49 protein-coding genes, 1 tRNA gene and 1 other RNA gene (1 of these 51 only partly in view) are annotated in these 57,671 nt (G+C 34.8%); 26 read left to right on the plus strand and 25 right to left on the minus strand.

Annotated elements, in window-relative coordinates; all coding sequences use genetic code 11:
• The first annotated feature begins 50 nt into the window (after window positions 1-50).
• Together ACHRV5_RS19035 and ACHRV5_RS19040 are read left to right on the plus strand one after the other, a co-directional pair.
• On the plus strand, window positions 51-413 hold the full coding sequence (locus ACHRV5_RS19035) for a BlaI/MecI/CopY family transcriptional regulator (RefSeq protein ID WP_395427819.1): 363 nt from the start codon (window positions 51-53) through the stop codon (window positions 411-413).
• Window positions 410-2,500, plus strand: a complete 2,091-nt coding sequence (locus ACHRV5_RS19040; RefSeq protein WP_395427820.1) for a M56 family metallopeptidase — start codon at window positions 410-412, stop codon at window positions 2,498-2,500. Before ACHRV5_RS19035 ends, ACHRV5_RS19040 begins: the two co-directional genes overlap by 4 nt.
• Window positions 2,501-2,734: 234 nt before the next feature.
• Here ACHRV5_RS19040 and ACHRV5_RS19045 read toward each other — a convergent pair whose 3' ends face one another.
• Complete coding sequence (locus tag ACHRV5_RS19045; protein ID WP_395427821.1) at window positions 2,735-3,226, minus strand: hypothetical protein; 492 nt, start codon at window positions 3,224-3,226, stop codon at window positions 2,735-2,737.
• 391 nt (window positions 3,227-3,617) lie between these two features.
• Here ACHRV5_RS19045 and ACHRV5_RS19050 point away from each other — a divergent pair, with 391 nt between their 5' ends.
• The 5 genes from ACHRV5_RS19050 (at window position 3,618) to eptA (ending at window position 8,887) form a co-directional block, all read left to right on the plus strand.
• A complete protein-coding gene (locus ACHRV5_RS19050) occupies window positions 3,618-4,448 on the plus strand; it encodes a helix-turn-helix transcriptional regulator (RefSeq protein ID WP_395427822.1) in 831 nt (276 codons plus the stop codon).
• Window positions 4,449-4,544: 96 nt separating this feature from the next.
• Complete coding sequence (locus ACHRV5_RS19055; protein WP_395427823.1) at window positions 4,545-5,120, plus strand: ester cyclase; 576 nt, start codon at window positions 4,545-4,547, stop codon at window positions 5,118-5,120.
• Window positions 5,121-5,200: 80 nt separating this feature from the next.
• On the plus strand, window positions 5,201-6,058 hold the full coding sequence (gene ygiD / locus ACHRV5_RS19060) for a 4,5-DOPA dioxygenase extradiol (RefSeq protein WP_395427824.1): 858 nt from the start codon (window positions 5,201-5,203) through the stop codon (window positions 6,056-6,058).
• A 482-nt stretch (window positions 6,059-6,540) separates the two neighbouring features.
• Complete coding sequence (locus ACHRV5_RS19065) at window positions 6,541-7,380, plus strand: phosphatase PAP2 family protein (protein ID WP_395427825.1); 840 nt, start codon at window positions 6,541-6,543, stop codon at window positions 7,378-7,380.
• The gene (gene eptA, locus ACHRV5_RS19070) at window positions 7,367-8,887 is read left to right on the plus strand and encodes a phosphoethanolamine--lipid A transferase EptA (protein WP_395427826.1); all 1,521 of its coding nucleotides are present in this window, start codon (window positions 7,367-7,369) and stop codon (window positions 8,885-8,887) included. The genes ACHRV5_RS19065 and eptA overlap by 14 nt, the downstream gene beginning before the upstream one ends.
• A gap of 232 nt (window positions 8,888-9,119) precedes the next feature.
• On the opposite strand, the gene ssrA is transcribed toward eptA, so the two are convergent.
• Window positions 9,120-9,515: a transfer-messenger RNA gene (ssrA, locus tag ACHRV5_RS19075) on the minus strand.
• 67 nt (window positions 9,516-9,582) lie between these two features.
• Window positions 9,583-10,785, minus strand: a complete 1,203-nt coding sequence (locus ACHRV5_RS19080; RefSeq protein ID WP_047779244.1) for a serine hydrolase — start codon at window positions 10,783-10,785, stop codon at window positions 9,583-9,585.
• A 240-nt stretch (window positions 10,786-11,025) separates the two neighbouring features.
• On the opposite strand from ACHRV5_RS19080, the gene ACHRV5_RS19085 reads away from it, so the two are divergent.
• The gene (locus ACHRV5_RS19085) at window positions 11,026-12,228 is read left to right on the plus strand and encodes an NAD(P)-dependent oxidoreductase (protein WP_047779243.1); all 1,203 of its coding nucleotides are present in this window, start codon (window positions 11,026-11,028) and stop codon (window positions 12,226-12,228) included.
• A 238-nt stretch (window positions 12,229-12,466) separates the two neighbouring features.
• Here the strand turns inward: ACHRV5_RS19085 and fumC are convergent, their stop codons facing one another.
• The 3 genes from fumC to ACHRV5_RS19100 all read right to left on the minus strand — a co-directional run bounded on the left by fumC (window position 12,467) and on the right by ACHRV5_RS19100 (window position 17,810).
• Window positions 12,467-13,852, minus strand: a complete 1,386-nt coding sequence (gene fumC, locus ACHRV5_RS19090) for a class II fumarate hydratase (protein WP_047779242.1) — start codon at window positions 13,850-13,852, stop codon at window positions 12,467-12,469.
• 1,052 nt (window positions 13,853-14,904) lie between these two features.
• Complete coding sequence (locus ACHRV5_RS19095) at window positions 14,905-17,370, minus strand: TonB-dependent receptor domain-containing protein (protein ID WP_395427827.1); 2,466 nt, start codon at window positions 17,368-17,370, stop codon at window positions 14,905-14,907.
• 95 nt (window positions 17,371-17,465) lie between these two features.
• Window positions 17,466-17,810 (minus strand): arsenate reductase family protein, encoded by a 345-nt coding sequence (locus tag ACHRV5_RS19100; RefSeq protein WP_395427828.1) that lies wholly within the window; start codon window positions 17,808-17,810, stop codon window positions 17,466-17,468.
• 116 nt (window positions 17,811-17,926) lie between these two features.
• Between ACHRV5_RS19100 and ACHRV5_RS19105 the strand changes: the two genes are divergently transcribed.
• Window positions 17,927-18,853: a lysostaphin resistance A-like protein gene (locus tag ACHRV5_RS19105; protein ID WP_395427829.1), complete on the plus strand. Its 927-nt coding sequence runs from the start codon at window positions 17,927-17,929 to the stop codon at window positions 18,851-18,853.
• A 15-nt stretch (window positions 18,854-18,868) separates the two neighbouring features.
• On the plus strand, window positions 18,869-19,909 hold the full coding sequence (locus ACHRV5_RS19110) for an AMP-binding protein (RefSeq protein ID WP_395427830.1): 1,041 nt from the start codon (window positions 18,869-18,871) through the stop codon (window positions 19,907-19,909).
• A 199-nt stretch (window positions 19,910-20,108) separates the two neighbouring features.
• Here ACHRV5_RS19110 and ACHRV5_RS19115 read toward each other — a convergent pair whose 3' ends face one another.
• From ACHRV5_RS19115 to ACHRV5_RS19125, 3 genes are all read right to left on the minus strand, one after another.
• Window positions 20,109-21,326 (minus strand): RsmB/NOP family class I SAM-dependent RNA methyltransferase, encoded by a 1,218-nt coding sequence (locus tag ACHRV5_RS19115; protein ID WP_395427831.1) that lies wholly within the window; start codon window positions 21,324-21,326, stop codon window positions 20,109-20,111.
• A gap of 147 nt (window positions 21,327-21,473) precedes the next feature.
• On the minus strand, window positions 21,474-23,438 hold the full coding sequence (locus tag ACHRV5_RS19120; RefSeq protein WP_047773731.1) for a KUP/HAK/KT family potassium transporter: 1,965 nt from the start codon (window positions 23,436-23,438) through the stop codon (window positions 21,474-21,476).
• A gap of 135 nt (window positions 23,439-23,573) precedes the next feature.
• Window positions 23,574-24,932 carry a hypothetical protein gene (locus ACHRV5_RS19125; protein WP_395427832.1) on the minus strand — a complete coding sequence of 453 codons (1,359 nt, stop codon included), beginning with the start codon at window positions 24,930-24,932 and terminating at the stop codon, window positions 23,574-23,576.
• A 119-nt stretch (window positions 24,933-25,051) separates the two neighbouring features.
• Here ACHRV5_RS19125 and ACHRV5_RS19130 point away from each other — a divergent pair, with 119 nt between their 5' ends.
• On the plus strand, window positions 25,052-26,113 hold the full coding sequence (locus ACHRV5_RS19130; RefSeq protein WP_395427833.1) for a WD40/YVTN/BNR-like repeat-containing protein: 1,062 nt from the start codon (window positions 25,052-25,054) through the stop codon (window positions 26,111-26,113).
• 72 nt (window positions 26,114-26,185) lie between these two features.
• On the opposite strand, the gene ACHRV5_RS19135 is transcribed toward ACHRV5_RS19130, so the two are convergent.
• The 4 genes from ACHRV5_RS19135 to ACHRV5_RS19150 form a co-directional block, all read right to left on the minus strand.
• Complete coding sequence (locus tag ACHRV5_RS19135) at window positions 26,186-26,644, minus strand: hypothetical protein (RefSeq protein WP_047773726.1); 459 nt, start codon at window positions 26,642-26,644, stop codon at window positions 26,186-26,188.
• 18 nt (window positions 26,645-26,662) lie between these two features.
• Complete coding sequence (locus ACHRV5_RS19140) at window positions 26,663-27,076, minus strand: hypothetical protein (RefSeq protein ID WP_395427834.1); 414 nt, start codon at window positions 27,074-27,076, stop codon at window positions 26,663-26,665.
• 33 nt (window positions 27,077-27,109) lie between these two features.
• Window positions 27,110-27,652, minus strand: a complete 543-nt coding sequence (locus tag ACHRV5_RS19145; RefSeq protein ID WP_047773722.1) for an RNA polymerase sigma factor — start codon at window positions 27,650-27,652, stop codon at window positions 27,110-27,112.
• Between the two features lie 66 nt (window positions 27,653-27,718).
• Complete coding sequence (locus tag ACHRV5_RS19150) at window positions 27,719-28,849, minus strand: transcriptional regulator (protein WP_395427835.1); 1,131 nt, start codon at window positions 28,847-28,849, stop codon at window positions 27,719-27,721.
• A 459-nt stretch (window positions 28,850-29,308) separates the two neighbouring features.
• Here ACHRV5_RS19150 and ACHRV5_RS19155 point away from each other — a divergent pair, with 459 nt between their 5' ends.
• Complete coding sequence (locus ACHRV5_RS19155) at window positions 29,309-29,689, plus strand: nucleoside triphosphate pyrophosphohydrolase family protein (RefSeq protein ID WP_047773717.1); 381 nt, start codon at window positions 29,309-29,311, stop codon at window positions 29,687-29,689.
• Between the two features lie 57 nt (window positions 29,690-29,746).
• Here the strand turns inward: ACHRV5_RS19155 and ACHRV5_RS19160 are convergent, their stop codons facing one another.
• Window positions 29,747-30,817 (minus strand): branched-chain amino acid aminotransferase, encoded by a 1,071-nt coding sequence (locus ACHRV5_RS19160; RefSeq protein WP_047773795.1) that lies wholly within the window; start codon window positions 30,815-30,817, stop codon window positions 29,747-29,749.
• Between the two features lie 307 nt (window positions 30,818-31,124).
• On the opposite strand from ACHRV5_RS19160, the gene mnmD reads away from it, so the two are divergent.
• Both mnmD and ACHRV5_RS19170 read left to right on the plus strand, forming a co-directional pair.
• Entirely contained in the window at window positions 31,125-31,790 is a 666-nt protein-coding gene (mnmD, locus tag ACHRV5_RS19165) for a tRNA (5-methylaminomethyl-2-thiouridine)(34)-methyltransferase MnmD (protein ID WP_047773716.1), read from the plus strand.
• Between the two features lie 166 nt (window positions 31,791-31,956).
• On the plus strand, window positions 31,957-32,154 hold the full coding sequence (locus ACHRV5_RS19170) for a hypothetical protein (protein ID WP_017496117.1): 198 nt from the start codon (window positions 31,957-31,959) through the stop codon (window positions 32,152-32,154).
• 35 nt (window positions 32,155-32,189) lie between these two features.
• Here ACHRV5_RS19170 and ACHRV5_RS19175 read toward each other — a convergent pair whose 3' ends face one another.
• On the minus strand, window positions 32,190-33,131 hold the full coding sequence (locus ACHRV5_RS19175) for a LysR substrate-binding domain-containing protein (RefSeq protein ID WP_047773714.1): 942 nt from the start codon (window positions 33,129-33,131) through the stop codon (window positions 32,190-32,192).
• 107 nt (window positions 33,132-33,238) lie between these two features.
• On the opposite strand from ACHRV5_RS19175, the gene ACHRV5_RS19180 reads away from it, so the two are divergent.
• The 4 genes from ACHRV5_RS19180 to can all read left to right on the plus strand — a co-directional run bounded on the left by ACHRV5_RS19180 (window position 33,239) and on the right by can (window position 36,631).
• Complete coding sequence (locus tag ACHRV5_RS19180) at window positions 33,239-33,718, plus strand: Dps family protein (RefSeq protein WP_395427836.1); 480 nt, start codon at window positions 33,239-33,241, stop codon at window positions 33,716-33,718.
• 177 nt (window positions 33,719-33,895) lie between these two features.
• Window positions 33,896-34,135: a hypothetical protein gene (locus ACHRV5_RS19185; protein ID WP_395427837.1), complete on the plus strand. Its 240-nt coding sequence runs from the start codon at window positions 33,896-33,898 to the stop codon at window positions 34,133-34,135.
• Window positions 34,136-34,215: 80 nt separating this feature from the next.
• On the plus strand, window positions 34,216-35,871 hold the full coding sequence (locus ACHRV5_RS19190; protein WP_395427838.1) for a SulP family inorganic anion transporter: 1,656 nt from the start codon (window positions 34,216-34,218) through the stop codon (window positions 35,869-35,871).
• A gap of 121 nt (window positions 35,872-35,992) precedes the next feature.
• Window positions 35,993-36,631 carry a carbonate dehydratase gene (gene can / locus ACHRV5_RS19195; protein WP_047773706.1) on the plus strand — a complete coding sequence of 213 codons (639 nt, stop codon included), beginning with the start codon at window positions 35,993-35,995 and terminating at the stop codon, window positions 36,629-36,631.
• Between the two features lie 34 nt (window positions 36,632-36,665).
• Here can and ACHRV5_RS19200 read toward each other — a convergent pair whose 3' ends face one another.
• Window positions 36,666-37,868: an LETM1-related biofilm-associated protein gene (locus tag ACHRV5_RS19200; RefSeq protein ID WP_230002701.1), complete on the minus strand. Its 1,203-nt coding sequence runs from the start codon at window positions 37,866-37,868 to the stop codon at window positions 36,666-36,668.
• Between the two features lie 105 nt (window positions 37,869-37,973).
• Complete coding sequence (locus ACHRV5_RS19205) at window positions 37,974-38,501, minus strand: superoxide dismutase family protein (RefSeq protein WP_047773702.1); 528 nt, start codon at window positions 38,499-38,501, stop codon at window positions 37,974-37,976.
• A 211-nt stretch (window positions 38,502-38,712) separates the two neighbouring features.
• Here ACHRV5_RS19205 and ACHRV5_RS19210 point away from each other — a divergent pair, with 211 nt between their 5' ends.
• The 4 genes from ACHRV5_RS19210 (at window position 38,713) to ACHRV5_RS19225 (ending at window position 41,233) form a co-directional block, all read left to right on the plus strand.
• The gene (locus ACHRV5_RS19210) at window positions 38,713-39,147 is read left to right on the plus strand and encodes an META domain-containing protein (protein WP_395427839.1); all 435 of its coding nucleotides are present in this window, start codon (window positions 38,713-38,715) and stop codon (window positions 39,145-39,147) included.
• Between the two features lie 38 nt (window positions 39,148-39,185).
• Window positions 39,186-39,710: a DUF4251 domain-containing protein gene (locus tag ACHRV5_RS19215; protein ID WP_395427840.1), complete on the plus strand. Its 525-nt coding sequence runs from the start codon at window positions 39,186-39,188 to the stop codon at window positions 39,708-39,710.
• 39 nt (window positions 39,711-39,749) lie between these two features.
• Window positions 39,750-40,670 carry a transporter gene (locus ACHRV5_RS19220; protein WP_395427841.1) on the plus strand — a complete coding sequence of 307 codons (921 nt, stop codon included), beginning with the start codon at window positions 39,750-39,752 and terminating at the stop codon, window positions 40,668-40,670.
• Between the two features lie 77 nt (window positions 40,671-40,747).
• Complete coding sequence (locus ACHRV5_RS19225; protein ID WP_047773695.1) at window positions 40,748-41,233, plus strand: hypothetical protein; 486 nt, start codon at window positions 40,748-40,750, stop codon at window positions 41,231-41,233.
• Between the two features lie 251 nt (window positions 41,234-41,484).
• On the opposite strand, the gene ACHRV5_RS19230 is transcribed toward ACHRV5_RS19225, so the two are convergent.
• Window positions 41,485-42,579: a glycoside hydrolase family 18 protein gene (locus ACHRV5_RS19230; protein WP_395427842.1), complete on the minus strand. Its 1,095-nt coding sequence runs from the start codon at window positions 42,577-42,579 to the stop codon at window positions 41,485-41,487.
• A gap of 253 nt (window positions 42,580-42,832) precedes the next feature.
• On the opposite strand from ACHRV5_RS19230, the gene ACHRV5_RS19235 reads away from it, so the two are divergent.
• Window positions 42,833-44,845, plus strand: coding sequence for a BCCT family transporter (locus ACHRV5_RS19235; protein WP_395427843.1), 2,013 nt, complete (start codon window positions 42,833-42,835; stop codon window positions 44,843-44,845).
• Window positions 44,846-45,139: 294 nt separating this feature from the next.
• Here ACHRV5_RS19235 and ACHRV5_RS19240 read toward each other — a convergent pair whose 3' ends face one another.
• From ACHRV5_RS19240 to ACHRV5_RS19270, 7 genes are all read right to left on the minus strand, one after another.
• Window positions 45,140-46,945, minus strand: coding sequence for an acyl-CoA dehydrogenase family protein (locus ACHRV5_RS19240; RefSeq protein WP_047773689.1), 1,806 nt, complete (start codon window positions 46,943-46,945; stop codon window positions 45,140-45,142).
• Window positions 46,946-47,111: 166 nt separating this feature from the next.
• Window positions 47,112-48,293, minus strand: a complete 1,182-nt coding sequence (locus ACHRV5_RS19245) for a thiolase family protein (RefSeq protein WP_395427844.1) — start codon at window positions 48,291-48,293, stop codon at window positions 47,112-47,114.
• Window positions 48,294-48,381: 88 nt separating this feature from the next.
• Window positions 48,382-50,772: a 3-hydroxyacyl-CoA dehydrogenase/enoyl-CoA hydratase family protein gene (locus ACHRV5_RS19250; RefSeq protein WP_047773684.1), complete on the minus strand. Its 2,391-nt coding sequence runs from the start codon at window positions 50,770-50,772 to the stop codon at window positions 48,382-48,384.
• 57 nt (window positions 50,773-50,829) lie between these two features.
• Complete coding sequence (locus ACHRV5_RS19255; protein ID WP_047773682.1) at window positions 50,830-51,288, minus strand: MarR family winged helix-turn-helix transcriptional regulator; 459 nt, start codon at window positions 51,286-51,288, stop codon at window positions 50,830-50,832.
• A 158-nt stretch (window positions 51,289-51,446) separates the two neighbouring features.
• Window positions 51,447-51,746, minus strand: coding sequence for a pentapeptide repeat-containing protein (locus ACHRV5_RS19260; RefSeq protein WP_395427845.1), 300 nt, complete (start codon window positions 51,744-51,746; stop codon window positions 51,447-51,449).
• Window positions 51,747-52,757 carry a YafY family protein gene (locus ACHRV5_RS19265; RefSeq protein ID WP_047773679.1) on the minus strand — a complete coding sequence of 337 codons (1,011 nt, stop codon included), beginning with the start codon at window positions 52,755-52,757 and terminating at the stop codon, window positions 51,747-51,749. It abuts the gene before it with no gap.
• Between the two features lie 99 nt (window positions 52,758-52,856).
• Entirely contained in the window at window positions 52,857-53,477 is a 621-nt protein-coding gene (locus tag ACHRV5_RS19270; protein WP_395427846.1) for a hypothetical protein, read from the minus strand.
• A gap of 194 nt (window positions 53,478-53,671) precedes the next feature.
• Between ACHRV5_RS19270 and ACHRV5_RS19275 the strand changes: the two genes are divergently transcribed.
• The 3 genes from ACHRV5_RS19275 to ACHRV5_RS19285 all read left to right on the plus strand — a co-directional run.
• Window positions 53,672-53,789: transfer RNA gene (locus ACHRV5_RS19275), tRNA-OTHER, on the plus strand.
• 242 nt (window positions 53,790-54,031) lie between these two features.
• Window positions 54,032-56,272, plus strand: coding sequence for a hypothetical protein (locus tag ACHRV5_RS19280; RefSeq protein WP_395427847.1), 2,241 nt, complete (start codon window positions 54,032-54,034; stop codon window positions 56,270-56,272).
• Window positions 56,273-56,736: 464 nt separating this feature from the next.
• On the plus strand, window positions 56,737-57,671 hold the 5' portion of the coding sequence (locus ACHRV5_RS19285) for an RNA ligase (protein ID WP_395427848.1). 82 nt of this gene lie beyond the right edge of the window; 935 of the gene's 1,017 nt are visible here — the first part of the coding sequence; its start codon is at window positions 56,737-56,739; its stop codon lies beyond the right edge, outside the window.

Below are 57,671 nucleotides of genomic sequence, written 5' to 3' on the forward strand. Positions count from 1 at the left end.
TAGTTTTGCTACTAACTAATTAGTAGTTATATTTGTGAAAAGATTTAACCATGATAAAATTAGCCAAAAGAGAAGAACAGATCATGCAGGTCTATTGGGATTTGAACAAAGCCTTCATTAGAGACGTAATTCCATTGTTGCCCGATCCCAAACCACATTACAACAGTGTAGCCACAATAGTCAAGATTCTGGAAGAAAAAGGATTTCTGAATCATGAAACTACAGGAAACATGCATTGTTTTTTTCCGGTAATCAGTAGAGAAGAGTATCAGAAATTTGCCTTAAAAGATATCGTTAGTCAATATTTTGATAATTCGTATCCCCGTATGCTTGCTTTTTTTGCCAAGGAGCAAAAGCTCAGCGAGAATGAATTGGATGAAATAGTTGGCATCATTAAAAAAGGAAAAGTATGATACCTTATATCTTATACACCGCCCTGATTCTCTCTGCCTGTTTTGTATTCTATAAAGTACTGCTGCAGAAAGAAACGTTCTTTGATCTCAATAGATTTGTTTTGTTGGGCTGTATGCTTGTGGCTTTTATTTTGCCGTTGCTTCCCGTACCACATCAATTCTCATTTAGAAAAGATACTGTACTGACAGCTATTCCGGCAGCTAAGGTTGCTGTTGACAAAACAACAACTGTAGCGAAACAAACAGCACCCGTTCAGGAAGTTTTGGTGGAACAAACCCAACAACACTTTAATGTTGAGGTAATGTTACAATGGCTGGTTTATTTGTATTGGTTTGGCGTACTAATTTTTGGACTTAACTTTTTGATGCAGGCCGTTATACTGTTATATCGATCCTATTCATTATCGGTCATTCAGGATGGCAAATTCAGGATTGTCGAGATAAAAGACGACAAAGCCCCTTGTTCGTTTGCGAATACCATTTTTATCAATCCCGAAAAATACGAGTGGGATACGTACAATCAGATTTTGTTGCATGAGAAAATTCATGTGCAGCAAAAACACACTATTGATCTTTTACTGGCTGAGGTAGTTCTTATTTTTCAATGGTTTAATCCATTTGCCTGGCAGTGGCGAAAAGTGCTGGAGAGCAATCTCGAATTTTTAACAGACAACAAAATGTTAGAACAGAACACAGTCGAAAAAGAAAGTTATCAGTTTAGCCTGCTCAAAGTAGCAGCGCCACAGTTTCCTTTGAGTCTTACAACCAACTATAATCAATCATTACTCAAAAAACGAATCATTATGATGAATTCAAAAAAATCAAACGTACACACAACCTGGAAATATTTTTTCCTGGTGCCTTTATTGGTATTGTTTGCCTGCCTTTTTAATCAACCGGCAGCGCAAAGTCAGACTTTAAATTCCGATCTAAAAGAGAAAGAATCTAAAGCACAGTCGAACATTCAGAACGGAATGGAAACAGAAGGAAACTGGTTTGCCACTATCAAAGGCAATACGGTAAATATCCAATTCAAAAACGACGGCGATAATAGTTCGTCAACGACTTTTCAATTGAGCGAATTGAAAGGATTGGCAATGGACAAAAAAAGCGAGTTCACGATAACACGTGAAGCAGGAACCATGAATTTTATAGGAAAATTTGAAGGACAAACCGGAATGGGAACCTATAAATTTGTAGCCAATAAAAAATTCAGCAAAGAAATGGCTCAAGAAGGAGTTGAAGTTGCAGATGATGAAGATCTGATGGTGTTTTTTATCGTAAATTTAAAAAGCTCTTATGTGAAAATGCTGAAGAAAAACGGTTACAAAAATGTAGATAAAGACCAGTTGATTCCGTTGGCAGCTTTAGATGTAAACGAAGACTATGTTACTTCTATCAAAGAATCGGGACTTACAAATTTTGATCTGGAAGATTTAATTCCTTTTAGATCAATGGGAATTGATAAAGCTTTTATCGACGAAATTCGCAAAGCAGGCTATAAAGATATTAGTGCCGATAAACTCATTGCTTTAAAATCTCAGGGTATTGATGGGAAATATATTGCTGATTTTCAGGATGCCAATAAAGGAAATTCCGGTAAGATAACCGAGGATGATATTATAGGATTTAAATCAATGGATATCGATAAAGATTTTGTGGATTCCTTTAAACAATTAGGATACAATGATCTTTCCAATGATGAACTGATGTCTTTAAAATCCTTAAATATTACTCCGGAATACGTAAAAGAGTTTGAAAAAATGGGGTACAAAAACATCAAAGTCGACGATTTGTTTGCTTTAAAATCCATGAATATTACGGCGAAATATATAAATGATATCGAAAAAGCAGGTTATAAAAACATCAAACCGGATGATTTATTTGCTTTGAAATCACAGAATATAACAGCCGATTTAATCAAACAATACAAAGATCTGGGTTTTACTGATTTGAATCTGGATGATGTTATTGCTGCAAAAGCGATGGGAGCTTCGCCTCAGTTTGTCAAATCGATGAAAGAAAAGGGGCATAATTTTAAAAACCTTGACAAGTATGTAGAACTGAAAGCTATTGTTGGCAGATAAAACAGATAGTAAATTTTGTTACTTACTTTAGGTCTGTAAGTTTAGACCAAATACAAAAAACAGTTGAGGTGTGAGACTACAACTCAAATGCAATAAAGCCCAAACCGAAATAGGATTGGGCTTTTGTTTTTGAGAGATTTATGTTGTAATAGCGTCCTTGTGGTTAAACTTCACTCAAAGCCAGAGACGTTTGTGTAGCTTTTCATAGGAACTTTTTATGTAGTAGGAAGAGAGTTAAAATAATGAATCATAATTTCCTAATGGGCAAATTTCTTCACAACGGTCTATATAATTTTCGATTTCATCTTCAGTCCCATTGCTGGAGTATTCTGCTAAAACTAATAAGATTTCAAAAAACTGAATTTCATTTTCTACAAATAATGCGTGGATATTATTTATTTCATCACCATAAATTATATAAATTCGTCCAGTTTTTTCATCAAGCGCTAAATAGCCTCCATCGATACCTCCGACCAATAGATACCCATTTATGTATCGCAAAACATCATCAAAAAATATATTTCTGATTCTAAAAAATCTCAAATCATAATTATTCAAAAAATCGAATACTATTGAGTCATATCTGTTTTGTACTTCTTTTGGTTTTAGGATAAATTCATTATTTAGAATTTCAAGAGCTAATTCTTGTGAATATCCTTGCTGTAGTAAATCATCTAATTTAGGCTGTAAGCTTAAAAGCTTTTCCTTAAATTTCCTTAAATTCATGTTTTTGGTTTTTAATGTTTTAGAGGATAACAGAATAATTCCCACTCTCCGAAGAGTTTGTGATAAAAAGCTGTCTAAATGTCTCTGACTTTGCGCTTTTTCATAACTATTTTTAGAATTAAAAGGTTTCTTAAAGTATCCGACTTTAAGAATGATTATCTCCGAAGATTGATTTTAAATTCAATACCGCTGCGCTTGCGCTTACTGGGTTTAAAAGTATATAATCTAATTTTGACCACATAGATTTATTCGTGTATTTTTTTTTGAGTGATTAACATTTCCATCAATTCCGAGTTTCCTCTTGATGGATTTTTATATATTTATACTAGTAAAAAGACCGTTTACTATTTCTAAATTTAGACATCCATCCCGATAAGTAACACACAATAAAATGACAGAAATTTTCAAAATATACAAATTTGGAGTCGAAGATGTCGAAAAAAATGAAGTATTGCTTAATGAGCCGCACAGCCACAATTACGAAGAGTTAATTATTGGTATTGAGGGGCAGATTGATCATTTTATAGATTTTAACTCTACGGTTTTTAATGCCCCTTTTATTTCTTTTGTGACCAAAGGTAAAGTACACAGAGCCAAACCGGGTTTAAAAGACGGAAAATGTGATTTATGGGTCATTCGGTTTAGTAGTGAGTTTATTCCCGAAACCGTTTTTCAACTTTATTCCTATTATCATAATGAGGCCAATATTTCGCTTCAAAGAGATATGTGTTTCTCGAGATTGTTGTCACTCTGCGAAATGATGTACATGGAAAGTATTCAGGAAGAACCTGATTTGGGAATTATACGGCAATTGCTTGGCGCTTTATTTACGATGATAGAATCGGAAAGAAGGAAATCAAAATTAGAGAATGAAAGTATTGAAAAAACAAAAAGTCTGACTTTTAAGAACTTTTTGATATTATTGGAGCAACATTATACGAAACCCGAAGGAGCCAATTTTTATGCTGACAAATTGTCGATGAGCAGCAGAAATCTTAATCTAATCAGTCAGCGGATATTACAGCAAAGTGTCTCTGAAATCATTGAAACCAGAAAACTGATACAAGCCAAAAATCTGCTAACAACTACAGATATGACCATTTCCGAAATTGGTTTTGCATTAGGATTTAGCGAAAATACTTATTTCACCCATGTTTTTAAGAAAAAGTCGGGACTTACTCCGAGTGAATTCAGAAGTGAAATGAAAAAACTCATTTCCTAAAAACACCATACTTCTTCCTAATAGTGTTATATCCGGCCTTTATATAATTTACAACTTTGTACTATCATTTTTTAATAACCAAAAATTATAGCTACAATGAAAACAATTTCAAGAAAAATTATTCCGGCAGCAGTATTAATTATGGCCATCACAATGGTTAGTTGTGAACAGAAAAAAGAGCTTCCGACTGAAGAAAGCGCTACAGCATTAAAACAACTAAAAGTACTAACTGCCGCAAACGAGGTTATTACTGAGAATCTCGCAAAATTTGACACCTTAGATTATACGGTATTCAGTAATCAACAATGGGAACGACTACATGAAAGCCATGCAAAAGACATTCTTGTTCATTTTCCTGACGGACATACCGAAAAAGGATTGGAGCAGCACATCAAAACACTAAGTGCCATGTTTGTGTATGCGCCCGACACCCGAATCAAAGAGCACCCTATCCGAATTGGCTCCGGTAACACAACAGCAGTTATCGGTACTATGGAAGGAACTTTTACCGTACCAATGCCAATAGGTGGAGGCAAGTTTATACCTCCAACAGGTAAGAAATTTAAATTACCAATGGCGACCATAGGGATCTGGAAAGACGGAATCATGACAGAAGAATATCTTTTCTGGGATAATAAATCGTATATGGATCAAATCGGACTTGGTAAATAATTACAACAAAAGGACATATAATTTTATTTATTTTAAATAATCTGACCTAAGGAATGGACAGGAAAAAATTTTTAAAAACAATGGCAATAGTACCACTTACAGGAGTCGCTCTCAAACTAAATGTATTAAGTAAATTGTCGGATCAATTAGAGAGTACCGAAAAAATGCCCCTATTATTTTTGGGGCATGGTAATCCGATGAACGCTATCGAGGATAATGTATTTGTTGAAGGATTTAAAAATGTCGCAAAAACATTAGCCAATCCCAAAGCGATTCTTTGTATATCGGCGCATTGGGAAACAAAAGGCACATTTGTAACCGCTATGGAGATGCCACGTACCATTCATGATTTTGGTGGTTTTCCACAGGCCTTATTTGATGTACAGTATCCGGCCAAAGGGAGTTTTGAATTAGCGAAGGAAACCCAACAGTTAATTACTAAAACTCAAATTGAACTGGATTACGAATGGGGACTTGATCATGGTTCCTGGAGTGTTGTAAAACATTTGTATCCAAATGCGGATATTCCCATTATTCAAATGAGTATCGATTACTCACAACCTGCGTCCTATCACTATGAACTGGCAAAAGAACTGGCCGCACTAAGAAGAAAAGGGATTTTAATTATCGGTAGTGGTAATATGGTTCACAATCTCAGAATGGCAGCATGGGATCAAATGAAGGCACCCGGATACGCCTATGATTGGGCAACCGAAGCGAATGAGAAAATGAAAAAACTAATCTTAGATGGCGATCATCAGCCTTTGATTGATTACCGTTCGCAAGGTAAAGCATTCGATTTAGCGATACCCACTCCGGAACATTATCTGCCGTTGCTTTATACACTTGCCTTGCAAGAGAAAAATGAAGAGGTAAGTCTTTTTAACGATTATCTCATTGCAGGATCACTTAATATGATGTCAATAAAAATTGGGTAGTGGTTTAGCATAATCAGTCCGAGTCGCCGGGAATCGAACCCGGGGACAAACAAAGAATGAAAGGAGTTTTCTATAGGCTAACTCTCCCTCACTTTGAAGGGGGAATAAAAAAATGCGCAACTGTCTCTGACTTTGCGCATTTTTTTATGACTTATTAAATTAGATGTCTTTTAAATTTTTAAAGTCATGATCATCGAGATCATTGATATTTTGAATTTAAGCATTCAAATATTAATTAGATTAAACCAATTGTAAACTGATTAATAAAACTCCTATACATCTGGCTTCTTTTGTCAAATATTTTGAATAGGAGAATAGGTGTTTTTAGGAGCTAGTAATAGGTTTTTTTAAAGTGTAAATATGAATGGAAGTATTTAATATTAAACTCTTCTTGATTACTTACATCGCATTACAATTAAAGCAAGAGAAACGTTTTTACTTTTTGTTTGAAATAGAGCGATACAAGTTGAATTAATCTATTGATGCAAAAAATGATGAATAGTAGCATTATTTACCATTATACAAAAGTCAAAGGGACTTTTTTTTATTTACCATTATTTCTGTTAATTAGTATTGCGCTCTATCTTTACACGCAAGATAGTCTCGATGCCTACTCTTATGCTCAAATCCAAAAGAATACTTTCTTTTATCTTAATAGCAAGTTATCTCAGTATCCGGATCTTCAAAGTAACCTTAGCGAAACAGGGGATACGTTGGTTGCTTTTTCATTTTTAAGTTTATTTGTTCTATACGCCCCAAAAGTATGGGAAGATTTATTGTCAGCGTCGCTTGTTGGGCTATTATTTTCGATAGTATTAAAAAAGATATTTGCTGTGCCAAGGCCCGCAGCCGTATTTAATACAGATAATTTTGTAATCATTGGAAAAACATTGTGTGGCTGTAATAGTTTACCTTCGGGACATTCCATAACAGTTTTTACAACACTGACGGTTTTGTTACTTACGTTTATGCCGAAAAAAACAATTCATAAAATTGTATTGTGCAGTTTTGTACTTGTGTTGGGATTAATTCTCGTCCTTGCCAGAGTAGCGGTTGGGGCACATTATCCGCTTGATATTATTGTGGGAAGTATTATTGGTTATATCTCGGGACTTCTGGGAATTTTTATTAACCAAAAATATAATATTTGGTCCTGGATTAACAATAAAAAATACTATCCTGTTTTTATTTTAATGTTTATAACTATATGTTTTTTAATGATATATAAAGAGATGCATGAAAATTTAATGATTTTTAGTCTATCTTTAGTTTGCTTAATTATTTCAATTTGTAAAATTACTACTGTCTATGCTAAAAAGTAATTTAAGACTGTCTCATTTTGCCATGTTAATGAGTTTTATCAACTTTTTATTCTTTCATTTTTCATTTTTTTCCTTTGTTGTTGATAATCTTGATTCTAAAAGTTTTAACGGTAGTATAATTATTATTAGTTTAATAGTATCCGTTTTACTTGTAAACTTTATGGTTTTTTATATACTGCTTTTTTTGTCACATTTTGTTGGAAAGCTCCTTTTGGTGTTGTTTTTCTTTATCAATGCAATTGCCATTTATTTTGTTAATACGTACAGTGTAATAATTGACGAAAGTATGATTGGCAATGTGTTGAATACCAATTTTGAAGAATCCGGTAGTTTTTTTTCAATAAAATTAGTAGTCTATGTAATTGTGCTTGGAGTTATTCCCGGTGTTTACATTGTAAAAGCAAAAATTATAAACGAAACGTTTAATAAATTTTTAATCACTTCTTCACTTAGTTTATTGTTGGTATTAATTTTAGTATTTGTCAACGCAAACAACTGGTTGTGGATTGATAAAAATTCAAAAAAATTAGGAGGACTGGTAATGCCTTGGTCGTATTCAGTAAATGTTTCGCTTTTCTATATTCATAAACATAAAAAGAACGAAAAAGAAATTTTATTGCCCAATGCGACGATAAAAGATACTAAAAAGGCAATCGTGGTTTTAGTAATTGGAGAATCGGCAAGAAGCCAGAATTTTTCTTTATACGGATATGCGAAAAACACCAATCCTTTGCTTTCTAAGACACCGAATTTACATCATTTTAACGCTACTTCTTTAGCCACTTATACCACTGCAGGTGTGAAATCTATTCTGGAACATAAAAGAACGGACGATCTCTATGAAGTTCTGCCCAATTATTTGTATCGAAATAATGTAGAAGTAATTTGGAGAACCACAAACTGGGGAGAACCGCCAATTCATATTAAAAATTATCAAAACAGAGAATCTTTAAAGTTAAATTGTAAAGGCGAAGGCTGTAATTACGATGAAATTCTTTTAACCGGACTAAAAGAACAAATAGTATCAAGTAACAAAAATAAAATATTGATAGTACTGCATACCAGTACGAGTCATGGACCAACATATAGCAAGAAATACCCAATTGAATTTGAGAAATTTAAACCGGTTTGCAAGAGTGTTGAGTTAGGAAATTGCTCTCATAACGAATTGATTAATGCCTATGACAATACCATTGTTTATACTGATTACATCTTATCTAAAGTAATTGAAGACTTAAAACAATTAAAAGAGTACAATAGCACCATGATTTATGTTTCAGATCACGGAGAATCATTAGGAGAAAAAAATCTGTATATGCACGGACTGCCGATAAGCATTGCACCTAAAGAACAATACGAAATCCCTTTTATTGTTTGGTTATCTGATGGAAAAAAGCAACTCAAACCTAATAAAACAGTATCTCAAAATTATGTATTTCATAGCGTTTTAAATTTTCTAGACGTTCAGAGTCCAATTTATGATGAGAAAATGAATATTTTTAGATAGTGAATTACTTTGCTGCTTTTTGGAAGGATTTCTGATAAAAATTGAGGAAGTGTGTCCGTATTTGTGTAGCGTCTGCCGGATATTTAGAAGAGTTAGGGCTTTTGAGATATTTATGTTCTTAGCAAAAAATGCGCAAAGTCAGAGGTATTCGCGAGTTTTTCAGTAGAATTCCTCGGAGAGCGATGTAAGAGCAAGAAAAAAGCCTGTAAACTATTTTATGTTTACAGGCTTTTTGTGGAGTCGCCGGGAATCGAACCCGGGTCCAAACAAGCAACTAAAGAGCTTTCTACACGTTTATTTCCTGATTGGATTTTCGTTGTTAAGCTAGGTCAGGAACAACCACTCAACACTTATCTTCTTAATTTCGAAATCCACCCGAAGCTCATGGATATCTAGGTTTATTTTTACGGTTCCCCTAAACTGACCGCCACAAACCAAGGCTTTCAAGGAGAATCCAGCTTCCCTATCTGATAGGGACGTGGCTAATCTTACTATAATTCAGATTATGCAGCTAAAGCGTAGTTATTTTCGCCGTGTAAAATTGTAAGATCTTATATTTACGAGCAAGGTCTCAATGCTCGACGTGCTTACTGTTCAATTCGACTTGCTGTCAAAACCAGTCGACCCCAAAAATGAGTTTGCAAATTTATACTATTTGAAGTTACTTCTGTAATAAATTTTGCAGAAAAATGATTTTATTCTTCGTCTTTAAAATTAAACGGGTAATCTCCAAAAATCGGAGCCAGTTTACGAACCGCATAAGTGTTTCGTGTCATTTTGTTCGACAAGGCAATAATAGTTACATTTTCTTTCTTTAAAGTAATATAAGAAGAGGTATTACCATGCCACCAGCCATTGTGGAAATAAAAATTCTGTCCCGTTTCCCAATTGATCATTCTGATTCCTAAACCATAATTTTTAGTTCCTTTACGCTCATTGCTGTAACCGGTATACACCTGTTTCAATAAATCGGGCTTTAAAAAATCAGGTGAATTTCTGGCTCTGTCGAATTTTAATAGATCTCGTACCGTTGAAAATACATTTTTGTCCCCGTAAACATTATCTAAATAGTCAAAACCAATTTCTACACCATTACCTTTATAGGAAGGGACAATTGTTTTTCTTTCTTTATCATCGTCGAAAATATACGTATGGGTCATTCCTAAAGGTTTGAAAATCATTTGAGACATTGCCTCCTTATAAGTTAAACCCGTGATTTTTTCGATAATAAGCGCCAGCATGGCATAATTGGTATTGCAATAAGCAAATCGGGTACCGGTTGTAGCCTCTAATCCAATATTTTTTGTGGCAAGAATTTCGAGAATGTCTTTATTGGTCAGCTGATTGTGTCGGTCCCAAACCGATTTGTCTCGGTCTGTGAAATAAGCATAGTTGCGCATTCCGCTACGATGACTTAATAACATTCGAACCGTACATTCCGGATAAGGAAAGGTTTTTAAAATCGTATTTACCTTTTGATCCAAATCTAATTTTCCGGCATTGACCAATTTTAAAACCGCCGTAGCAGTCAAAACTTTACTGACAGAAGCAATTTGTACTGGAGTATCTGCTGTTATTTTAGTGCCTTCATTTTTATTGGCAAATCCATTGTAGCGTTCAAAGATAATCTGACCATTTCGGGCAACCAAAAAGCTACCATTCATGCTATTATTTGGCCAGTTTTTGTTGTAAAAATGATTTATCCTTCCTGCAACAGAATTTATATAAGCTTGACTTATTTTTTTTTCAGGACCTAAAGGTTTCATTTTAGGCAAGGTATCCTCGACCGTTGTAACCTCTTTATCTGTATTGTTTTTATTTTTTCCGCACGACCCTAAAACTAAAATTAGGAGAAGTATTTGTGCTATATTTGTTTTTTTAAGGAAGCTCATTTTCATCATTCTTTGAAAACAAATATATAGAATTCAATACTTTTGTTTGAGCATTTTTAAATCTACAACATCTAGTTTTTAACTTTTTTTTAACGTCTTTTTTTTCTAGTTGATTGTACATCAGCTTTTAGCGTTATATTTTTGTTTAAAATTAAAGAATTACAACAAAAATTTAACTTATTTTGTTATATTTGAAACAAATTCAATCAAAAAAGTTATATTAATATTCACTTTAATCCGATATAAATGAAATTTGGTATTATAAAAGAACGAAAAAACCCACCGGACAGACGCGTTGTGTTTGCTCCTAATGAATTGGCTAAACTGAAACAGCTTTATCATGAAGCTACTGTTGAGGTTGAAAGTTCAGATATTAGAATATTTTCTGACGTTCAATATAAAAGTATGGGAATAACGGTTACAGAGGATGTTTCTGACTGTGATGTTTTATTTGGTGTAAAGGAAGTTCCTGTAGAGAACTTAATTCCAAATAAAGCGTACTTCTTTTTTTCACATACCATAAAAAAGCAACCTTATAATAAAAAGTTGTTGCAAGCTATTTTGGAAAAGAAGATTGATCTGTATGATCATGAGACCATAGTTGACAGTCACAATCGAAGACTAATCGGTTTTGGAAAATATGCCGGAATGGTTGGTGTCTATAACGGAATTCGCGCATTCGGAATTAAATTCGAATTGTTCAAATTGCCAAAAGCAGAAACACTTGCGGGTAAAGAGGCGTTAATTATGCACTTAAAACGCATTACTTTACCTCCTTTAAAATTTGTAATCACCGGAACCGGTAAGGTTGGGAGTGGAGCCAAAGAAATTCTGGATGCCATAAAAGTAAAGGAAATAGCAGTAGAGAATTATTTGACTAAAAATTATACACAGCCGGTTTATGTACAACTGGATGTTTTAGAATATAACAAACGCATTGACGGACAGCTTCTCGATTTTAATGATTTCGTAGCACATCCTGAGGCTTATGTTTCGGACTTCGAAAAATTTACAAAAGTGACCGATATCTATTTTACAGGTCATTTTTATGCCAGTGAAGCTCCGGCTATTTTGACAAGAGAAATGTTAAATGCAAGTGACTGCAAGATAAAAGTAGTTGCGGATATTTCTTGTGATGTGAATGGGCCGATTGCATGTACCTTACGTTCTTCTACGATTGCAGAGCCTATTTACGGATACTGGCCAAGTGAAGACAAAGAAGTAGATGTATTTCATCCCGGTGCTATTGTAGTGATGGCAGTTGATAATTTGCCATGCGAAATCCCAAAAGATGCCAGTGAAGGTTTTGGAGAACAATTTATGGAATACGTTATTCCTGCTTTTTTCAACGGAGATAAAGACGGAATTTTAGAACGTGCAAAAATGACGGAAAACGGAAAACTAACACCAAGATTCAGTTACTTACAAGATTATGTAGATGGAAAGTAAGGGGGAGTTTTAAGTTTCAGGTTTCAAGTTTAAAACAAGGCCTATAATTAAAAAGAATAAAAAAAGGGAAAAGCTTTTAAGCTTTTCCCTTTTTTTATAACCTGAAACCTGAAACCTGAAACCTGAAACCTGAAACCTGAAACCTGAAACCTGAAACCTGAAACCTGAAACCTGAAACCTGAAACCTGAAACCTGAAACCTGAAACCTGAAACCTGAAACCTGAAATCAGCCTATAGTTTATACCATTTCCTCAGGCTTAACCCAGGCGTCAAAATCTTCAGGAGTTACATAGCCTAAACGAACGGCTTCGTCTTTAAGAGTTGTTCCGTTTTTGTGTGCGGTCTGAGCGATTTCGGCGGCTTTGTAATATCCGATTTTAGTATTTAGAGCGGTAACCAACATCAAGGAGTTGTCAACCAGTTCTTTGATACGTTTGTGATTCGGTTCGATTCCCTGTGCGCAATGTTCATCAAAAGAAATACAAGCGTCACCTAATAAATGAGCAGATTGAAGGAAGTTTGCAGCCATAACGGGTTTGAAAACATTCAATTCGTAATGTCCTTGCATACCGCCAACAGCAATTGCCATATCATTTCCTATAACTTGTGCGCAAACCATCGTCAGGGCTTCACATTGCGTAGGATTTACTTTCCCCGGCATAATAGAAGATCCCGGTTCGTTTTCAGGGATGTGAATTTCTCCAATTCCCGAACGAGGTCCTGAAGCTAACATTCTGATATCATTCGCAATTTTATTTAAAGAAACAGCCAGTTGTTTTAACGCTCCGTGCGTTTCAACAATAGCATCATGCGCAGCCAAAGCTTCAAATTTGTTCTCAGCAGTTATAAAAGGGTGATTGGTGAATTCTGCAATGTATGCAGCCACTTTTACATCGTATCCTTTTGGAGTGTTAAGACCTGTTCCTACTGCAGTTCCGCCCAAAGCAATTTCAGCTAAGTGTGCTAAGGTATTTTTTAAAGCTTTCAATCCGAATGTTAATTGAGCAGCGTAACCGGAAATTTCCTGTCCTAAAGTAAGCGGGGTAGCATCCATAAGGTGGGTACGGCCAATTTTTACGACATCTTTATATGCTACAGCTTTTGCGTGTAGTGTATCTCTTAATTTTTCAACACCGGGAATTGTAGTTTCTACAATCATTTTATAAGCTGCAATATGCATTCCAGTTGGAAAAGTATCGTTTGATGATTGCGATTTATTGACATCATCATTGGCTTTTATGAATTGCTCGCCTTCTCCAATTTCAAAACCTTTAAGCACCTGAGCACGGTTGGCGATTACTTCGTTTACGTTCATGTTACTTTGTGTACCGGAACCTGTTTGCCAGATTACCAACGGAAACTGATCGTCTAATTTACCGGCCAAGATTTCGTCGCAAACTGCTGCGATGGCATCTCTTTTTTCTATTGGTAAAACACCTAAATCGTGATTGGCATAAGCCGCAGCTTTTTTCAAGTAAGCAAAACCTTCTATAATTTCTTTAGGCATAGAGGCCGATGGTCCGATTTTGAAATTATTTCTTGAACGTTCTGTTTGAGCACCCCAATATTTATCGGCTGGGACTTGAACTTCCCCCATGGTGTCTTTTTCTATTCTGTATTTCATTTGCTTGATGTAAAAAATTATTTATTGTAATATCAGTATTTGTAAAATGTCATTTGTAAACTGTAGTCCGAGACTGAGACCGAGACTGAGGCTAAAAACCGCCCCATACTCCCGCGTCTGTAAACTTAAAAAAAAATCCTTATTTAAAATGATTTTAAATACACTAATTATTCTTATTTTATAAAAAATGATTTGGTTTTTATTGGCAACGAAAAATATTAGAGTTACATTTGTGCCTACATTCAAAAATTCCGGAAAACATGTTTGAATTTTCACAGTACTTAGGCTTTTTACTTTTCTTAACCATACTAACTATAGGGTTTTGGTTGATGTTTTTCTTAGTTGGATTCGTATCTTATTGGGTTACGGGTGCTAGCTGGGAAATGTTCAAAGAAATGAGAGCAAAAAAGAAAGAAGAACAATCAGTTAATTAATTGATTTCATAAAAAAAGGACCCGTTTTTACGAGTCCTTTTTTTTTAAGTCAAAAAGTTAAGGACTTCAAAAAGGATCAAGACATATTGTTGTGGAGGAACAATTATCTTGTAGTTCTGTAATTTCGAATCAAGTTCAAAAGTTGTGGAATAATTTTTAGATTTCTTTTGCTAGCATTAGCAGATCTTATACTTTTTCGCCACAGCTTTTTAAGTACCTAATTTTCCAACTTCTCGCTTTGAATCTCGCAAAGACGCCAAGCCGTTAAGTTTTTCTCCTATTTTTAAGCTCTAATTTTCTGTTTTCTGTTTTCTACTTTCTCGCTTTGGATTTCTAAAAATGTTATAGAGTCTCAAAGTTTTTCTTCTGTTTTTTCATTAATACTTTGCGATTTTGCGACTCTGCGAGATTTTTACTTCCCCATAACTTTCGGACTTGATCCTTCAAAAAGAGGTAAAATTCCTTTCAATAGCCTCCAGCTTTAGCTGGAGATATAGAAAAAAGTAGAGGAAAGGCTTTAGCCGAATCTTAATTGCCTCGTAGTTGTTCAATTTTTAAATAAAAAAGGGGCTGTCTTTTTATGTAGACAGCCCCTTTTTTTATATGATTTGATAGTTTTTATCCCGGAAAATCTCCGCCATCACCGCCTCCTTCATTTTTAGGAGCGCCATTCTTTTCTCTGTCGTTTTTTGGTTTGTTAAAACGGTAGGTAAACGATAAGTTAAACTGACGTTTACGCCATTGCATTTCACTATAAGATGTTTGACTTTCTAATGTTTTGTCATTTTGAAGATAAGTGTAAGACCTCATGATGCGTGAATTGAAAATATCACTAATGTTGAATGCAATTGTAGCTTTGTCTTTTAACACATCTTTGCTAAAAGCGGTATTCATACCAAATTGCCCCAGATTTTTACCTTGTGCCGTTTTTTGTTCACCATTGTACATAGCAGTCAGTTGCCAGTCTATTTTGTACGGTAAAGTTAATTTAGAGTTGATTCTTGCAAACCAGGAATTGGCTTGATTGTCAAGATTTTGGGTAATAAGAACTCCTTGGCTGTCTGTGTATGAGTTTTCTCCGGTTGTTTTTACGTTGTAAAAATTGAAGTTACTGTTTAGTCTCCATTTTTTGAAAGGAGTGTAATTAAGGGTGAATTCAAAACCAAATTTTTGCTCATTTCCTAAATTGATCGGTGTATTCACAATTACCGGTATCCCGTTTACTTGGTCGCCATTTGGCGCTTTTACGAAGCTGAATACGTCTTTTGTATTTTCGAAATAGGCTGAGGTGTTAAAAGTTAATTTCTCCCAACGTTTAATGTAGCCAATATCATATTTGTCTGTTAAGGAAGGATCCAGATCCGGATTTCCTTTGAAAATATTAATGTTGCTGGAATAATTTACGGCAGGGTTCATAAAACGTCCTCTTGGTCTTGAAACACGTTTGCTGTAACTTGCTGTGAAGTTACTCTGATCTGAAATTTCGTAACTGATAAAAGCACTTGGAAACAAATTATTGTACTTTTTGGTATTAAACTCTTTAGTGTCTAAAAGATTAACCTGAATATTGGTGTCTTCCCAGCGCAAGCCAAACAAGTAAGAAAATTTATTGATTTTAAGTCCATATTGCGTGTAAAACGCATTTATATTTTCTTTGTATTCTAAAGTATTTGATAATTTAGGATCAATAATTCCTGCCGGATCCAAAACAAAATATTCATTGTTTAAATCACCGAAACTTCCTTTGTATCCCGCTTCAAACTGACTTCCTTTGCTAATTGGCAAAACATAGTCTGCCTGTAAAAGAACTTGCTTTTGTACCTGATCGTTTAGTGTGCTGTTGTAATTTTGCGAGCCCGTAATTAAACTGTTATTATCATCTCTGTTTCTTGAAATAGAAGCATCAACAGTAAGTTTATGACCTTTGTCGTTAAAGTTTTTGATTAAGTTTGACGTATATTCAAAGTTTTCACTTTCAGTATCACCATTATTCAATCGGTATGTGGAACCTGTAAATACGTGGTTAGCATCAAAATTATCGAAACCGATTAAATCGCGGTCTTCTCCCGTATTTTTTTGATAATTGATGGCATTCGTCCAAAATGTATTCGGAGCAACAGTCCATTCGACACCCGCTCTTCCGTTAAAACCGTCTCTTGTTCTTTTAGTGTCACGATTTTCATCTAAAAATTCTTTGGTAGAACCGTCTGCTTTGAAATACTCTGTATTTGTTAGTCCACCACCTTCATTTGTTCTGTGATTGTAACCGGCCGTTGTAAAGTAATTAAATTTCTCGGTTTTATAATTTAGATTGGCGCTTAATCCGTACGTTTCAGGAATTCCGGTCGAAGCAATAAAAGTTCCGTTAAAACCTTGATTTTTACCTTTTTTAAGTATAATATTAATCAAACCTGATCCTCCTTCGGCATCGTAACGCGCGGATGGATTGGTAATAACTTCAACTTTATCAATAGCATCTGCCGGAAGTTGGCGTAAAGCTTCAGCAACGTTAATGGCGTTTGACGGTCTTCCGTCAATTAAAATTCGGATATTGTCACTGCCTCTTAAGCTTACATTTCCTTCCGTGTCAACAGAAACAGACGGTACGTTATCCAGTACATCGCTTACCGTTCCGCCTTTTACCATCATATCTTGTCCGACATTATACACTTTTTTGTCCAGTTTTATTTCTACTGTTGACTTTTCTGCACGAACCACAACCTCGCTTAATTGCGCTGCATCTTCAGATAAATTAACGGCACCTAAATTAGTGTCGTCCTGAATACTTTTTTGCTTGATTTCTGTTGGTTTAAACGAAATAAACTCAATTTTTATATCGTAAGTGCCCGGTGCAACTGCTACTTCGAATTCTCCTTTAGGATTGGTGATTCCTCCGGCAATAACTTTGGTGTCATTAGGAAGCATTATAGAAACAGTAGCATACTCAAGAGCTTGTTTGCTAACTTTTTCGAAAACTTTCCCGGTAACTTTTACCTTGTTTTTACCGCTGGGTGGTTGTTGTGCATAGTTGTAAAAACTTGTAAAAAGGAATACAAGTACTACAGCAAATCTGATTTGTTTCATTGTTATTTTTGGTTACTTTTTTTCATTAGACACCAAATGTAGCTTTTGGTTTAAAGAGACAAATCACAATAAAATGTTAATACCGTTTTTTATAATCAATCTAAGAAAGAAGCAACCAGATATAAGTCTCTCCCGATAATGGCTTTTCCGTCTTTTATAACAATTGGACGTTCGATCAGAATTGGATTATCGACCATTGCCTGAATAATTTCATCATCGCTCAGCGTTTTTTCTTTATAATTTTCAATCCACACTTTTTCTTTGATTCTTACTAATTGAATGGGTTGCAGACTTAGTTTTTGAAGTAATATTTTTAAATCTTCAAAAGAAGGCGTTTCGGTCAGGTAAGGAATGATTTTGTAATCCTCGTTAGATTGATCTAAAAAGGCAAGGCAGTTTCTTGATTTTCCACAACGTGGATTGTGATAGATTTCGATCATTTTAGTATTTTTAATTTGTTATGAGATTGTTAAAGTAAAAAATTCGGTATTTTAGCAACACCAAAAATAAGATTTACTTATTAAACTGAATTCTCATTTTTAAACTTTATCCTAATATGTTTTTAGAACAAGGAATTAAACCCGAAAATCAATTTTGGAAATACCTTCTGGGGTCGGTTTTTATTATCGGAGCGTCGTTTATTGGTCAGATTCCTTTTTCGATTGCTGTACTTTATAAAAGCTTTAGTTCTAATGAGGCATTCCCAACAGATAATGCTTCTGTTATGAGAATGTTTGAGCCAAATGTGACTTTGTTTTTGGTAATGATCTCTTTTGCTTTTGCATTTGCGGGGATTTATTTTGTGGTGAAATATTTACATCATCAGACCATTTTATCGATCACAACATCGCGAAAAAAAATTGACTGGAAGCGGGTTTCGTTTTCGTTTATTTTGTGGTCTCTTTTTTCTATTCTGAGTTTCGCAGCGGTTTACTTTGGATCTCCCGAAAAATTTGTGTGGAATTTTAATTTGATTCCTTTTTTGATTTTGGTGGTTTTAGGCGCTGTATTAATTCCAATACAAACCAGTACAGAAGAATACGTTTTTAGAGGTTATTTAATGCAGGGATTTGCTAATTTGGCCAGAAACAGATGGTTTCCGCTATTGATGACGTCGGTGATTTTTGGTTCGATGCATGTTTTTAACCCCGAAGTAGAAAAAATGGGGTATATAATTATGGTTTATTATATCGGTACAGGCTTATTTCTGGGTATTCTAGCCCTTATGGATGAAGGAATTGAATTGTCCTTGGGTTTTCATGCTGCTAACAATCTGATAGGTGCTTTATTGGTTACTTCGGATTGGTCTGTTTTTCAGACACATTCTATTTTTAAAGACATGTCTGAGCCTTCAGCAGGCTTCGATGTTATCTTACCGGTTGTTGTGGTGTATCCGGTTTTACTCTTTATTTTTGCCAAAAAATATGGATGGAACAACTGGAAAGAAAAATTAACAGGCAAAATTGATACTGCAAATCATTAAATTAAAACGATCACGATGGAATTAACACATAAAAAAGTTCATAATTACTTTAGGCTTAATGGGTATCACCTAAACGGAAAAGACTTGAGTCGAATTGGCTATAGTTATATCAAAGAAGGGGATGTTTACGAACAGGCGATAGGAGAGTTTTTATTGGATTGGTTCGATGATAAGGACTACATTGAAACGAAGACTTCGGGCACAACTGGTCTTCCAAAATTATTGCGTTTAGAAAAGCGGGCTATGATCCAATCAGCTTTAGCAACGGGAGATTTTTTTGATTTAAATCCCGGAGATAAAGCATTGCTTTGCCTGCCGGTTCAGTTTATAGCCGGTAAAATGATGTTGGTTCGCAGTTTTATTTTAGGTTTGAATCTCGATGTGGTATCGCCAAGTGTGGCACCATTAGGGCTAAGGAAGGAGCGATATGATTTTGTGGCAATGGTTCCTTTACAAGTTCAAAATTCAATAGAGGAACTAAAGAATGTGAAAAAGTTAATTATTGGCGGTGCAAAAATTGATACTGTTTTAGAAGAAAAATTATTGCCTTTAAAGACCGAAATATACGAAACGTACGGTATGACCGAGACCATAACACATATTGCCGCTAAAAGGGTAGGAGAAGCTGCTTTTTCGATTTTGCCGAATGTAAAAATAGCAAAAGATGATCGCGATTGTTTGGTGATTTCTGTGCCTGCTGTTTCAGATCAACCAATTGTTACAAATGATTTAGTTGAGCTGGTAAACGAAAATCAGTTTGTGTTTTTAGGACGTATTGATAATGTGATTAACAGTGGGGGAGTCAAACTTATTCCCGAACAGATAGAAACCAAACTAACCGGAAAAATAGCGAATCGCTTTTTTGTAACAAGCTTGCCTGATTCTGTTTTAGGAGAAAAGCTAATCTTGGTCATTGAAGGCGAAAAACAAGAATTTGCGACTGACTTTTTTGATGTTTTAGGAAAGTTTGAAAAGCCAAAAGAAATTGTTTTCGTCCCAAAATTCAAAGAAAACGAAAACGGAAAATTGTTACGCAAAAAAAGCTTACAAAACTAAGTTTTGAAAATTCCAATTTAAAAAAAATCCCAAATTCCAATTTACAGGTTGGAATTTGGGATTTTTTTTATTGGAATTTAACCTTTAGTTTGGAGTTTGAATTTAATTTTTCGCAATCCCAAATTTCAAAAAAAATAAAAAATTCCAAATTCCAACACAACAGTATTGGAATTTGGAATTTTTTTATTGGAATTTAATCCTAAGCTTCTTTTCGCTCTAGTAGAGCCATATAGAATCCGTCAAAACCAGATTCTGAAGCTAATATTTTACGATCTTTTATGAAGGTAAATTGTTTTCCGATTTCTGTTTTAAGGAAACGTTCTACTTGCTCTTGATTTTCTGATGGTAAAACAGAACAAGTTGCGTAAACTAATTTTCCGCCCGGTTTTACAATTTTAGAATAACTTTCTAAAACTTCTGCCTGAACTTTACGAATGTTATCGATAAATTCCGGTTGTAATTTCCATTTTGCATCAGGATTTCTTTTTAGAACTCCTAAACCACTACAAGGTGCATCGATCAACACACGATCCGCTTTTTCGTGTAATTTCTTGATTACTTTTGTGGTGTCGATAATACGATATTCGATATTAAAAGCACCATTTCTTTTGGCTCTTAATTTTAATTGTTTCAATTTGCTTTCATACAAATCCATTGCAATCAATTGCCCTTTGTTTTCCATTAAAGAAGCGATATGCAATGTTTTTCCACCGGCACCGGCACAAGTATCTACAACGCGCATTCCTGGTTTTACATCAAGGAAACCGGCAACTAATTGTGAGTTGGCATCCTGAACTTCAAAAAGTCCTTGTTTAAAAGCATCTGTCAAAAATACATTGGCTCTTTCTTTTAGAACTAAAGCTTCAGGTTGATCTTTCAAATATTCTGTTTCAATATTCAAATCCATCAAGGTGTTTCTCAGGTTTTCTTTCGTTCCTTTAAGTGTATTGGTTCTTAAAATAACTTTGGCAGGTTGGTTTTGTGCAGCAATTTCTGTTGCCCAAACTTTCTCGCCTAATTCTTTAACTCCCAATTCATCCATCCAGTCCGGAATAGATTCTTTTAAAGCTCTGATTTTTGAAAGTTCGTCAAAACGACCTTTTATTTTTCTTTCAGGAGTTCCTTCCAATTGTCTCCAATCCGGAATCGGGTATCCTCTTAAAACAGCCCAAACGGCAAACATTCTCCATAGATTGTCTCTGTCGAAAGGTTCTTTAACTTCGGCAATTTCAGCGTATAATCGTTTCCAACGAACTATTTCGTATATGGTTTCAGCAACAAATTTCCTGTCAGAACTTCCCCAACGTTTGTCTTTTTTTAAGGCTCTTGCTACCACTTTGTCTGCGTATTCTCCTTCATTGAAGATAGCGTTCAAAGAATCAATGGTAGTATAAACTAAATTTCTGTGTAATCTCATTTTAATTATTTGAGTTGCAAAGGTACTATTAATTGATTGAAAGTTAAATTTTTAATTTTGATTGTTATTTTGACTTTCATTAAAAAGAAAAAAAACACTCTAATAAAGTATAAAAGAGTGTTTTTCTGTATTTATTTTAGAATACCTTTATTTTGTAATTCGGGTTAATCCAATATTTTCAGGGGCATGAAGCACCATTGGGAATTTCTCTATTTTTACAGAACTACTGTCCAGACCAAAAGCTCTTTCTTCGGATAAACTTAGTTTTTTGATGAAGAAATAAGAGTTCATGATAATATTTTCGTGCCATCTTAAATCATTATCGTTAGAAAGGAACTTCTCAGACAATACAAATTTAAAGTCTCCGATAATATTGTTTTTGTTCAATGATTCATAACGGCTGGTAATATCAACTTCGCCTCTTTTTACCATGTCTCTGATTACTTCACGGAACATTAAATTGATTTTCGTAGGTTCTCTAAAGCCTAAATTAAAATCGATTCTGTAGATATCATCTTTAGCGATTTCGGTCACTTTATACTGTGTTTTATAAGGCTCAGTCAAAATGTTAACGTGAACAAACCAATAGATGTCAGCTCTTTTTGGACGTTTTTGCAAGATCGAATACATTACCTTTTGCTCGAGTTCGTCTACACGATTGGCATTGGTCATATAAACTAAATGCGTGGCATATTTCGGGATTGTTAAGTCTTCACTTAACTCCATTAATACTTTTTTGTAATCGTCAATTTTGACAATTTTAGTATAGTTTTTATTAATTTTCTTAGCCAGATACCAGATAGTCATTACCGAAATTAGAACGGCAGCAATGATTAAAGTTACGTAACCACCTTCGGCAAATTTGGTCACATTGGCAATCAAAAAGCTAAATTCAATTAACAAATAAATCGTAATTAACGGCACCATGAAAAACAATTTAATACGTTTCATGATGAGGTAATAATTTAATAAGATCGTGGTCATGATCATACATAATACGATGGCAAGACCGTAGGCATGCTCCATATTACTTGATTTTTCGAAGTGTAGTACAATACCAACACAACCAAAAAACAACAACCAGTTAATAGAAGGAATATACAATTGACCTTTTACTTCGGTCGGATATTTGATTTTTACCTTTGGCCAGAAATTCAAACGCATGGCTTCGTTGATCAAAGTAAACGATCCACTGATTAAAGCTTGTGACGCAATTACTGCTGCTAAAGTTGCGATAACAATTCCTACCGGTTGAAACCAATCCGGCATGATCAGGTAAAACGGATTTCCATTTTCTCCTCCTAAAGCTTGCAAGGTTTGACCTTCGTGGTGAATTAAATACGCTGCCTGACCAAAATAGTTTAATACTAAAGTCATCTTAACGAAAATCCAGCTGATTCTGATGTTTTTTCTACCACAGTGTCCCATGTCTGAGTACAAAGCTTCAGCCCCTGTTGTACATAAAAATACCAATCCAAGAACAAAGAATCCTTCCGGATGTATCTGTAATAAATGGTAAGCATAATAAGGGTTAATTGCTTTTATAACTTCAGGATGACTGGCAATCTGAATGGTTCCCAGCGTTCCTAACATAGCGAACCAAATCAACATCATCGGTGCAAAGAATTTACCGACTAGTTTGGTTCCAAATTGTTGAATGGTAAACAGGATAAACAAAATTCCGATAACAATTGGAATGGTGTTGATCTCCGGATAATAGGTTTTAATTCCCTCTACAGCAGATGAAACGGAGATGGGTGGCGTGATAATACCATCGGCCAATAAGGCACTACCTCCTATAATCGCCGGTACTATGAGCCATTGTATTTTTGTTTTTTTGACTAAAGCATATAAAGCAAAAATACCACCTTCACCATGATTATCGGCACTTAAAGTGATAAGGACATACTTTATCGTGGTTTGTAGCGTTAATGTCCAGAAGACACAAGAAATACCGCCTAGAACGATGTCTGCATTAATGGTGTGGTCACCAAGGATGGCTTTCATTACATACAATGGAGAAGTACCAATATCTCCGTAAATAATTCCTAATGTGATTAGTAGACCCCCAATAGACAACTTACTGTGTAAGTTTTTATGCGATGCGTTCATGTATATTTTTATAAAAGACGGTTGCAAATTTACTGTTTTAAAATATATTAGCGTCAATTATAATGGATAAAGATAAAAAAAAGCACAATCGTAAAATTGTGCTTTGATTTTTATCGGTGATGAAAATGGTGAAAATTATATTCTTCTTCCTTCGCCTCTTGAGCTCGATCCGCTTTCTCTTTGTGGCTGACTTCCTCTTGATTCCTGATTTACTCTTGGAGATTCAGATCGTTGCGGAGCCTGTGCTCTTGAACTGTTTCCTCTGCTTTCTGAACTACTTCTGTTGTCAGAATAACTTCTTGGACTTTCAGTTCGCTGTGCCGGAGCAGTTCGGTTTGAATTTGCTCTGTTTTCTGAGTAGGTTCTCGAATTGTTTTCGTTTGAACTTCTGTCAACTTGAGCTCGCGGCGTATTTTCTGTTCTTACCGGATTCGTCACGGTTGCTGAATTGGTTCTGTCGTAAGTGCCACGATTCGAGTTATAATTTCTATCCGTGCCGGTTCTATCTGTGGCAGTTCTATTTGTATTAGTTCTATTTGTATTAGTTCTGTCGCTATAAGTTCTGTCGCTATAAGTTCTGTCTGTACTAGTTCTGTCTGTACTGGTTCTATTTGTGTTAGACCTGTCTGTATAGGTTCTGTTGGTATTAGAACTTCTATTTTCGGTATAGTTTCTGTCTGAACCGGTGCCTCTGCCTGTGTTGGATCTGTTGGAATCGTAACTATTTTGATTTCTGTTATAGTCTCTGCTGGCAACACGTCTTTGATCTAGTTCATATCTGTTGTTAACGTTCGAATGTCTTTGAGAAAAACTGTAATTCGGATGTCTGGTTTCGTAACCGTAAGAACGTCTTGTTTCGTATAATGCCGTTGCTCTGTAACTTCTTCTTTGGTTTACATAGTTGTAACGGTTGTTTACGTTGATATAAATGTTGACATTGTTTCTGTATCTGTAAATCGGGAAAGGTCTCCACGCCGAATAGTAGGTTGGGTAATAATTCCAATACCAGGTTGAACAATACGGTCTGTAATTCGTAACCCAAAAAGAGGTATAGATTATCGGAGTCACATTGTAAACCGGCTCGTAAATATAATTGGCTCCATATAAATACGAGTTCCCTACAATCTGAACGACAACTTTACTGGAGTTGTTTCGCTCTACGTCGATTGTTGCAATATCCTGATAAACATCACGGTCAAGTACAGCCTGAATAATTACAACGTGAGTTCTGCCTTCTACAGATTCGATAACACGTAAATAATCAACCTGATCATCATCGTTTAAGTCAAGATTCGAAATCTGATATTTTGGATCGTTTAAACGTCTCTCAAAATCCTGAAGATTTGCCGATTCTCCAAATATGGAAGCAACAGCTCTAAGATCTAAATTATCGCTTATATCTGAATTTTTTGCATAAACAGTAGTTTGATTTTGTGCCTGAATGCTACTAAAACCTAATGTTAGTAATGCTATAAAAAGTAATTTGGTTTTCATGACAAATCATATTAAGATTAATATTTGGAGGTATCCAATTACTGTGCCAGAAAAAAAAACAAAACCTATTTTATATGTTATAAATAATTGTATTTTAGCAAGAAAAATAAATAATCGATATGAAAAAAGGGATCCTGTTTTTTAGTGCTTTTGTCTTGCTTGTGTCTTTTAAAACGTTGAATAACAACGATGAAGAAGTCGTGAATAGTGGTTTTACTTCAGTGCAAATAGAAACTTTAGTTCAGGATAAAATTAGTATTCGTGCCATTTCAATTGATAAAAACAAGGTGTGGTATGGAGCAGATAATTCCCGTTTTGGTTATTTTGATTTAGATAAAAAAGAAAAATTTGAGGACCGTATTTATCGGGATACTTTAAAGTTAGAGTTCCGAAGTATTGCTCAGACTTCAAAAAATGTTTTTTTATTAAGTGTTGCTAATCCGGCATTGTTGTATCAGGTTTCTAAAAAAACACTTAAGGTTAAATTAGTGTATAAAGAGATCAACCCAAAAGTGTTTTACGACAGCATGCAGTTCTGGAATGATAAAGAAGGAATTGCTATTGGCGACCCTATTGAAGATACTTTTTCGATTATTGTTACCCGTGACGGAGGTGAAACCTGGACCAAAATCCTTTCGGATAAATTACCAACAAATGCCAAGGGAGAAGCCGCTTTTGCAGCGAGTAATTCTAATATCGTAATTAAAGGAAATGATACCTGGTTGGTCTCCGGAGGTAAAAAAGCGCGCGTTTTTCATTCATCGGATAAAGGAAGAACCTGGAAAGTTGTGGATACGCCAATTGTTCAGGGAAAAACAATGACGGGTATTTTTACTGCCGATTTTTATGATTCTAAACATGGATTTGTTGCCGGGGGAGATTACGAACTTCCGGAGCAGAAAACAGATAATAAGGCCTTTACAAAAGACGGAGGAAAAACTTGGGAATTAACGGGACAGGATCAGGGATTTGGATATGCTTCATGTGTGCAATACGTGCCGGGAAGTAATGCTAAAGAATTGGTTTGTGTAGGAGCTTCGGGAATCCAGTACTCTCAGGACGGAGGGGCAAACTGGAAAGAATTGTCCAATGATACTAAACTCTTTACGATTCGTTTTATTAATAAAAACACAGCAATCGCGGCTGGTTATAATAAAATGGTCCGAATTCATTTTCTATAAAATAATAAGAACCCTAAATAATAAAGTAAGTATTATTATATAGGGTTCCTATCGCTGTTGTTTCTTGTGGGATTAGTTTTTCCCAGCTTTATCTCGATATTGTTTTAATAACTTTCGATTAAAATCATCTTCCGATTTTTTAAGCTTTAATATTTTTTTTGCCGAAAGAATCTTTTTCAGATTTGCGGAATACTTTTCGCGTAAAAGATACAATTCCTTATCGGTGCTTTCTATTTGAGAAAGTAGCGCGGCAGCTTCTTTTTCTGAAAGTGAATTGATGTTGTCATCGTCTAATTTACGTAGATACATTTTCATTTTATCATGACGTAATTCAAATTGTTTGTCGTCATAAGCATTATAAACAGGCCAGAATTTTTCTGCTTCTGTTGAAGTAAGTTCAAGTTCAGTAGTCAAAAATGAAACTTTGTAAGCCTTGATTTTTTCTCGTTTTTCGTCTGATTTATCGCTTTGGGCATAAAATGAAAAACTAACGAAAAATAGAAGTATTGGAAGTATATTTTTGATTTTCATATTTTTGAGTTTTTTGTTTTATTCTGAAATTAAATTTTCAATATTAGGATTGGTAGCCAGGACATCTTCAAGAGTTTCGTCTTCAAGGGCAATATTTTTGTTCAGAGATTCGATATCTTTTGTGTCAAGCTGATTGATTAAATCGTATTGGTTCAGATTAGACTGATAGGCCAAATAGGTTTCTAAGGTTTTTTCATCCAGTTCTTTTGATGTGTTTTTGTAATTGTTTACGATCGGAATCATAAGTGCAATAACAACAACGGCAGCTGCGAGTAGGGTGAGTACTTTTTTACGTTTATAGAACGGAATGACTTTTACTTCAGGCTCATTAATTTGCTGTAAAACTTTTGCCGAAAAATCATTAAAATAGTTTTCCGGAGTTTTAAATCCTGTTGTTATTTTCGGTTCGTTTTCTAGTTTAAATGCTTTCATAATGTCTGTAAGATAGGTTTTGTCACAAAAGGTTTAATTTGTTGTGACATATAATTCAATTTTTTTTACCGCATGATGGTAAGATGCTTTTAGGGCGCCTACTGAAGTGCCCAGAATTTCTGCAATTTCTTCGTACTTCAATTCTTCAAAATATTTCATTTTAAATACCAATTGCTGTTTTTCAGGTAGCGTTACGATCGCTTTCTGAAGTTTTATCTGAATATCATCTCCGTCATAATAAACGTCGGCTTTTAAATTGTCGATTGTTTTATTTTGAAGAGCCTCAGAGGTTATACCGTTCAGTTTTGCTTTTTGATTCAGGAAAGTCAAAGCTTCATTGGTTGCAATGCGATACATCCACGAAAAAAGTTTGCTTTCTCCTTTAAAGTTTTTTAGATATTGAAAAACTTTAACAAAAGTATTTTGTAGCACATCATCGGTATCATCATGATTCAAAACAATGTTTCGAATATGAGAATACAAGGGTTTCTGATAATCAGACACGAGTTTTTGAAACGCTGTATTTTGCGTTTTAGGATTTAATAATTGTGCTATAAATTCCTTCTCGTCTGTCAAGCTTTTGGTTTATATCTTGTTAGAATGAATTTAAAAGAAAAGGTTTAATCTGCCTCTGTTATTTTTTTAGAATTCTGATTGTTCTTCTTCTGTAGATGTTGCCGGTGTTGCCGGTTTTTGTGATTCTGTAGTTGCTTCAGTCCTTGGTCTGTAAACAGGAGTTGCAACAGGAATAACTTTAGGTTTTGTTGGGAAATAAATCTCCGTCATTAGTTTTGACGGGCTTTTTGCATCTAGTTTATTAATCGTCAGGATTTCAAGATGTGACCAGCTTAATTCGGGAACGATTTTCTCGTTGTTTATAAAAGCCTTTGTTTTGGCAATTGCTTCGCTGGTATGTGAGTAATCTCCAGTAAGAGTTGTTTTTACGGCTTCAAAACCATTAAGTTTTCCCGATAGTATGTCACTGCCGGCGCTAATAGAAATGTCTCTGTTTATGGGTAAACAAATCGATATTTTGGCTAAACCGGTTGCTGTATCGTAAGTATGGTAAATGATAAAAGGTTTTCCGTTAGTAAGTAAACCGTTTGTTTTGCTGAATTGTATAAGCTTTGGAATTACAACGCGGGCATTTTTATTTACTTTTTGAATTTCGCTTGTAAAAGTTTGTTTGATGTAGGAAGTCTCCGTTTTTTTAACAACGCCATTGACTTTAATGGTATACGTTTTTGTTTCGTAATCTAAATTTTTGTCAATATTTACAAGACTTTTTTCGTACATAGTTCCAATCACATTATCAGAACCACCATTTATAGAAGTGTAAATTTTGAATAGGAAGCTCATCGTTCCTTTTGCTTTCCAGGTTACTTTTGTTTTACCTGCCAATGTATCTTTGAATGTCCAATTTACGTCAGCTTGCGTTCCGTCAAAGTTCATTTTTTGTTGAATGCTTTCTCCTTCTTTTGTTTTCAGGGTAATTGCATTTCCTTTTCCTTCATTACCCTCCCAGGAAAAAGTGGCTCCGTTACCAATTGTTTTACTTGGAAAAGACATTCGCATCGTTGGATCTTCAACCGCCCATGATTCAAAATCTTCAAAATTTCTAAAATCATTTATGTAATTATAAACGGTATTTCTTGGTGAATTGATGACTTTGCTTCGTTCTATAGTAAAATCTCCTTTTTGAGTAGCTACAAAAACACTAAGGGCAACTAGGCTTAGTAACGCTAAAAGAAACAGATATTTTAAAATCTTCATTGGGTAGGTTATTTGGTGTCGTAAAGTTATAAATTTTCTGCTATTGCGTGGAATAGTACAGGAATTAAAACGATACTTTCGGATTATACTTCATTCAAAAAAATAAAATGAACTCTTTTTTGAAAATGCTAAATGGAAATCTAACAGTAATTTATTTTTGATTTTTAAATATAAGAAAAAAATCGATACTTATCTTTTAAAAAAGAATTTGATCACAAACAGGATCACAATAAAAAGCAGGAAGGTGAGCAATACTTTGTAGTTTCCTTTGTAGAAAATTTTGTGTAATGCCAAATCTTTTCGATAAGCAAAAATCATTACGATTACGAATGCAATAAAAAAACAGACTGCGAATATTAATTGACCTTGACTAAACATAGTTGAAATTATTTTTGGCAAATTTAGATAATTGTACACGAATAGTTACTAATTTGGTAGTTCATTTAATTAAATAAAATCATGAAGAAGCAAATAGATGCAGTTAAGGAATTTCATACTGCTTTTAAAATCGGACACAGTGAAACGCCAATTGCAGATTTGGGAGGAAATAAAAAACACCTTCGTTATAATTTGATGAAAGAAGAAAACGAAGAATATCTGGAAGCAGTTGAAAATAATGATCTCGTAGAAATTGCCGATGCGCTTGGAGATATGATGTACATTTTATGCGGAACGATTATCGAACACGGACTGCAAGATAAAATAGAAGCTGTTTTTGACGAAATCCAACGCAGTAATATGAGTAAATTAGGAGAAGACGGTCAGCCTATTTATCGTGAAGACGGAAAAGTAATGAAGGGGCCTAATTATTTTAAACCGGATTTTTCGAAACTTTTATAAAAAATAAACCTGACAGGTTTCAAAAACCTGTCGGGTTTAAAATTAAAAATATTTTATTTATTGAACTTTAACAGTCCAGCCAAAAGTATCTTCAGAAAGTTTGTTTTGAAGACTTGTTAGTTTTTCTTTTAAAATAGAAGCATACGAATTTTCAACCGGAGTCATTTCGTAGTAAGTATCCTGATAAGAGAATCCTTTGATTACACTAATAACGGCAGCTGTACCGGCTCCGAAAATTTCTTTTAAAGATCCGTTTTTAGCCGCTTCTACCAATTCAGAAACGATAACCGGGCGAACATCTACATTAAGACCTTCTTTTTCTGCCATAGCAATTAAACTTTTTCTGGTAATACCATCCAAAATTCTTTCGCTGGTTGGAGCAGTCAATAAAGTGTCGTTTATTCTAAAGAACACATTCATTGTTCCGGCTTCTTCCAATTTAGTATGTGTGGCATCATCTGTCCAGATTACTTGTTGGAAACCGTCTTTATTTGCCAGATTAGTTGGGTAGAACTGAGCAGCATAATTTCCGGCCGCTTTTGCAGCACCGATTCCACCATTTGCAGCTCTACTGTAGTGTTCCGCGATAATTACTTTTACTTCACCTGAGTAATATGATTTTGCAGGAGATAATAAAATCATGAATTTATATTCGTCAGATGGATTTGCAATAACACCTGCTCCGGTTGCAATCATAAAAGGACGGATGTACATACTGCTTCCGTTTCCTTTTTGAATCCATTCCTGATCTAATTTTAATAGTTCATTTAAACCATCCATAAAAACAGCTTCAGGAACTTCCGGCATTGCCATACGAACTGCAGAATTGTTAAAACGTTTAAAGTTTTCATCAGGTCTGAACAACCAAATATCATTATTGTCATCTTTGTAAGCTTTCATACCTTCAAAAATAGCCTGACCATAGTGGAAGACTTTTGAAGAAGGGTCCATCAGAATAGGAGCATACGGCTTAATGACAGGATTTTGCCACTGACCGTCTTTAAAATCACATTCAAATAAATGGTCTGTAAAAACAGCACCAAAGCTTAGGTTTTCAAAATCAACTCCGCTTATTTTCGATGAAGTAGCTTTTCTGATTTCAATTTTGCTTGTTTGAGTTGTACTCATAATAATGTAAAGTTTTTTATGTAATTGCATCACTATAGAATGAACTACGGTAATGTTTTGGTATAAATAGATTTTATTAAATGCAAAATTAAGGAAAAATATATAATTTGCTTAGTATAACTGCATTAATTGCCGTGTTTAACTGAGATTTATCTATCTTTTAATAAACTGAAATAATTGGCATAGTTTTGTAAAGAATTTATGAAAAAACTCTCATTTTTTATGACTTTACGCAGTTGTTTTGACTAAATTTGACTCCGAAAATCGCTTGAAAATCAGCGATATTGTATGATAAACGGTTTAAAAGGTGAAAAGAGAAATAATTAAAACGCTAGATGGCTCAACCACAATTCATTTGCAGGAATGGGATGAATGTTATCACTCGAAGCATGGTGCAATTCAGGAAGCGAAACATGTGTTTATAAAAAACGGACTTTCCTTGTTTGAAGATAAAGCGGTAAGTATTCTTGAAATTGGTTTTGGTACAGGATTGAATGCCTTTATTACCTTTTTGGAATCGGCCCAAAAGCAACAGAAAATAAACTATGTTGGAGTAGAAGCTTACCCGGTTGAAGCAAAAGAAGTTTTGGAAATGAATTATGTTTCCGAATTGGAAGCAGATCAGTATGTTGCTGTTTTTGAAAAAATGCATGAATGCGAATGGAATGCAGAAGTTGAAATTAGCGCTGATTTTACGTTAACCAAAAGGAAACAATTTTTTGATGAAATAAACGATTTTGAAATTTTTGATTTGATTTACTTTGATGCCTTCGGATATCGGGTGCAACCGGAGCTTTGGAGTACCGAAATTTTTCAGAAAATGTACAATAGTTTAAAGCCAAATGGCGTTTTAGTGACATACGCTGCTCGCGGAGTTGTTAAAAGAAGTATGATTTCTGTTGGATTTACGGTGGAGAAGTTAGCGGGGCCACCGGGAAAAAGAGAAATGTTCAGGGCTTTTAAAAAGGTTTAAATGAGTTGTTTAGAATGATTCTATATTGATTTATATGTAATAAGAAAACGTATTAGTTGATAAAGTTTTTAAAAAAATAAGTTAAAATATACCATTCGACCTGATATTTGTTTAAATTTGTTGCGAGTTTAAAAATAGAGATAACCCCCAAAAATCTTATTTTATTATGTCTAAAATGATGTTTGATTACACGAAATCAATACTTGAGAGAGTAAGTTTCGATCCGATACTTTTCTGTAAGGAATTAGAGAAAGCTATCAAAACACTGTTACCGTACGAAATGGAACAATTACAAGAATGGTTATTAAATTTCATTATTGAGAAACCAGAATTAAAACAAAGTCTACTACTAATTAAAGTATAAAAGAAAAGGAGCCAATTGGCTCCTTTTTTATGCGCTTATTTTTTTTGTAGCGGACTAATGATTTGAACATTCTGAAAAACAATTGCTCCTTTTACAACACCGGCGATTGTAGATCTGAGGGCGTCAATGATTTGCATTTTTAATTCGCTTTTCGGGTAAATTAAACTTACCTCACGAGCTGGTTTTGGTTCCTTAAAGTTACGAAGTTTCAGTTTATCGGAATCTTTTAAGTCTAAGGTGTGCAAGTACGGAAGTAACGTTGTACCAAGGCCTTCGTCTGCCAATTTTATCAGGGTTTCAAAACTCCCACTTTGAATCTGAAAATTGGTCTGATCGATGTCAGAACCATTTTTGCATAAATTCAAAATCCCGTCTCTAAAGCAATGCCCGTCTTGTAAAAGTAAAATTTCATTCAGATTTAAGTCGGCTACCTCAATTTCGGTTTTCTCAAAGCTGGCGTGATGTTCTGGTATGTACGCTACGAAGGGTTCGAAATACAAAACGATTTCTTTAATTTTTTCATCCTCAAGTGGTGTCGCGGCAATCGCAGCATCCAGATGACCATTCTTTAGTTTTAGAATAATTTCATCTGTGTTTAGCTCTTCAATAAGAAGTTTTACTTTTGGGTATTTTTTAATGAAATTGTTTAAAAACATGGGTAACAATGTTGGCATAATGGTTGGAATGATCCCTAAGCGAAATTCACCGCCAATAAAACCCTTTTGTTGTTCTACAATATCCTTTATTCTGTCGGCTTCATTTACAATATTCTTCGCCTGATTTACAATTTTATGACCAATATCGGTAAGTTGGATTGGTTTTTTACTTCTGTCGAAAATTAAAATGTTAAGTTCTTCTTCGATTTTTTGAATCTGCATACTTAATGTAGGCTGCGTTACAAAACACTTCTCGGCAGCAAGAGTGAAATTTTTATGCTCGGCAACAGCTAACACATATTGTAATTGAGTGATCGTCATTTTGATAGTATTTTTTGATACAAAAATAATAAAATATAATTTTTATTGATATAAAATTTAAAGAACTTACAATAAATTTGTAGTAAATTAGTGTAAAAATAAGGATTATGAAAACAAATATTTTAGGATTACCTGTAAAAGAGTCAGAATTATTAGTAAAAGAATTAAATGTGTTGTTAGCCAATTTTCAGGTGTATTATCAAAATTTACGCGGGATTCATTGGAATATTCGTGGGAAACGTTTTTTTGATTTGCATGTGAAGTTTGAAGAATTGTATACAGATGCTCAATTAAAAATAGATATGATTGCAGAAAGAGTTTTGACAATAGGAGGGACTCCTTTGCATACTTTTGAAGATTATATCAAAAACAACAAATTAATGGTTGGGAAAAACATCTCTAATGATGAAAAGGCAGTTCACTTGATAGTACATTCGTTATCAGATTTATTAAAAATTGAAAGAGAAATCCTTAGTCAGTCCGGTGAAATCAATGACGAAGGGACCAATTCGATGATGAGTGATTTCATTGCAGAGCAAGAAAAAACAATCTGGATGATGAATGCCTGGTTGGAAGAATCATTATAAATAGTTAATTATAAATGGATTAAAATCAGAATGACGGATTGCTGTCATTCTGATTTTTTAATAATGTTAAATTTCTATAAAATTTTTGCCTTCTCGCTTTGATTTTATTCGTTTAACGCTATTTTTGCCACAATGAAATTAATCGCTCGCATATTACTATTTCTATTTATTGCTTTTTTGGCAACACCAACAATTGTTTGTGTGCTAAAGAAAGGTAGTGATACGTGCGTAACTTTCAGTTGCTCTGAAGAAGAGCAATCACACAAAGAACTTAAAGCAGCTGTTTACGCGGCTATATTTCAGCATGAATTGGTTATGCCGGTTTTTAATGAATCAAAAAATATAGTATCCGGTAATATTGTCGAATTAGATAATATTTCTCCGAGTATATTTGCTCCACCACCCAACTTGGCATAATACTTCCGATTATTTTAAACGAACTGTATTTATAGATAAATGCAGTTGCTCTTTAATGTATCAATTCTTAGTATTGTATTATGACAAAAAAAATCAATCTTTTTGCCAATCTTAAATCTGATTTTGCTTCAGGTTTAGTGGTCTTTTTAGTGGCTCTTCCATTGTGTTTAGGTATCGCAATGGCATCTGGAGCTCCTTTGTTTTCCGGAATTATCTCGGGTGTTATCGGTGGTATCGTGGTTGGTTATTTAAGCCAATCTCATATTAGTGTTTCGGGACCGGCAGCTGGTTTAACAGCTATTATTTTAACTGCTATTACCGATTTTGGCGCTTTCGATGTGTTTTTATTGTCTGTTTTTATTGCCGGATTAATTCAATTGGCATTAGGATTTTTAAAAGCCGGAAGTATTTCAAATTATTTTCCAACAAATGTGATCGAAGGAATGTTAGCCGGTATCGGAATCATTATCATCTTAAAACAAGTGCCACACGCTTTTGGTTACGATGCTGATTTTGAAGGAGACCAGGCTTTTATTCAAAACGACGGGAGCAATACCTTCTCGTTTTTATTCGATATATTAAATCATATTCAGTTAGGAGCGGTAGTGGTTTCTTTGGTTTCTCTGGTGATCTTAATTTCATGGGATAAGATTTCGTTTTTAAAGAATCTTAAATTAATTCCGGGGGCACTTGTTGCTGTTGTTGCGGGTGTTGTCTTAAACGAAATTTTTGTTTCTTCAGGAAGTTCATTAGCCATTACAAAAGAACACTTGGTTTCTTTACCGGTTCCAAAGTCTTTTGATGAATTCAAATCTATTTTAATTTTGCCAAATTTTGCTGCGGTATCGAATCCTCAGGTTTGGGTTGTGGCGCTTACAATTGCAATTGTGGCGTCTATTGAAACATTGTTATGTATTGAAGCCGCTGACCGTATGGATGTTCAGAAGCGTTATACTAATACCAATGTAGAACTTAGAGCACAGGGAATTGGTAATATATTAAGTTCACTTTTAGGTGGTTTGCCAATGACATCAGTTGTGGTGAGATCTTCTGCAAATAATAACGCAGGAGCAAAATCTAAAATGTCAGCCATCATTCATGGTGTGCTTTTGTTACTTAGTGTTTTGTCTATTCCAACAATTTTAAATAAAATTCCGTTAGCGACTTTAGCAACCGTTTTGATTTTGGTTGGATATAAATTAGCGAAACCGGCAACATTTAAACATTTCTGGGAAAAAGGTAAATACCAATTTATTCCTTTTATTGCAACATTAGTGTTTGTAGTAGCAACAGATTTACTTAAAGGAGTTGCCCTGGGAATTGTAATCAGTATTATTTTTGTTTTGAGAGGAAACTTAAAAAGAGCTTACAGTTTCAAAAAAGAAGAATACGAAGACGGAGATGTTATTCATATTGATTTGGCTCAGGAGGTTTCCTTCTTAAATAAGGCAGCAATCAAATCAACATTGAATGAAATTCCTGAAAATTCTAAAGTAATTATTAATGCACACGATACAGAGTATATTGCACATGACGTTTTAGATTTAATTCGCGAATTTAAAGGAACACGTGCTGTTGATCAAAATATCAAAGTAAAACTTAAAGGCTTTAAAGAAGCTTACGAGTTAGAAAATTCACCGGATATCAATAATCATGTATCTATCGAACATTATTATGATGTTGCTAAGAGAACCATGGTGAAAAAAGAGGTTGCAAACGAAGATTCTAAAAAATAAAAATAAATTAATTGAGGTATTTCTGAAATGAAAGAAGTATCGAAATTAAGCTGCCGTTCGGTAAAATTATTTTTGATACCTTTAATCAAGTTAGAAATACTAACTAAAAACGAAACAAAAAATGAAAGATTTTTATAAGCAAATATTAGAAAACAATAAAGAGTGGGTTGAGAAATCATTAGCATTAGACCCTAATTTTTTTGCAGATTTAGCCAAAGGACAAACTCCGCCATTATTATGGATCGGATGTTCTGATAGCCGTGTTCCTGCTAATGAAATTATCGGTGCTAAACCGGGAGAAGTTTTTGTACACAGAAACATTGCCAATATGGTCGTTCACTCTGATATGAATATGTTGAGCGTTCTGGATTATGCAGTAAACGTATTAAAAGTGAAACACGTTATTGTTTGCGGGCATTACGGTTGTGGTGGTGTAAAAGCGGCTATGGGGAATCAATCCGTTGGAATTATCGACAACTGGATTCGTCATATTAAAGACGAATACCGTTTACATGACAAATATTTAAATTCGATTGTAGATGAAACAGAGCGTTTTAATGCTTTTGTAGAAATCAATGCTAAAGAGCAGGTTTACAACTTAGCTAAAACGTCAATCGTTCAAGGAGCCTGGAAAAATGGTCAGGACCTAACACTTCACGGATGGGTTTACGGTTTAAATTCCGGTTTCGTAACGGATTTGAATGTAAATATTAGTTCGAATGAAGAATTAGATGATGTTTATCAGTTAAACAATCTTTAAGAAATAGAAAATCGCCTCAAAAGGGCGATTTTTTTTATTCATTCTCGTCTAAATTCTCATTAAAAGCAGAAGGCAACAAAGTTGGAATAAACTTGATTAAAATCGGTAATAACAAACTTCCGCCCGGAAGTAAAAAGATAGTTAAGGACGGAATCGTTTTACAAATATCCAACAGTTGTTTTTTTACCTTTTTCTTTTCTTTGGCATCCAGATCTCTTGTTGTAGAATACGCCAACAGAATCATTAATTCTTTGCTTTGAACGATTTCCTTAACCAATCTGTTTTTGTTCCTTACAATTAGTTTCACAACAGTATGTGTCATCTGATCGTAAAAATGTTTTACCGGATTAGAGTAATTAAAGTATGGGATTTTCTTTTTATGAGTCGTAATAAAGGTGTTGGTTGTCGTGATGCTTGTCGTTACAAAAGCATCAGAAACTCCCATCATCGATCCTAAGGAGTGCAGGAAATAAGCCTCTTCGTTTTCTACGACACCATCGCTCCAAAGTGCCATTCCGGCCATGTCAATTAAATAGTACTGCTCCAGTTTGTTATTAAAATAATCCAATTGCAGCGTTTCTAACGTGTCTACGGTAACTTTTGAAAATTTGGAATAACGGATAGAAGCTTCAAACAATTTAATCAATAAATCGTCATGCTGTGATTTAACGGTTTTGGTTTTTAAGGCTAAAGCCACAATACCGAGAACGGTTTCTTCAATTCGTTTTAAATATTTTTCAGGAATTTCGCCATGTGCTAAATACTGTCTGAAAGCCAATACATCAATAAACAATAAGGCATTGGTTACCAGATGCGAAAAGTTTTTACTAATAATGCTGTCATTAGTCTGAACGCGCTGATCGATTATGTTTTCTAAGGCTAAAGAAGGCGTGTCTTTTGGAAGTAAAATTTTAAACAAACTAAATCCTTCGGGATTCATTTCTTTGTAGAATTTTAAAACTTCCGCTATAAAATTGTTTGGTTCAGAACTTCTCTTTTCTAAACAATACATATTGTATAAGGTGTTTAAAAGCGCAACTTTAGAAATTTCGGTTTTAAACCAGCCTTGTATCGCAACAGGAATTTGAGAATTAATAGAGATGATATGGCCATAAATAAAGCCCGTTTCTCTGACTTTATTATAGAACGAATCCACCGTCTCAAAAGGGATTGCTTCTGAGAACTTTTGTTCGCTAAAAAATTTATCTATCCAGCCTGATGCCGATGGGTTAATCATTAACTTTAGTTTGAGGCTACAAAGCTATATTTTTTTCTGATGTTAAGATTAATTTTAAATGAAATAACCACTAGATTTTGTTAAATCTAGTGGTTATCGTGTTTTTTACTTTATGATTCCGGAACAGGCGACTCTGGCTCCTGCATTTCCTGCTGGCTGAGAGGTGAAATCATCAACTCCCTGATGCACGATTAAGCCTTTTCCTAAGATGTTTTTGGTTTCATCTTCACAACCAATACACCATTCATCAGTAGTCATTGTAATCGTTCCGTTTCCTTTTTCATCTGCGGTGAAGTTGCCGATATCTCCTTTGTGATATTCACCAACACCCCATTTACCATGTTTCTTAAAAGTGGGGTTCCAGTGACCTCCTGCAGAGCTTCCGTCAGCAGCCGTACAATCTGATTTTTCATGAATGTGTATCGCATGTACTCCCGGTTTTAAACCCGACATTTTTGCAACAAAAGTTACTTTGCCTTTTTTTTCTGTGAAAGTGGCAGTTCCAGTTACGGTACTGTTACTTTTTGGTTCCAATGCGATGGTCAGCGTTTTGGCATCATTTGATTTTGTACTTGTTTTACAACCAATGATTAAGGCTGTAATTATAGCGAAAGATACAATTATTTTTTTCATGAAAGAGGCTTTTAAGTTTAATAGTAAGTAAAATTAACACAAAAGGACTGAATTGGGGGACTATAAAAGTTAAAAAAATCTAAAATTAAGGGTTGTAATTAAAGATAAGTTTTAAAGATATACCGAAAATATTGTTTAAATTCGTGTACACTTTAAAGAAAAATTCGCGAATACTGTTTTTATAATTGGTTAACTTTTAATACTTAACGTTATGAAAAAATATATTTCTGTTTTAGTTCTTTTTGGACTTATGCTAAGTTCATGCAATGTTTTTAAATGTAAAAAAGGAGATTCTGCTTCTAAATTAGAAGGAACCTGGGAACTCAATTATATATCCGGGCCCAAAATAACTTTTGATGGTTTGTACCCCAATGGAAAACCAACAATCAATTTTGATTTAAAGGAAAAACGGGTTTCAGGAAGCAACAGCTGCAATAATTTTAACGGTAAATTGAGTATTGACGGAAACAAAATTGATTTTACGCAACCCATGGCCGTTACAAAAAAGATGTGTACGAATAATCAGGGGGAACAGACTTTTATGAGCACCCTTCCTAAAATAACTTCGTACGATGTTACGGATGAAGGGAAAACACTGCACTTCATTTCGGGCGATATCGCTATGATGCGATTTACCAAAAAATAAAAAAAATCTTCTTGTTTAAACACTATTAAATTCATTTTATGAAAACGAAATTATCATTTTTATTGGTGTTATTAACCTTTATAACCAGCAATGGTTTCGCTCAGGAAAAAACGAAAAAACAGTTAAAAGCAGAAAGGGAACTTCAAAAACAAAAAGAAACAGAAGCCCTGATTAATTCTAAAAATTTTGTTTTTGACGCTGAGAGAGCGAATCCGATGGGGTATAGAACGATCATTTTAGATTTCAACACCTATACGATGAAGGTTAGTGAAGAAAAAGTAACCTGTGATTTGCCTTATTTTGGCCGTGGCTATAATGTGGCCTATGGCTCATCAGACGGGGGAATGAAATTTGAAGGAAAACCTGAAAATATTACAATTGAGAATAAGAAAAAAGGATACAACATCAAAATGACGGTAAAAGGGGAACGTGATGTTTATGTTCTTTTGTTTTCTGTGTTTTATGATGGAGGAGCAAATGTGTCTATTAACAGCAATAACAGAGGTGTGATTTCGTATGACGGAAAGATCAGAGCTCCCAAAACAGAAGAGAATAAAAAATAGAGTTTTAGTTTGATTATTATGCCTTGAATCTATTCGTTTATGCCAAGAAAAGTTTTTCCTATTTTGTCTAAAAGACATCGTTTTGTAGTAGTACTATCTTTAATTTCATTTTCAATTTACAGTCAGGATTTAGAACCCAGAGTTTACGCCAACGTGGCCAAAGACCTTAATGTGGTTGCGGTTGGTTATGGTTTTATGGACGGAAACGTATTAACAGACCCATCGTTGCCTGTTAAGGATTTTACCATTCAGAGTCATAATTTGGTCGGAAGTTATATCAGAACTTTTGGACTTGCGAACAAACTGGCGCGTGTACAGGTCTCCCTTCCGTATACTTTTATGGACGGATCGCTGACGGCTACCAATGGTGCTGTTTTGACTGGAACCAGATCAGGTTTAGCAGACATGAAAGTGCGATTGGGAATCAATTTATTGGGGTCTCCGGCACTCGATAAAAAAGATTTCAAAGATTTTGAGCAAAAGACCATTTTAGGAGTCAGTTTAGTAACCTCGATTCCAACCGGGAAATATTACGATGATAAAAAGATTAATATAGGAACAAATCGTTGGGCTTTTAAACCTGAAATTGGAGTTTCCAGACGGTTTTCTCATTTCTATGCAGAAGCTTACGGAGGAATTTGGTTTTATACCAATAACAATGATTTTTTGGGTAAAAAATTAGAGCAAAAGCATACGTACAGCCTTCAAGGGCATGCAAGTTATTACTTTAAAAATAATATGTGGATTGGCTTTAACACCAACTGGTTTTTTGGCGGAAAAACAATCACAGACGGAGTTTCAGATGATAGTGAGATTGATAACTGGAGAGTAGGAGGGACTTTTGCCGCACCCGTTGCAAAAGGCCAGTCTCTGAAATTACAATATCATGTAGGTGCTTATACCAACAATGGTTTAAACTATTACGCCTTGACGCTTTCCTATCAATATTCCTTTTTTTAAGCACGATTAAACTTTACAATATCAAAAATTAAATTTCACAATTCACAATTGACATTTCACCATTAAACATTTAAATTATGAAAAAATTAATTCTTGTTTTCGTTATGTGTGTTTCGGCCTCTTGGGGTTATTCTCAATCTTCATTTAAAGAAGATGTTGAGGTTTTGCAAAGTATTTACGGTAAATCTAAAGCTGATTTGGTAAAGCAATACATGAATTTATCTGATGCTCAAAATGTTGCTTTTACTAAAATTTATGATAAATACGAGGAGCAGCGAAATGCGCTTGGTCAGGCGAAATTTAAATTAATAAATGATTATGCTGCAAATTACGAAACGCTTACAGATGAAAAAGCGGATGAATTAGCCAAAGGAACTTTGAAAAATCATATGAACTATGAGAAGTTGTATTGTAAAACGTATGGACAAGCTAAAAAAGCCGTTGGAGCAATTAATGCAGCAAAATTTATTCAGTTAGAAGTCTATTTGCAAACGATTATTAAAGCCGAGATTTTGGAAGCAATTCCTTTTATTGGGGAATTAGATAAGAGCAAAATTAAGTAATAATTTATCGAGTGTATTTTGTTTAACGTTTAAAAGTATAGCCCGCATGGATGGTAGAAACGTTTTACTTAAAAAGAAGCAACATAAGAACTATGTGGAAAAATTATGATTTTCTGGAAACGTTTTAAAGATTTAATTCCAAATCTATGTCTCTATGTGTTAAGTAGTATTTATGCAGGTTAAGGCTTGGCTACAAATAGAAAGGGGGGTTATTTTGAAAATAACGCCCCTTTTTTTGCTTTACAGCTAGTTTATTTTGCAGTTTTAACTTCATAAATGGTATTAACCAATCCATCACGAGGAGTGTCTAAAGGAAGTTCCCAGAACATAACTCCACCTAATTTTTTAGCTTTTACGTATTCCGCTTTAGCTTTTATGGAAGTAACATTGTCTCCGGTTGCAAATGTTTTTTCTTTTTCGTTGTACCAATAAGCCGCTTTTGCTTTGTCATCCCAAAAGTATTTCCATCCGTTAGCTTCTGTATAAGTTGTAGCATAATTTTTGAAAGAAACTCCTTGAATATGCACACCCGGTTGATATAGACCATTGTTTACATTTGCTACCTCTTTCCATGTTCTCGTATAAAAAGCACCACCAATCACTAGTTTTTCTGCCGGAATACCTAGTTTTAGTAAATACTCAACCGCTCGGTCTGTAGATTCCTCTTTCGGGTTAGTGCTATATAAAGGCGTATGATGACCCGTAACAGTTGCATATCCGTTTACCAAATCGTAGCTCATGATGTTTACACGATTTACCAAAGGCATCACTTTTTTCCATTCTACAGATTCGTCTAGGTATTTTTGGAAGCCTCCTGCGGCAAAACTTAAATCGTATTTCTTGCCTAAAGTACTGCGCAAAATTTTGATTAGTTCCGTAAAATTAGTTTTATCAGCGGGTTGGTATAAATGCCCCGGAAGTCCTTCTATAGCCGGATATTCCCAATCTAAATCTAAACCGTCTACTTTGAAATAATCACTGAGTTCTTTTACTGATTTAGCAAAAAGGAGTCTTCCTTCAGCGGTTGAAAATGCTGCTGAACAAGGTTCGCAACCAGACCAGCCACCAAGAGATAAAAGCACTTTTAGTTGTGGATTGGAAGCTTTTAAGGAAACCAAATGTTTGATTGTGACAGAATCTTTTGGAGTGTCAACGCTTAATTTTCCTTCTTTTAAATGGCAAAAACTAAAAATAATTTGATTTAGCTTGCTTATTTCATATTCGTTGATTAATTTGTCATCGCCTGTATAATACGCGATGATGTCCATCTTTTTATTTTTTTGAGCAAAAGTAGATATCGTACAGCTACACAATAAAAAGAAAGCAATTAGATTGAGTTGTTTCATTTTTTGTTTTTTGAAGTTTTTAGAATGTTAAATATAGAACATTTAGGTTAAATTTTATTTTCCTCCTTATTTTTTAGCTTCGTTTAAAACATTGATTTTCCACTGTTTGTTTTTTTGTGGATTACTGTTTCTTTTTAAGTAAATTTACTATAGTTAGATTTTATTCTTGCAATCATTTGTAAATCAATGGTTAGTGTTGTTTTTTGTTTGGGCTTTTACCTAGTAATTAATCGGTTTTTAAATATTTTCAATTATGAATAAATTAAATACTTCAGTTGTGTTTAAAACAAATTTCAGCAAATCTGTTGCATTTCCAAGTTTGGCAATAATTATCGCAATTTCTCTATGCTGTGGTTTTTTCTCGACTGAAACGGAAGAGGTCTTCAATTTTATAAAAGAGTTGGTTTTTAAAAATCTGAGCTGGTTGTATGTGTTATTAGTGACCGTTTTTGTGTTGTTTCTAATAGGGTTGGCTACCAGTAAATTGGGAAAAATTAAACTGGGTCATGACGATTCTGTACCGGATTATTCTTTTTTCTCCTGGGTGGCAATGCTCTTTGCAGCCGGAATGGGAATTGGATTAATGTATTTTGGTGTTAGTGAAACGATGTCGCACTATGCAACTCCCGCTAATGCTAATTTAGCCGTTGATCTTCGGGCCAAAGAAGCACAGTTGTACACTTTCTTTCACTGGGGTTTTCATGCTTGGTCTATTTATGGTGTGGTAGGATTGTCGTTGGCTTATTTTACGTACAGACATAATTTGCCACTTGCAATCAGAAGTGGTTTTTACCCGATGCTTAAGGATAAAATACATGGAAGATTTGGTGATATAATTGACGTTTTTGGTTTATGCAGTACTTTTTTCGGCATCACAACCACCTTAGGTTTTGGAGTTGTACAGTTATGTGCCGGATTGGTAAGCCTTAAAATTATTCCGGATACGGATTTTAAATATCAAGTTGCTATTGTTTTAGTTGTAATGGTAATCGCGGTTTTTTCGGCAATCTCTGGTTTAGGAAAAGGGGTGAAGAAATTAAGTGAAATGAATATTTTGCTGGCTATATTGTTGATGTTGTTTATATTAGTTTTTGGACCAACAATTTATATTTTAAGCACTTTTACAGAAGGGTTGGGGTATTACATCAGTCATTTTATATCGCTTACTTTTAACACCTATGCCTATGAAAAAGGCAGTCAGGAGTGGTTTTCTAAATGGACGATTTTATACTGGGCTTGGTGGATTTCCTGGGCGCCTTACGTAGGATTGTTTATTGCGAAAATTTCTAAAGGAAGAACAATCAGAGAGTTTATTTTGGCCGTTTTGTTTATTCCAGCGTTTTTTAATTTTTTGTGGATGACTGTTTTTGGAAGCAGTGCCGTATGGATAGACGAACATGTAGCACATGGCGCTTTAAGTCAATTAGCCAATAACCCCGATACTTTATTGTTTAACTTTTTTAGTTATTTCCCTTTTACGACGCTTTTGAATGTTTTGTCTATACTAATTATCTGTGTGTTTTTTATCACTTCTGCAGATTCGGGTATTTTTATAATGAATGGCATTGCTTCAAAAGGAGCTATTAACTCGCCTAAATGGCAAAGTGTTTTTTGGGGAGTTCTATTATCGCTTTTGTCTTTAAGTTTGTTAAGAACAGGCGGATTAGCCTCATTACAGACGATGACCCTTATATCGGCCTTGCCGTTTGGAATTATAATGATTTTGTTGTGTTATAACTTATGGAAAGCACTTGTCGCGGATAATGAATACAGTATTAAAAAATATTCCCACGGAAGTTTAAATTGGAACAACAATAATTGGAAAGAGCATCTCGAAAAAATCCTGACGTTTTCTGAAAAGAAAGATGTACACAGATTTATTGACACAACTGTGAAAAAAGCATTTATAGAATTAAAAGCAGAGTTAGCCAACAATAATGTCGATGCGAATATCAATTCATTTTCATCGCCTCAACACGCGATTGAATTGGAAATCAAATTTGATCAGCTACGAAATTTTAAATATGGTGTAATGGCTCAGGCACTCACCATTTCGGAAACTTTAATAAATGAAAAAAATAGCCCCGACAGTGATTCAGAAATTACATTTCATCCGATTACTTATTTTGGAGATCACAGAATGGGATATGATGTTCAATATTTAAGTAAAGATGGCATCATTTCAGATGTTTTAAGGGAATACGAGCGTTTTTTAAATCTTAGTTCTGATCGGGATAATGATTTGATTATGAAACCAACCAATTAATAAAAAATAAAACTCAAGTTAAAAAATGTGCAGCAGTAAAAATGAAACTCAAATAGTATTGAGTTTAATAAGAAAAAGAGAAACCCGTTTTTATCAGCGTTTTTGCTATTGCAAATCCGTATAATCCGCGTCCAATCTTGGCAAAGTACTAAACGCCCTTTATAGGAATCTTTAGCAAATAATTAATTTGTGTAAATTGGTGCAATTCGTGTCAAAAGATAAAAAAAAATAAACCCGCACTGTTTCGGACAAGTGCGGGTTTAAACAAATTAAAAGCTAAAAACTATTTTTATATTAGAAGCAGTAATCGTTCTCTGCAACTAATTTAGAAGTAATAACTTCTCTCAAAGCTACTACATTTGGATTGTTTGTATATTTTGTGAAACGTTTAAGTCCCATTAACATCATACGTTGTTCGTCACCTTCAGCAAAAGAAATGATTCCTTCTTTTCCGTTTAAGTTTACGATGTCTACGGCTTTGTACAAGTATAATTTTGCCATTGCAATTTGCTCTTGAACTTTAGCTTCACCTTCTTTTTTGGCTAATTTTTCAGTTCTTAAAATAGTACTTTCAGCCATGTAAACTTCGATTAAGATGTTAGAAGCTGCCATCAATAATTGTTGGTGAGAATCTAAATCCGGACCGTATTTTTGAACAGCGCTTCCGGCAACCATTAAGAAAACTTTTTTCAGGTTGGCAATGATTAATTTTTCTTCAGCAAATAATTCAGAAAAATCAGGCGTATCAAAAGATGGGATTCCCATTAATTCTTCAGAAACTTTCATAGCTGGTCCTAATAAATCAACATGACCTTTCATAGCCTTTTTGATCAACATACCAACAGAAAGCATTCTGTTAATTTCGTTTGTTCCTTCGTAGATTCTAGCGATACGGGCATCTCTCCAGGCACTTTCCATTGGAGTGTCTTCAGAGAATCCCATTCCACCAAAAATCTGAATTCCTTCGTCAGCACAAGCTTGTACGTCTTCAGAAACTGCTACTTTCAGGATTGAACACTCGATAGCATATTCTTCAACACCTTTTAATTCAGCTTCCTGGTGAGAAGTTCCTTCCGCTTCACGGGCAGCAATTCTGTCTTCGATATCTTTTGCAGCTCTGTAAGAAGCACTTTCACCTGCATAAGCGTTAGTAGCCATTTCAGCTAATTTAGCACGAATTGCTCCAAAGCTTGAAATTGCAGTATTAAACTGAATTCTTTCGTTTGAATATTTTACAGCATTTGCCGTAACTCTACGTTGTGCATCTAAACAAGCAGCAGCCAATTTAATACGACCAACATTCAAAGCATTCATTGCAATTTTGAAACCGTTTCCTCTTTCAGACAACATGTTTTCAACAGGAACTTTTGTATCGTTGAAGAAAACCTGACGAGTAGAAGAAGCACGAATTCCTAATTTATGCTCTTCTTCATTCATTGAAATTCCGTTAGCCGGATCATTTTCAACAATGAAACCTGTAATATTTTTATCATCTCCAATACGAGCAAAAACGATAAATACGCTGCAGAAACCTGCATTCGAAATCCACATTTTTTGTCCTGTGATCGAGTAGTATTTTCCGTCTTCAGATAGAACAGCTTTTGTTTTTCCTGAGTTAGCATCAGATCCTGCACCTGGCTCAGTCAAACAATAAGCTCCAAACCATTCTCCAGAGGCTAATTTAGGAACGTATTTTTTCTTTTGTTCTTCTGTACCATAAAGCGTAATTGGCATAGTTCCAATTCCTGTATGAGCTCCAAAAGCAGTTGAGAAAGAACCTGTAGCTCCCGAAATGTAGTCACAAACTAACATAGTAGAAACAAATCCCATTCCTAATCCACCGTATTCTTCTGGAACTGCAACTCCAAGAAGTCCAAGTTCACCCGCTTTACGCATAGAAGATTCAGTGTATGCATAATCTTTCTTTTCGAAACGATCTTTATGTGCCCATAATTCTTTGTCTACGAACTCTTTTACAGAATCACGCATCATTAACTGCTCTTCCGAGAAATCTTCCGGTGTGAAGACATCCTCGCATTTTGTTTCTTTAACTAAAAACTGACCACCACGGGTTACGTTTTTTTCGATAGTATCTGCCATTGCTTATGTTTTTTTGTATGTTTTTTTGTTTCTGATTATTCTCAATATTGTCATTCCGACGAAGGAGGAATCTCCGCGACAATTATCCGTACCGATTATCAATCTTTATGGAGTTACTTACGAAGATTCTTCGTTCCTCAGAATGACAAACTTTGCGAATACTATCTTATAAAACCTCGTAAATCCCCGCAGAACCTTGTCCAGTTCCAACACACATCGAAACGATTCCGTATTTATTACCTCTGCGTTTCATTTCGTCAAATAACTGAACAGAAAGTTTCGCACCGGTACAACCCAGTGGGTGTCCTAATGAAATTGCTCCACCGTTTACGTTTACGATCTCCGGATTAATATTTAATTCACGAGTAACTGCTAAAGCTTGAGAAGCAAACGCTTCGTTTAATTCAATTAATTCGATATCGTTCAAAGTCAATCCAGCTTGTTTCAAGGCTTTTGGAATTGCTTTTACCGGACCAATACCCATAATTCTAGGCTCAACCCCTGAAGAAGCGAAGTTTACTAATCTGGCGATTGGCTCAAGATTTAATTCTTTCACCATATCCTCACTCATGATTAAAACAAAAGCAGCTCCGTCACTCATTTGAGAAGAGTTACCCGCGGTTACACTTCCGTCAGCAGCAAAAACAGGTCTTAATCCTGATAATGCAGCAACAGATGTTCCGGCTCTTGGACCTTCGTCTTGTTTTACTACGTATGATTTTGTTTCTTTTTTACCATTTTCGTTAATGAAAGTCTGCTCAACAGTAATTGGAACGATTTGTTTGTCAAATTTTCCTTCTGCCTGTGCTTTCAAAGCTTTCATATGAGAATTGTAAGCGAACTCATCCTGATCTTCTCTTGAGATTTTATATTGGTTGGCAACCGCTTCAGCAGTTAACCCCATTCCCCAGTAATAATCTTCGTGACCTGCAGCCGCTACTTTATAATCCGGAGTTGGTTTGTAACCTCCCATTGGAATAAAACTCATGCTTTCTGCACCACCTGCAATAATACAATCAGCCATTCCTGATTGAATTTTAGCAGTAGCCATTCCGATAGTTTCTAATCCGGATGCGCAATAACGGTTTACAGTTACACCAGGAACATCTTCTACTTTTAATCCCATTAAAGAGATCAAACGTCCAACGTTTAGTCCTTGTTCTGCTTCCGGCATGGCATTTCCTACCATAACGTCATCGATACGTTTTTTGTCAAAATCAGGCAGTTCGTCCATCATAAACTGAATGGTTTCTGCAGCTAATTCATCAGGTCTTTTAAATCTAAAAACCCCTTTTGGTGCTTTTCCTACCGCAGTACGGTAAGCTTTAACGATATATGCTGTTTTCATTTGTTTTGTTTTTTAAGAGTATAGAAAATAGAGTATAGAGAATAGACTGTTGTCTGAAATCTATATTCTTTTCTCCTTGTTCTATTTTCTAATTACGAAGTGGTTTCCCTTTAGTTAACATATACTGAATTCTTTCCAATGTTTTTCTCTCTGTACAAAGAGATAAGAAAGCTTCACGTTCGATATCTAACAAATATTGTTCAGATACTAATGTTGCTTCAGATAAATCACCACCAGCCATAACGTAAGCCAGTTTGTTTGCGATTTTCTTATCGTGCTCAGAAATGTATTTACCGGCTTCCATTTGATCTGTTCCAACTAAGAACATTCCAAGGGCTTGTTTTCCTAATACTTTCACATCAGTTCTTCTGATCGGTTGTGTATAACCTGCTTCTGCCATTAATAAGGCGTGTTTTTTGGCTTCAGCAATTTGACGGTCTTTGTTTACTACAATGATATCTTTACCGTGTTGTAAAAGTCCAGTGTCAAAAGCTTCATAACCGGAAGTTGAAACTTTAGCCATAGCGATCGTTAAGAAATATTCTTGAAGAACATTCAGCTCCACATCGTTTTTACGGAATAAATCAGAAGCTCTTAAAGCCATTTCTTTAGATCCACCACCACCAGGAAGTACACCAACTCCGAATTCAACTAATCCCATGTAAGTTTCAGCAGCAGCTACGACTTTATCAGCATGTAAGCTCATTTCGCATCCACCTCCAAAAGTCATACCGTGAGGTGCCACAATTACGGGAATTGAAGAGTAACGTACACGCATCATCGTATCCTGGAATAATTTGATCGCCATGTTTAATTCGTCGTATTCTTGTTCAACCGCCATCATGAAAATCATACCGATATTAGCACCAACAGAGAAATTCGCTGCTTGGTTACCAATTACTAAACCTTGGTATTCTTTTTCAGATAAGTCGATTGCTTTATTGATAGCAGCAAGTACGTCACCACCAATGGTATTCATTTTAGATTGGAATTCTAAGTTCAAAATTCCATCTCCTAAATCTTGGATAATTGCACCGCTGTTACTCCAAACTTTTTTGCTTTCGCGAATGTTGTTTAGGATAATGAATGAATCTTGTCCCGGAACTTTTACTTGAGATTTTGTTGGAATGTTATAGAAATAAGTTGCTCCTTCTTTTACAGAGTAGAAACTTTCACTTCCTGACGCTAACATTTCAGTAACCCATGCAGCAGGTGCTAAACCTTCTGCTTTCATGATTTCGATTCCGTTGGCAACACCAATAGCATCCCAAATTTCGAATGGACCATTTTCCCATCCAAAACCAGCTTTCATGGCATCGTCTATTTTATATAATTCGTCTGAGATTTCAGGAATTCTGTTTGACACATAAGCAAACATTCCGGCGAAACTCTTACGGTAGAATTCTCCTGCTTTGTCTTTTCCTTTTACTAGAACTTTAAAACGATTGATTGGTTTATCGATAGTTTTAGTTAATTCTAAAGTAGCGAAAGAGGCTTTTTTAGCCGGACGGTATTCTAATGTATCTAAGTCTAAAGAAAGAATGTCTCGGTCTACTTTTTTGTAGAAACCTTGTCCTGTTTTGCTTCCCAACCAATTATTTTCCATCATTTTGTTGATGAAATCAGGAAGTTTGAACAATTCGTGTTGTTCGTCGTTCGGACAGTTTTCGTAAATACCGTTGGCAACGTGTACCAAAGTATCTAAACCAACAACGTCAACAGTACGGAAAGTAGCCGATTTTGGACGACCAATAACCGGACCGGTTAATTTATCAACTTCTTCGATTGTTAGTCCCATTTCTTTTACTAAATGGAATAAACTCTGAATTCCGAAAATACCAATTCTGTTTCCAATAAATGCCGGAGTATCTTTAGCAACAACCGAAGTTTTTCCTAAGAATTTAGATCCGTACTCATTTAAGAAATCCAATACTTCAGTTGAAGTTTTTGGGCCAGGAATGATTTCGAATAATTTTAAGTAACGCGCAGGGTTAAAAAAGTGTGTCCCACAGAAGTGTTGTTGAAAATCTTCACTTCTTCCTTCACTCATAAAGTGAATTGGAATACCGGAAGTATTAGAAGTAACTAAAGTTCCCGGTTTGCGGAATTTTTCGATTTGTTCGAATACTAATTTTTTAATATCCAAACGCTCGACAACAACCTCAATAATCCAATCTACGTTGGCAATTTTTGCCATATCGTCTGTCGTATTTCCGGTCGTAATTCGGTTTGCGAATTTCTGACTGTAAATAGGAGAGGGTTTAGATTTTAAGGAGTTTGCTAAATGATCGTTTACCAATCGGTTACGAACTGCTTTGCTTTCAAGTGTTAATCCTTTTTTAGCTTCAGCTTCTGTCAACTCGCGCGGTACGATGTCAAGCAGTAAAACTTCAACACCAATATTAGCAAAATGGCAAGCTATTCCTGAACCCATAATTCCGGATCCGATTACAGCGACTTTTTTAATTGTGCGTTTCATACGTAGTTAATATTTTGTTTTTTTATTTGAATTTGAGTTTACTTATTTGAATTAAGATTACTCATTTTCTGGTTTTTCCGTTTGATTAAATATATTTTTATCCTGAATTAATTCATTGATGATTTCTGATACTTCGATAAAATGTTGCATCTTTTCGTCAGAAACATGTTTTCTTACCGTTTCATTAAACTTCAGAACGGTATTTTTAGATAAGTCCCTTTTTTCTTTTCCAAATTCGGTGAGATAAATTAAGACACCGCGACCGTCTGTTGGGTTTTTTTTGCGAACAATAAGACCTTTCTCTTCCATTGATTTAAGCGTCCTGGTTAAGCTGGTCGCTTCCATTCCCATTCTTGGTCCAAGAGCTGTTGAAGGCGTACCTTCTTCTTTGTCGATACTCAAAAGCGCAAACCCGGTGGCCATGGTGGCATCGTATTTAGCAGCTTCTTCGTTGTACATTCTTGATACGGCTTGCCATGTAGCTCTCAAAATATAATCTATTGTTTTGTCTTTCATATGTAACTATATCGATTTCAAATATAATCAAAAAATACTATGCATGCATATAATTTTAAGATAAATTTTTTGTTAATAAAAAAATGTCTCTGAATTAGAGTGGTTTAGGGTTGTTTTTTATTTGAAATATACTATTCTTTTTTTGAATTTTAATAAATTTAATTGGTTTGTAATTTGTTTTTGGCATTCAAAATAATAATGATTCTTTTATTTAAGGTAATTTTTATGAAATATTGAATTTGTATGGTGAAATGTTTTCTGTAAAATGAAAAATGTTTGTTTGTGAAATGCAAAATGTTTCGTACAAATGAACCACGAACAGACGCACCACGAACAGACACACCGTGAACAGACACACCACGTAGAGACGCATCACGTAGAGACGCACCACGTAGAGACGCACTGCTGTGCGTCTCTACAGCAATTGGAATTTGGAATTTAAAAATTTGGAATTTCATCTACTCGTATCTTTGCAACGCTTTCGCGAGTATTCTTTTCATACGGTCTCTTAGATTTTCGGGGCTAATGATTTCAATTCCGTCACCGAAGCCCAATAGTATACGTTCCATTTCATAATTTGGTGAAAGGAATAAATGTATAATAATACTTTTGTCCTCATTCTCTCTAATAAGCCGTTGTGTTTGGTGTAAAGGTTTTGTCAGTACATAAGGCGCATTTATGGCATCTATCCAGAGTTCAATTTTTCGGGGTCTTGAACCTGTATTTACGGTAACGCCGATTACATTTTTATAAAATAATTCGGCATCAAAATCTTCTTCGATATAAGGGAGATTAAAATCATAATCAATAGAAACGATTCTGTCCAAAGCTAAATTAGTGATAGGAGCAGAGCCTTTTCGTTTTCCGATTAAAAACCATCTGTTGTTAAATTCTTTCAACAAAAAAGGATGGAAATTGAAGGTGCTTTCTTCTGTAGATTTGAATGATTTATAGGTAAGTACCAAAACCGTTTTTTTAATGATGGCCTGATAAATTTCATCGAGATAATGGAGTCCTTTTAATCCTTCATTTTTATCCAGATAAATTACAGGTTTTGTATGTGATTTTTCGGCGTAGATTTTATCTTCCAAACGTTGCAGTATATCCGATACATCGCTAAACAAAGAAAAGTCTTTAAATTGTTTCAGCATCGAAACGGTTTCGGTGAGCACATTGATATCAGTTTCCGTAAGCGGAATATCAGTTATAGAAAAGCTATCCTCTTCATACTTATAATATTTCTTTTCGTAAACAACGATTGGTGCGTTGTATCCCAGTTTTTCACTGCGCATCATCTGAATGTCGAGCTGCACGGTTCGTTTGCTTACCGGATTTTCTTTTCCTTCATATTCATACAGAGCATCAGAACAGGCATTCATTAAGTCCTCTAAAGTCCAGGTTCTATAAGAATTTTGCAGGCATTTGTCTATCGTTTTGTATCTGATGAGAGCATTTTTGTTTTGTGCCATAGTTTAATTTTTTGGGCGTGTCCCTTCGGGTCGGGCTTTCGGCTTTATCTTTTGTCTTGCTTCGCTGTCAAAAGGATATCGCCTCTATCCCTCACGCATTTACGCTAATAAAGAAATCTCTTTTTCAATATTAATTCTTGCTTTCTCCTCAAACAATCTTCTAAATTCTTCTGTCTGAAATATATATTCATTTTCTAAAAAATGTTCCAATGCCTTTTTCCTGCCGGGATTGTATAGAAAATCAGGATAGACGCGATACTCCTTTCTAATCTGGTTAAAGTAGATTTGATAATCATTCCAATCTTTAGCAAGTATTTTTAAATCAAAATCAATAAGCCAATTGATATCTTCAATGTCATTTTGCTGATGGGATTGTGTCGCACAAATAGCATCAAAAATTAAATTTTTATTCAGTAGAGACGCACTGCTGTGCGTCTCTACTTTCAACGCATATTCGGCACTTTTGAGCTCATTATCCTTTCGTGTGGCTTTATAAATGTAGTCGTGGTAGAAAATACTAAACAAAACTTCATCCGGATTTTTGAGACGATTTTGATATTCATCAAACAATTCAATCATTTCTTTCAAATGATTTAAATTATGATAATGCCTTGATTTGCCGGAATACGCTTTTTCTAAATCAACCCATAAAGTCTCAATTTCATTAGCGTTAAAGCCAATTCGGCTAAACAAATCGGTATACTTTTCTTGTAAATTCATATAAGAGATTTAATCAAAAATACAATTTTTATTTCACTACGCAGAATAATTGCGCAGTGGTTTTGAAATCTTTGTTCAAGAAATAAAACAAGTTCATAGAAATAGAAATTGAGTTGATCAGGTCAAGTGTAAGTTACTTCGAAAACTTTCCAAATTTACTTGTACAATTATCTTTTAAACTCAAACATACAATTGGGGCAGTAGCTCAGCGGTTAGAGCAATGTTAGTTTTGAAATTACCTGTAAAAGGCCAATTAAAACTTACTTCCGCCTGTCACGCCATCGGTCGTGGGTTCGAACCCCACCTGCTCCACAATTAATGGTCAAATAAAATTTACTCCAGAACACGGCTAATTTCGGTTCGAATCCGAACAAGTTTTAGAATTATCATTAATAAAACAGAGGGTCAAGATTAACTTACTTCTTCGCGGTAACCCGCTCCCATTAGTTCAGTTAATCGATTACCCTCAAATTTAAGGTCAAGTGTTTCTTACTTCAAAATCTTTAGGGTAGAATCAGAAACACCATTATCTAAATTTTTAAAATTTAAAAAAAATGAAAACAAAAGAAGTAGTAAAAATCAGTTTACGTCAAAATGCTATTTTTATTCCAAGTGAATATATAGCCAATGATATCAAAAAATTATCGGCAACAACATCGGTTTTAGCAGCCAATGTCTCCAAACTCGGATTTACCTTTTCGGAATCCTTATTGCATGCTTTAAACAATGTAAGCCCGAATTATAAAGTGGATGTTTTAGAGGTTTTAAAAGAGGTTTTAGGAACAGGGAAAAACTGGACACCTTTGGTTAAAGAATGGAATATTCCAACCGGAGAATCTGTTTTTGATCACGTAGCCACTTTTTTTGCTAATGTTTTTAATAGAACCAATGGTACGAATTTGCCATGTGGACATATGATTCCCGATCATACTTTTCCTCTAGAAAGATATAACGGTTGCCCGTTTTGTGGTTCTCCATTCGAATTTGGTAAAATCGAAAAGTTCGGTCAGGGAAGCAAATTAAAAGTGCTTGAATTGTGGGATGAAACAGCCTTCGAAGACTTTTATAAATCGTTATTGCAATCTAAAACCGCTTTAGACGCAACGCAGGTCGAAAGCTTAAAAACAGCTATGAAATACTTGCCTTTGCCAAAGGTAGAGATCGGGATCAAAGAAACTTTGATGTTGGTGATCGATGTTTTAATTGAAAACGGTCAGGCTGAAAATGCGACTCCATATTTTAAAACACCAACTGATATCTTACGATATTTATGGTTTAAAAATACTGGTTTATTACAAATTATCGAGCCAAAAACAATCGTAAAAAGAGCATCTAAAAACGGACAACATTTCAATTTTGGTGCAGATCAAAGCGCACAGTCTAAAGTTTTGGCTAAAAAAGATTTGAAACTTAAATATTCGAGAAAAGAATGTTTGATGGTCGCTTCCTGGTTAAACCATTTAGATATGAATGTTGAGGCTATGTGCGAAATCATGCATCCAAAAAGAGGAATATGGGTGCGTTTTATAAGAGCGTTGCGTTTGGCTGAATACAGTAAAAGAAAAGGTTTTGAAAAATTAGCCGATTTATTAGATGTATTTTACAACCAAACCTATGAAGTTTGGCAAAGTAAAGTTACTACAGCCCGATTAAAATTTGACGCAGCTAAAACATTTGACTTATTGAAACAACGTCCGGGTTTGTTTGCACGTTCGTTATTTTCAAATATGCTTTGGTTTGGTGCAGACGAAACGATTGCACATTTTTCTGAAATTATCGATAAAGTTCCGGCAAGATTGATTTTTACATTGAATATGTATGCACAAAATTATTTTGATAAAAACATGCAGAGAAGTGTGAAGCCTTTGGGAGGAACTAATAAACGAGTAAATCCAACTGCCTTGTTAGGATTGTATGACGAATTGCAATTAGAAGAGATGAAAAATCAGATTGAGGATTTGTGTATTTTGGCTATGAAAAAAAGATTCGCAGCGATTAAAAATACCAATAAAACGATTTATATCGATTCGCAATTATACAACATGCCGATTTCGATTGGAGACCGAAGCGATTCTGTTCAGGATTTACCGGTAGCTTTAATGGGAACTCGTTTTCCGATTGAAGGCAACGAAGTGCGATTGTTTATGCAATGGGGTGTAGATTTACCGGCGCAACATTTGGATATGGATTTAAGCTGTCATATCGCTTATGAAAACAGTGCCGATATCTGTTCTTTTAGCAGATTATCAACAAAAGGTTGTCAGCATAGTGGTGATATCAGGAGTATTCCGAATAAAATTGGAACAGCTGAATACATCAACATCAATATAGACGAATTGGCAAAAGCCAGCGCAAAATTTGTGACCTTTACCTGCAATGCATATAGTAATGGAAGTATTTCGCCAAACCTCGTTGTAGGCTGGATGAACAGTAAATATCCGATGAAAATTTCGGAAAGAACCGGAGTTGCTTACGATCCGTCTTGTGTAGATCATCAGGTTCGTGTGACACAAAGTGCTGCGAAAGGTTTGGTTTTTGGAGTCTTGGATGTAGCCAAAAGAGAAATCGTTTGGTTAGAGATGACTTTCGGAGGTCAAGTGGTAAAAGGTTTGGATTTTAAAGGAGTTCAGGCATTGTTAGCAAAGTTGAATAGTAAATTAAATATCGGTAGTCTGTTACAATTAAAAGCGGAAGCTCAAAATTTGACAATCACCGATGATGAAGATGCTGATGAGGTGTACAACGCACAATGGGCAATGAACGCTGCTGCGGTTACACAATTATTAATAGATTAGGATGGAAACCACGAATTCTTAAGAGTTCGTGGTTTTTGCTATTATAAATAGGACGTTCCTAAGGGATTGAATTTTGATGCACGTCATTTTTCAACGGATTGAAATCCGTTGCTATAATATTTTTCATTCCTATCGAACTTTTTTTGTTTTTTACTTCGTAACTATAGCAAATTAAAATTCATGTTATCCCATATTTCTTTTTTGAAGATTATTAAATATAAAAAATACCATTTATAATCTGGTAAAATTTAGGGAATATTGTTTTATTTACTATAATAGTCAAAGCAAGTTCCATCGGAACGATTTCATTTTTAGCAACGGATTTTAATCCGTTGAAAAATAACGTGCATCAAAATTAAGTTCCGTAGGAACGGTACATATTATGTTTAGCAGTTAGAATAATTTAAACTACGCAAAATAATTGCGTACTTGATTTTGAATCTTTGTTTGAAAGATTAGAACACATGAATACAACACTTTTACAAGAAATGATTTCCAAAAACTATGTCAAGGTAAACAAACACCCTGAACATAATTTATATATCTACAATTATACTCAAAATGCACAATTTGAAAGAATATGGAATGAAGTTACATTAAGTTGCAGAGGGCTGATTTTAGATGAAGATTTTAATGTCGTGGCGAGACCTTTTGCAAAGTTTTTTAATTTAGGTGAATGTGAAAATCAAATACTTCCTAAATCTTCTTTTGAAGTCTATGATAAAATGGACGGCTCGATGGGAATTTTATATTGGATCGAAGAGGTCCCGTTTATGGCAAGCCGGGGTTCATTTGCCAGCGACCAATCCGATAAAGCAAATGAAATGCTGCATGGAAAATATAAGGATTCCTGGCCGCTTTTAGATAAAAATAAAACCTATTTGTTTGAGATTATTTATCCTCAGAACCGTATTGTTTTAGATTACGGAACCTCGGAAGAGTTGGTTTTACTGGCGGTTATTGATACACAATCCGGAGAAGAATTTCCGCTTGAAGACATTGGTTTTCCAATAGTTGAGAAGTACGATGGAATCAGCGATATCCATATATTGTCTGCAATGAATAAAGAAAATAAAGAAGGGTTTGTGATTAAATATTCCAATAACTTCAGAGTGAAAATTAAGTTCGAAGAATACCTTCGTTTGCATCGAATTATCACGCAGGTTTCTAATCTGAATATTTGGGAATATCTGAAAACCAATCAATCGATGGAAGAAGTTTTAGAACGTGTACCCGATGAATTTTTCGACTGGGTGAAACAAACCAAAACCGATTTAGAAAACAAGTATGCCGTAATCGAAAAGCAATGCCAAAAAGATTTTAAAGTTCTGGAATCGGTAAAAGAAACAGCGCTCTATTTTTTGACTTGTAAACATCCAAGTATACTATTTTCGATGCT

Origin of the sequence: Flavobacterium sp. FlaQc-52, assembly GCF_044007495.1 — a bacterium.
Classification (GTDB): domain Bacteria; phylum Bacteroidota; class Bacteroidia; order Flavobacteriales; family Flavobacteriaceae; genus Flavobacterium; species Flavobacterium cupriresistens.

Bases quoted from the DNA above. Each gene is read 5' to 3' on its own strand.
- ACHRV5_RS19255 (WP_047773682.1), bottom strand. From the start codon at position 51,288: ATGAAAGACAAAACAATAGATTATATTTTGAGAGCTACATGGCAAGCC.
- eptA (WP_395427826.1), top strand. From the start codon at position 7,367: ATGCTAAAAAGTAATTTAAGACTGTCTCATTTTGCCATGTTAATGAGT.
- ACHRV5_RS19100 (WP_395427828.1), bottom strand. From the start codon at position 17,810: ATGATCGAAATCTATCACAATCCACGTTGTGGAAAATCAAGAAACTGC.
- ACHRV5_RS19175 (WP_047773714.1), bottom strand. From the start codon at position 33,131: ATGACGATCACTCAATTACAATATGTGTTAGCTGTTGCCGAGCATAAA.
- ACHRV5_RS19040 (WP_395427820.1), top strand. From the start codon at position 410: ATGATACCTTATATCTTATACACCGCCCTGATTCTCTCTGCCTGTTTT.
- ACHRV5_RS19190 (WP_395427838.1), top strand. From the start codon at position 34,216: ATGACAAAAAAAATCAATCTTTTTGCCAATCTTAAATCTGATTTTGCT.
- ACHRV5_RS19250 (WP_047773684.1), bottom strand. From the start codon at position 50,772: ATGAAACGCACAATTAAAAAAGTCGCTGTAATCGGATCCGGAATTATG.
- ACHRV5_RS19265 (WP_047773679.1), bottom strand. From the start codon at position 52,757: ATGGCACAAAACAAAAATGCTCTCATCAGATACAAAACGATAGACAAA.
- ACHRV5_RS19095 (WP_395427827.1), bottom strand. From the start codon at position 17,370: ATGAAACAAATCAGATTTGCTGTAGTACTTGTATTCCTTTTTACAAGT.
- ACHRV5_RS19205 (WP_047773702.1), bottom strand. From the start codon at position 38,501: ATGAAAAAAATAATTGTATCTTTCGCTATAATTACAGCCTTAATCATT.
- ACHRV5_RS19135 (WP_047773726.1), bottom strand. From the start codon at position 26,644: ATGAAAATCAAAAATATACTTCCAATACTTCTATTTTTCGTTAGTTTT.
- ACHRV5_RS19125 (WP_395427832.1), bottom strand. From the start codon at position 24,932: ATGAAAACCAAATTACTTTTTATAGCATTACTAACATTAGGTTTTAGT.
- ACHRV5_RS19045 (WP_395427821.1), bottom strand. From the start codon at position 3,226: ATGAATTTAAGGAAATTTAAGGAAAAGCTTTTAAGCTTACAGCCTAAA.
- ACHRV5_RS19225 (WP_047773695.1), top strand. From the start codon at position 40,748: ATGAAAAAATTAATTCTTGTTTTCGTTATGTGTGTTTCGGCCTCTTGG.
- ACHRV5_RS19200 (WP_230002701.1), bottom strand. From the start codon at position 37,868: ATGATTAACCCATCGGCATCAGGCTGGATAGATAAATTTTTTAGCGAA.
- ACHRV5_RS19080 (WP_047779244.1), bottom strand. From the start codon at position 10,785: ATGAAAATGAGCTTCCTTAAAAAAACAAATATAGCACAAATACTTCTC.
- ACHRV5_RS19110 (WP_395427830.1), top strand. From the start codon at position 18,869: ATGGAATTAACACATAAAAAAGTTCATAATTACTTTAGGCTTAATGGG.
- ACHRV5_RS19150 (WP_395427835.1), bottom strand. From the start codon at position 28,849: ATGAAGATTTTAAAATATCTGTTTCTTTTAGCGTTACTAAGCCTAGTT.
- ACHRV5_RS19120 (WP_047773731.1), bottom strand. From the start codon at position 23,438: ATGAACGCATCGCATAAAAACTTACACAGTAAGTTGTCTATTGGGGGT.
- ACHRV5_RS19035 (WP_395427819.1), top strand. From the start codon at position 51: ATGATAAAATTAGCCAAAAGAGAAGAACAGATCATGCAGGTCTATTGG.
- ACHRV5_RS19215 (WP_395427840.1), top strand. From the start codon at position 39,186: ATGAAAACGAAATTATCATTTTTATTGGTGTTATTAACCTTTATAACC.
- ACHRV5_RS19140 (WP_395427834.1), bottom strand. From the start codon at position 27,076: ATGAAAGCATTTAAACTAGAAAACGAACCGAAAATAACAACAGGATTT.
- ACHRV5_RS19270 (WP_395427846.1), bottom strand. From the start codon at position 53,477: ATGAATTTACAAGAAAAGTATACCGATTTGTTTAGCCGAATTGGCTTT.
- ACHRV5_RS19050 (WP_395427822.1), top strand. From the start codon at position 3,618: ATGACAGAAATTTTCAAAATATACAAATTTGGAGTCGAAGATGTCGAA.
- ACHRV5_RS19105 (WP_395427829.1), top strand. From the start codon at position 17,927: ATGTTTTTAGAACAAGGAATTAAACCCGAAAATCAATTTTGGAAATAC.
- ACHRV5_RS19210 (WP_395427839.1), top strand. From the start codon at position 38,713: ATGAAAAAATATATTTCTGTTTTAGTTCTTTTTGGACTTATGCTAAGT.
- ACHRV5_RS19180 (WP_395427836.1), top strand. From the start codon at position 33,239: ATGAAAACAAATATTTTAGGATTACCTGTAAAAGAGTCAGAATTATTA.
- ACHRV5_RS19155 (WP_047773717.1), top strand. From the start codon at position 29,309: ATGAAGAAGCAAATAGATGCAGTTAAGGAATTTCATACTGCTTTTAAA.
- ACHRV5_RS19220 (WP_395427841.1), top strand. From the start codon at position 39,750: ATGCCAAGAAAAGTTTTTCCTATTTTGTCTAAAAGACATCGTTTTGTA.
- ACHRV5_RS19260 (WP_395427845.1), bottom strand. From the start codon at position 51,746: ATGAAATTCCAAATTTTTAAATTCCAAATTCCAATTGCTGTAGAGACG.
- ACHRV5_RS19240 (WP_047773689.1), bottom strand. From the start codon at position 46,945: ATGGCAGATACTATCGAAAAAAACGTAACCCGTGGTGGTCAGTTTTTA.
- ACHRV5_RS19130 (WP_395427833.1), top strand. From the start codon at position 25,052: ATGAAAAAAGGGATCCTGTTTTTTAGTGCTTTTGTCTTGCTTGTGTCT.
- fumC (WP_047779242.1), bottom strand. From the start codon at position 13,852: ATGAAATACAGAATAGAAAAAGACACCATGGGGGAAGTTCAAGTCCCA.
- ygiD (WP_395427824.1), top strand. From the start codon at position 5,201: ATGGCAATAGTACCACTTACAGGAGTCGCTCTCAAACTAAATGTATTA.
- ACHRV5_RS19115 (WP_395427831.1), bottom strand. From the start codon at position 21,326: ATGAGATTACACAGAAATTTAGTTTATACTACCATTGATTCTTTGAAC.
- ACHRV5_RS19160 (WP_047773795.1), bottom strand. From the start codon at position 30,817: ATGAGTACAACTCAAACAAGCAAAATTGAAATCAGAAAAGCTACTTCA.
- ACHRV5_RS19245 (WP_395427844.1), bottom strand. From the start codon at position 48,293: ATGAAAACAGCATATATCGTTAAAGCTTACCGTACTGCGGTAGGAAAA.
- ACHRV5_RS19235 (WP_395427843.1), top strand. From the start codon at position 42,833: ATGAATAAATTAAATACTTCAGTTGTGTTTAAAACAAATTTCAGCAAA.
- ACHRV5_RS19065 (WP_395427825.1), top strand. From the start codon at position 6,541: ATGCAAAAAATGATGAATAGTAGCATTATTTACCATTATACAAAAGTC.
- ACHRV5_RS19230 (WP_395427842.1), bottom strand. From the start codon at position 42,579: ATGAAACAACTCAATCTAATTGCTTTCTTTTTATTGTGTAGCTGTACG.
- ACHRV5_RS19055 (WP_395427823.1), top strand. From the start codon at position 4,545: ATGAAAACAATTTCAAGAAAAATTATTCCGGCAGCAGTATTAATTATG.
- can (WP_047773706.1), top strand. From the start codon at position 35,993: ATGAAAGATTTTTATAAGCAAATATTAGAAAACAATAAAGAGTGGGTT.
- ACHRV5_RS19280 (WP_395427847.1), top strand. From the start codon at position 54,032: ATGAAAACAAAAGAAGTAGTAAAAATCAGTTTACGTCAAAATGCTATT.
- ACHRV5_RS19170 (WP_017496117.1), top strand. From the start codon at position 31,957: ATGTCTAAAATGATGTTTGATTACACGAAATCAATACTTGAGAGAGTA.
- ACHRV5_RS19085 (WP_047779243.1), top strand. From the start codon at position 11,026: ATGAAATTTGGTATTATAAAAGAACGAAAAAACCCACCGGACAGACGC.